This window comes from Ruegeria sp. (genome assembly GCF_965199275.1).
In the GTDB taxonomy this organism is placed as follows: Bacteria; Pseudomonadota; Alphaproteobacteria; order Rhodobacterales; family Rhodobacteraceae; genus Ruegeria.
The window spans coordinates 1-54855 of the sequence record NZ_CBDAQX010000002.1 but is presented as its reverse complement, the minus strand read 5'-3'; the positions used below and the strand labels follow the sequence as shown (position 1 = coordinate 54855).

At 58.8% G+C, this 54855-nt stretch carries 58 protein-coding genes and 2 pseudogenes; 26 read left to right on the top strand and 34 right to left on the bottom strand.

Annotated features, from left to right (window positions below):
• The first annotated feature begins 237 nt into the window (after positions 1-237).
• Both ACOERD_RS00465 and ACOERD_RS00460 read left to right on the top strand, forming a co-directional pair.
• On the top strand, positions 238-366 hold the full coding sequence (locus ACOERD_RS00465; protein WP_256439789.1) for a hypothetical protein: 129 nt from the start codon (positions 238-240) through the stop codon (positions 364-366).
• Positions 367-691: 325 nt separating this feature from the next.
• The gene (locus ACOERD_RS00460) at positions 692-1474 is read left to right on the top strand and encodes a Hint domain-containing protein (RefSeq protein ID WP_419737666.1); all 783 of its coding nucleotides are present in this window, start codon (positions 692-694) and stop codon (positions 1472-1474) included.
• 117 nt (positions 1475-1591) lie between these two features.
• Here the strand turns inward: ACOERD_RS00460 and ACOERD_RS00455 are convergent, their stop codons facing one another.
• Entirely contained in the window at positions 1592-2092 is a 501-nt protein-coding gene (locus tag ACOERD_RS00455; protein WP_209251319.1) for an Lrp/AsnC family transcriptional regulator, read from the bottom strand.
• A 225-nt stretch (positions 2093-2317) separates the two neighbouring features.
• Here ACOERD_RS00455 and trxB point away from each other — a divergent pair, with 225 nt between their 5' ends.
• The 4 genes from trxB (at position 2318) to ACOERD_RS00435 (ending at position 7931) form a co-directional block, all read left to right on the top strand.
• Positions 2318-3259, top strand: a complete 942-nt coding sequence (gene trxB / locus ACOERD_RS00450) for a thioredoxin-disulfide reductase (protein ID WP_419737665.1) — start codon at positions 2318-2320, stop codon at positions 3257-3259.
• A gap of 79 nt (positions 3260-3338) precedes the next feature.
• On the top strand, positions 3339-5009 hold the full coding sequence (locus tag ACOERD_RS00445; protein WP_419737664.1) for an adenylate/guanylate cyclase domain-containing protein: 1671 nt from the start codon (positions 3339-3341) through the stop codon (positions 5007-5009).
• Positions 5010-5235: 226 nt separating this feature from the next.
• Positions 5236-6954 (top strand): bifunctional sulfate adenylyltransferase/adenylylsulfate kinase, encoded by a 1719-nt coding sequence (locus tag ACOERD_RS00440; protein ID WP_419737663.1) that lies wholly within the window; start codon positions 5236-5238, stop codon positions 6952-6954.
• Between the two features lie 137 nt (positions 6955-7091).
• On the top strand, positions 7092-7931 hold the full coding sequence (locus ACOERD_RS00435) for a hypothetical protein (RefSeq protein ID WP_419737662.1): 840 nt from the start codon (positions 7092-7094) through the stop codon (positions 7929-7931).
• On the opposite strand, the gene ACOERD_RS00430 is transcribed toward ACOERD_RS00435, so the two are convergent.
• The 4 genes from ACOERD_RS00430 to ACOERD_RS00415 form a co-directional block, all read right to left on the bottom strand.
• On the bottom strand, positions 7928-8800 hold the full coding sequence (locus ACOERD_RS00430) for a glycosyltransferase family 10 domain-containing protein (RefSeq protein WP_419737661.1): 873 nt from the start codon (positions 8798-8800) through the stop codon (positions 7928-7930). The two genes, ACOERD_RS00435 and ACOERD_RS00430, sit on opposite strands and share 4 nt — an antisense overlap.
• On the bottom strand, positions 8797-9684 hold the full coding sequence (locus ACOERD_RS00425; protein WP_419737660.1) for a PhzF family phenazine biosynthesis protein: 888 nt from the start codon (positions 9682-9684) through the stop codon (positions 8797-8799). Before ACOERD_RS00425 ends, ACOERD_RS00430 begins: the two co-directional genes overlap by 4 nt.
• Before the next feature lie 109 nt (positions 9685-9793).
• Complete coding sequence (locus ACOERD_RS00420) at positions 9794-10018, bottom strand: DUF1150 family protein (protein WP_170374662.1); 225 nt, start codon at positions 10016-10018, stop codon at positions 9794-9796.
• 5 nt (positions 10019-10023) lie between these two features.
• On the bottom strand, positions 10024-10437 hold the full coding sequence (locus tag ACOERD_RS00415) for an Hsp20 family protein (RefSeq protein ID WP_170374660.1): 414 nt from the start codon (positions 10435-10437) through the stop codon (positions 10024-10026).
• A gap of 163 nt (positions 10438-10600) precedes the next feature.
• On the opposite strand from ACOERD_RS00415, the gene ACOERD_RS00410 reads away from it, so the two are divergent.
• The 3 genes from ACOERD_RS00410 (at position 10601) to ACOERD_RS00400 (ending at position 12439) form a co-directional block, all read left to right on the top strand.
• A complete protein-coding gene (locus ACOERD_RS00410) occupies positions 10601-10825 on the top strand; it encodes a YdcH family protein (RefSeq protein WP_419737659.1) in 225 nt (74 codons plus the stop codon).
• Positions 10826-10890: 65 nt separating this feature from the next.
• The gene (purE, locus tag ACOERD_RS00405; protein ID WP_419737658.1) at positions 10891-11379 is read left to right on the top strand and encodes a 5-(carboxyamino)imidazole ribonucleotide mutase; all 489 of its coding nucleotides are present in this window, start codon (positions 10891-10893) and stop codon (positions 11377-11379) included.
• On the top strand, positions 11372-12439 hold the full coding sequence (locus tag ACOERD_RS00400) for a 5-(carboxyamino)imidazole ribonucleotide synthase (RefSeq protein ID WP_419737657.1): 1068 nt from the start codon (positions 11372-11374) through the stop codon (positions 12437-12439). Before purE ends, ACOERD_RS00400 begins: the two co-directional genes overlap by 8 nt.
• 66 nt (positions 12440-12505) lie before the next feature.
• On the opposite strand, the gene ACOERD_RS00395 is transcribed toward ACOERD_RS00400, so the two are convergent.
• From ACOERD_RS00395 to ACOERD_RS00370, 6 genes are all read right to left on the bottom strand, one after another.
• Entirely contained in the window at positions 12506-13657 is a 1152-nt protein-coding gene (locus ACOERD_RS00395) for an alpha-D-ribose 1-methylphosphonate 5-triphosphate diphosphatase (RefSeq protein WP_419737656.1), read from the bottom strand.
• Positions 13654-14427, bottom strand: coding sequence for an esterase/lipase family protein (locus ACOERD_RS00390; protein ID WP_419737655.1), 774 nt, complete (start codon positions 14425-14427; stop codon positions 13654-13656). Before ACOERD_RS00390 ends, ACOERD_RS00395 begins: the two co-directional genes overlap by 4 nt.
• A gap of 44 nt (positions 14428-14471) precedes the next feature.
• Positions 14472-15308, bottom strand: a complete 837-nt coding sequence (locus tag ACOERD_RS00385; protein WP_419737654.1) for a DMT family transporter — start codon at positions 15306-15308, stop codon at positions 14472-14474.
• Positions 15309-15487: 179 nt separating this feature from the next.
• Entirely contained in the window at positions 15488-17131 is a 1644-nt protein-coding gene (gene groL, locus ACOERD_RS00380; protein WP_170374649.1) for a chaperonin GroEL, read from the bottom strand.
• 56 nt (positions 17132-17187) lie between these two features.
• Positions 17188-17475, bottom strand: coding sequence for a co-chaperone GroES (gene groES / locus ACOERD_RS00375; RefSeq protein WP_170352338.1), 288 nt, complete (start codon positions 17473-17475; stop codon positions 17188-17190).
• Positions 17476-17629: 154 nt separating this feature from the next.
• Positions 17630-18304: a DUF2161 domain-containing phosphodiesterase gene (locus ACOERD_RS00370; protein ID WP_419737653.1), complete on the bottom strand. Its 675-nt coding sequence runs from the start codon at positions 18302-18304 to the stop codon at positions 17630-17632.
• 152 nt (positions 18305-18456) lie between these two features.
• Here ACOERD_RS00370 and ACOERD_RS00365 point away from each other — a divergent pair, with 152 nt between their 5' ends.
• The 7 genes from ACOERD_RS00365 to ACOERD_RS00335 all read left to right on the top strand — a co-directional run bounded on the left by ACOERD_RS00365 (position 18457) and on the right by ACOERD_RS00335 (position 24689).
• On the top strand, positions 18457-19398 hold the full coding sequence (locus tag ACOERD_RS00365) for a TraB/GumN family protein (protein ID WP_419737652.1): 942 nt from the start codon (positions 18457-18459) through the stop codon (positions 19396-19398).
• Positions 19399-19503: 105 nt separating this feature from the next.
• Entirely contained in the window at positions 19504-20424 is a 921-nt protein-coding gene (locus ACOERD_RS00360; RefSeq protein ID WP_419737651.1) for a manganese-dependent inorganic pyrophosphatase, read from the top strand.
• A gap of 226 nt (positions 20425-20650) precedes the next feature.
• On the top strand, positions 20651-21526 hold the full coding sequence (locus tag ACOERD_RS00355; protein WP_419737650.1) for a TIGR01459 family HAD-type hydrolase: 876 nt from the start codon (positions 20651-20653) through the stop codon (positions 21524-21526).
• Positions 21527-21627: 101 nt separating this feature from the next.
• Positions 21628-22071 carry a MaoC family dehydratase gene (locus tag ACOERD_RS00350; RefSeq protein WP_074736482.1) on the top strand — a complete coding sequence of 148 codons (444 nt, stop codon included), beginning with the start codon at positions 21628-21630 and terminating at the stop codon, positions 22069-22071.
• Between the two features lie 181 nt (positions 22072-22252).
• Positions 22253-23185: a bifunctional riboflavin kinase/FAD synthetase gene (locus ACOERD_RS00345; protein ID WP_419737649.1), complete on the top strand. Its 933-nt coding sequence runs from the start codon at positions 22253-22255 to the stop codon at positions 23183-23185.
• Positions 23182-23655, top strand: a complete 474-nt coding sequence (locus tag ACOERD_RS00340; RefSeq protein WP_170555861.1) for a YcgN family cysteine cluster protein — start codon at positions 23182-23184, stop codon at positions 23653-23655. Before ACOERD_RS00345 ends, ACOERD_RS00340 begins: the two co-directional genes overlap by 4 nt.
• A complete protein-coding gene (locus tag ACOERD_RS00335; protein ID WP_419737648.1) occupies positions 23655-24689 on the top strand; it encodes a threonine aldolase family protein in 1035 nt (344 codons plus the stop codon). The genes ACOERD_RS00340 and ACOERD_RS00335 overlap by 1 nt, the downstream gene beginning before the upstream one ends.
• Positions 24690-24691: 2 nt before the next feature.
• On the opposite strand, the gene ACOERD_RS00330 is transcribed toward ACOERD_RS00335, so the two are convergent.
• Together ACOERD_RS00330 and ACOERD_RS00325 are read right to left on the bottom strand one after the other, a co-directional pair.
• Positions 24692-24964 carry a DsbA family protein gene (locus ACOERD_RS00330; protein ID WP_419737716.1) on the bottom strand — a complete coding sequence of 91 codons (273 nt, stop codon included), beginning with the start codon at positions 24962-24964 and terminating at the stop codon, positions 24692-24694.
• A gap of 76 nt (positions 24965-25040) precedes the next feature.
• A complete protein-coding gene (locus ACOERD_RS00325; RefSeq protein WP_419737624.1) occupies positions 25041-26783 on the bottom strand; it encodes an IS1634 family transposase in 1743 nt (580 codons plus the stop codon).
• Between ACOERD_RS00325 and ACOERD_RS00320 the strand changes: the two genes are divergently transcribed.
• Both ACOERD_RS00320 and ACOERD_RS00315 read left to right on the top strand, forming a co-directional pair.
• Positions 26776-27012 (top strand): hypothetical protein, encoded by a 237-nt coding sequence (locus ACOERD_RS00320; RefSeq protein WP_419737647.1) that lies wholly within the window; start codon positions 26776-26778, stop codon positions 27010-27012. The two genes, ACOERD_RS00325 and ACOERD_RS00320, sit on opposite strands and share 8 nt — an antisense overlap.
• Positions 26919-27482: pseudogene (locus ACOERD_RS00315) on the top strand (threonine aldolase family protein); the annotation flags it as partial. The gene ACOERD_RS00320 and the pseudogene ACOERD_RS00315, both read left to right, overlap by 94 nt.
• Positions 27483-27484: 2 nt before the next feature.
• Here ACOERD_RS00315 and ACOERD_RS00310 read toward each other — a convergent pair.
• Complete coding sequence (locus ACOERD_RS00310) at positions 27485-28087, bottom strand: 2-hydroxychromene-2-carboxylate isomerase (protein WP_419737646.1); 603 nt, start codon at positions 28085-28087, stop codon at positions 27485-27487.
• A gap of 107 nt (positions 28088-28194) precedes the next feature.
• On the opposite strand from ACOERD_RS00310, the gene ACOERD_RS00305 reads away from it, so the two are divergent.
• Positions 28195-29214, top strand: a complete 1020-nt coding sequence (locus ACOERD_RS00305; protein WP_170637503.1) for a ribose-phosphate pyrophosphokinase — start codon at positions 28195-28197, stop codon at positions 29212-29214.
• A gap of 102 nt (positions 29215-29316) precedes the next feature.
• Positions 29317-29757, top strand: coding sequence for a ribose 5-phosphate isomerase B (rpiB, locus tag ACOERD_RS00300; protein WP_170527241.1), 441 nt, complete (start codon positions 29317-29319; stop codon positions 29755-29757).
• A gap of 43 nt (positions 29758-29800) precedes the next feature.
• On the opposite strand, the gene ACOERD_RS00295 is transcribed toward rpiB, so the two are convergent.
• The 7 genes from ACOERD_RS00295 to ACOERD_RS00265 form a co-directional block, all read right to left on the bottom strand.
• A complete protein-coding gene (locus ACOERD_RS00295) occupies positions 29801-30151 on the bottom strand; it encodes an H-type lectin domain-containing protein (protein WP_419737645.1) in 351 nt (116 codons plus the stop codon).
• A 116-nt stretch (positions 30152-30267) separates the two neighbouring features.
• Positions 30268-30678: a F0F1 ATP synthase subunit epsilon gene (locus tag ACOERD_RS00290; RefSeq protein ID WP_419737644.1), complete on the bottom strand. Its 411-nt coding sequence runs from the start codon at positions 30676-30678 to the stop codon at positions 30268-30270.
• A 12-nt stretch (positions 30679-30690) separates the two neighbouring features.
• Positions 30691-32115 (bottom strand): F0F1 ATP synthase subunit beta, encoded by a 1425-nt coding sequence (gene atpD, locus ACOERD_RS00285; RefSeq protein ID WP_170460468.1) that lies wholly within the window; start codon positions 32113-32115, stop codon positions 30691-30693.
• An 18-nt stretch (positions 32116-32133) separates the two neighbouring features.
• Positions 32134-33012 carry a F0F1 ATP synthase subunit gamma gene (locus ACOERD_RS00280; RefSeq protein ID WP_170374620.1) on the bottom strand — a complete coding sequence of 293 codons (879 nt, stop codon included), beginning with the start codon at positions 33010-33012 and terminating at the stop codon, positions 32134-32136.
• Positions 33013-33024: 12 nt separating this feature from the next.
• Positions 33025-34563, bottom strand: coding sequence for a F0F1 ATP synthase subunit alpha (gene atpA, locus ACOERD_RS00275; RefSeq protein WP_170374618.1), 1539 nt, complete (start codon positions 34561-34563; stop codon positions 33025-33027).
• A complete protein-coding gene (locus ACOERD_RS00270) occupies positions 34564-35124 on the bottom strand; it encodes a F0F1 ATP synthase subunit delta (protein WP_170374616.1) in 561 nt (186 codons plus the stop codon).
• Between the two features lie 300 nt (positions 35125-35424).
• Positions 35425-36159: a methyltransferase domain-containing protein gene (locus ACOERD_RS00265; protein WP_170374614.1), complete on the bottom strand. Its 735-nt coding sequence runs from the start codon at positions 36157-36159 to the stop codon at positions 35425-35427.
• A gap of 62 nt (positions 36160-36221) precedes the next feature.
• Between ACOERD_RS00265 and gloB the strand changes: the two genes are divergently transcribed.
• Together gloB and clpA are read left to right on the top strand one after the other, a co-directional pair.
• Complete coding sequence (gloB, locus tag ACOERD_RS00260; RefSeq protein ID WP_419737643.1) at positions 36222-36989, top strand: hydroxyacylglutathione hydrolase; 768 nt, start codon at positions 36222-36224, stop codon at positions 36987-36989.
• Between the two features lie 174 nt (positions 36990-37163).
• The gene (gene clpA / locus ACOERD_RS00255; protein WP_170460457.1) at positions 37164-39488 is read left to right on the top strand and encodes an ATP-dependent Clp protease ATP-binding subunit ClpA; all 2325 of its coding nucleotides are present in this window, start codon (positions 37164-37166) and stop codon (positions 39486-39488) included.
• An 83-nt stretch (positions 39489-39571) separates the two neighbouring features.
• Here the strand turns inward: clpA and ACOERD_RS00250 are convergent, their stop codons facing one another.
• The 4 genes from ACOERD_RS00250 to ACOERD_RS00235 all read right to left on the bottom strand — a co-directional run bounded on the left by ACOERD_RS00250 (position 39572) and on the right by ACOERD_RS00235 (position 43785).
• Positions 39572-39994 (bottom strand): hypothetical protein, encoded by a 423-nt coding sequence (locus ACOERD_RS00250; protein WP_419737642.1) that lies wholly within the window; start codon positions 39992-39994, stop codon positions 39572-39574.
• A gap of 330 nt (positions 39995-40324) precedes the next feature.
• A complete protein-coding gene (locus tag ACOERD_RS00245) occupies positions 40325-42004 on the bottom strand; it encodes a peptidoglycan -binding protein (protein ID WP_419737641.1) in 1680 nt (559 codons plus the stop codon).
• Between the two features lie 3 nt (positions 42005-42007).
• Entirely contained in the window at positions 42008-43186 is a 1179-nt protein-coding gene (locus ACOERD_RS00240) for a biopolymer transporter ExbB (RefSeq protein WP_419737640.1), read from the bottom strand.
• Positions 43187-43254: 68 nt separating this feature from the next.
• A complete protein-coding gene (locus ACOERD_RS00235; RefSeq protein ID WP_419737639.1) occupies positions 43255-43785 on the bottom strand; it encodes a gamma-glutamylcyclotransferase in 531 nt (176 codons plus the stop codon).
• 61 nt (positions 43786-43846) lie between these two features.
• Between ACOERD_RS00235 and ACOERD_RS00230 the strand changes: the two genes are divergently transcribed.
• Positions 43847-44854, top strand: coding sequence for a DUF2125 domain-containing protein (locus ACOERD_RS00230; protein WP_419737638.1), 1008 nt, complete (start codon positions 43847-43849; stop codon positions 44852-44854).
• On the opposite strand, the gene ACOERD_RS00225 is transcribed toward ACOERD_RS00230, so the two are convergent.
• The 4 genes from ACOERD_RS00225 to ACOERD_RS00210 form a co-directional block, all read right to left on the bottom strand.
• The gene (locus ACOERD_RS00225) at positions 44851-45699 is read right to left on the bottom strand and encodes an extensin family protein (RefSeq protein WP_419737637.1); all 849 of its coding nucleotides are present in this window, start codon (positions 45697-45699) and stop codon (positions 44851-44853) included. The genes ACOERD_RS00230 and ACOERD_RS00225 overlap by 4 nt on opposite strands.
• Positions 45696-46616, bottom strand: a complete 921-nt coding sequence (locus tag ACOERD_RS00220) for a prephenate/arogenate dehydrogenase family protein (RefSeq protein WP_419737636.1) — start codon at positions 46614-46616, stop codon at positions 45696-45698. Before ACOERD_RS00220 ends, ACOERD_RS00225 begins: the two co-directional genes overlap by 4 nt.
• Entirely contained in the window at positions 46613-47698 is a 1086-nt protein-coding gene (hisC, locus tag ACOERD_RS00215) for a histidinol-phosphate transaminase (protein ID WP_419737635.1), read from the bottom strand. The genes ACOERD_RS00220 and hisC overlap by 4 nt, the downstream gene beginning before the upstream one ends.
• A 64-nt stretch (positions 47699-47762) precedes the next feature.
• Positions 47763-49178, bottom strand: coding sequence for an aminotransferase class V-fold PLP-dependent enzyme (locus ACOERD_RS00210; RefSeq protein WP_419737634.1), 1416 nt, complete (start codon positions 49176-49178; stop codon positions 47763-47765).
• A gap of 102 nt (positions 49179-49280) precedes the next feature.
• On the opposite strand from ACOERD_RS00210, the gene ACOERD_RS00205 reads away from it, so the two are divergent.
• Complete coding sequence (locus ACOERD_RS00205) at positions 49281-49742, top strand: Lrp/AsnC family transcriptional regulator (protein WP_419737633.1); 462 nt, start codon at positions 49281-49283, stop codon at positions 49740-49742.
• Positions 49743-49744: 2 nt separating this feature from the next.
• Here the strand turns inward: ACOERD_RS00205 and ACOERD_RS00200 are convergent, their stop codons facing one another.
• Positions 49745-50569 carry an SDR family oxidoreductase gene (locus tag ACOERD_RS00200; protein WP_419737632.1) on the bottom strand — a complete coding sequence of 275 codons (825 nt, stop codon included), beginning with the start codon at positions 50567-50569 and terminating at the stop codon, positions 49745-49747.
• 250 nt (positions 50570-50819) lie between these two features.
• On the bottom strand, positions 50820-52001 hold the full coding sequence (locus ACOERD_RS00195; RefSeq protein ID WP_419737631.1) for an ISNCY family transposase: 1182 nt from the start codon (positions 51999-52001) through the stop codon (positions 50820-50822).
• A gap of 145 nt (positions 52002-52146) precedes the next feature.
• Between ACOERD_RS00195 and ACOERD_RS00190 the strand changes: the two genes are divergently transcribed.
• On the top strand, positions 52147-52734 hold the full coding sequence (locus ACOERD_RS00190; protein WP_419737630.1) for an AraC family transcriptional regulator: 588 nt from the start codon (positions 52147-52149) through the stop codon (positions 52732-52734).
• Positions 52695-53033 (top strand): helix-turn-helix transcriptional regulator, encoded by a 339-nt coding sequence (locus ACOERD_RS00185; RefSeq protein ID WP_419737629.1) that lies wholly within the window; start codon positions 52695-52697, stop codon positions 53031-53033. Before ACOERD_RS00190 ends, ACOERD_RS00185 begins: the two co-directional genes overlap by 40 nt.
• Positions 53034-53091: 58 nt before the next feature.
• On the opposite strand, the gene rpsD is transcribed toward ACOERD_RS00185, so the two are convergent.
• The 3 genes and pseudogenes from rpsD to ACOERD_RS00170 form a co-directional block, all read right to left on the bottom strand.
• Complete coding sequence (rpsD, locus tag ACOERD_RS00180; RefSeq protein WP_170374584.1) at positions 53092-53712, bottom strand: 30S ribosomal protein S4; 621 nt, start codon at positions 53710-53712, stop codon at positions 53092-53094.
• 307 nt (positions 53713-54019) lie between these two features.
• A complete protein-coding gene (locus ACOERD_RS00175) occupies positions 54020-54487 on the bottom strand; it encodes a hypothetical protein (RefSeq protein ID WP_419737628.1) in 468 nt (155 codons plus the stop codon).
• Between the two features lie 261 nt (positions 54488-54748).
• Positions 54749-54855 (bottom strand): annotated as a pseudogene (locus ACOERD_RS00170) (ferredoxin); the annotation flags it as partial.

Below are 54855 nucleotides of genomic sequence, written 5' to 3'. Positions count from 1 at the left end.
GCCACATTTATTGTGTTTATCTGACACAGAATCGTAGTGAAATTTGTGCCAGTACTCAGAAGGTTATCTGTCTTTGCCGACATATGAATGCTGGCACCTCAAACAGAGGAACCGCCAACCTTTATTTTTTGTCCGTTTTTGATCCCGGTTAAGCCTTATCCCTGCCGCAAACACGCGGCACGTTAAGTCTACACACACGGAATGAGGCTCAGACCTCCGATCGAGCAGGACCAGAAAATGAAACAGAAATCTCGCTTTCTCAGCGCGGTCATTCAGGCCGCACAGGACCCGAAACTGGACATGCCATGGAAGCGAGTTTCAAGCCATTCTGTCAGGGTTGCACGCCGTCTGGCGACGCGACGCTGAAACAGAAAGCCAACGGAACCAAGCTGCCGGTTCCATTTGGTCAACGCGCACCGGGTAGTGCTCCGGTCCGGTGAGCGTAGGATGCAACAAAAACTGCATCCTGAGTTCGGAGCGTGTTTGCGGGCATTTTCGCCCGCGCTGTACGAGTTTGTCTGGGGGGTCAATGGATTGACCAATGGAATGCGAAATTGCTTCGCTGTGCGCTACGGCCATCGCCGGTGCCCAGGGGTTACCCATTTATTTCAAGACAAAGAACCGAACCGACAGATGGGCCTGCATGGGGGTATGCCCCGTCTGATCCGGTTCTAAAAGGAACGGAATATTAATGACTATTCCAAAATCACTGGCCATTGCTGCCAGAAATGCTGTCGAAACGTCGGCATTGCTCCGCGACACTCCGCGACCGACGACAAAACAGAAAGCCCAGCTGCGCCGTTACGAAGTGAGCGCCCTGCTCAAAAACGGAGACATTGCGCAAACCCGGCATATCGCACCTGCCCTGCCAATGTTCGAGGACGCCTTTTGCGCCTTCTCACGGGGGTCACTTGTGGAAACCGAACAAGGGCCGATGGCGATCGAGGACCTGCTGCCCGGCGACACAGTACTGACGCAGGACGGGACCTCTGAGACCGTTTTGTGGAAAGGCTCTGTGACGCTGATACCGGGTCGCGAGGACTCTCGCGGGCGCACCCGTCCGTTGACCCGCATCATGGCTGATACCTTTGGCATGCAAAAACCGATGTCCGGTGTGATTGCCGGACCTGCCGCACGCCTGCTTGGCACGCCAGCCCATTTGCGGCACCTGCATGGCGGGTCACCGATTCTTGCGCCTGTGGCCGAATTTCAGGACGGAATGGGTGTTGTGGAAACAATGCCGCCAACTCCGGTGGAATTGTTTCACATTTGCCTGAAAAAACACTCCGTCATTCGTGTAGACGGCCTGCCCTTTGAAACCTATCATCCAGGTGCTAATGCGGTTCGCATGATCAGCCATTCGTTACGGTCGATCTATCTGAACCTGTTCGCGCATATCGAATCGTTGAACGATTTTGGCCCGCTGCTTATGCCGCGTGCCGGACACGGAGAGATCGACGCGATATCGGCGTGAAGTGTTAAAGAGTACTGCAGAGTGGGGGCTTTATGCAGATTTTGATAGGATGGGCTTTGACCCTGGCGGTGGTGGCTATGCTGCCGCCCTGCCCAACAGAAACACGACGGATGTGGTCTAGGCCGAGCGGTTCATTCGGTCTTCCAGCACATCGAACGGGACGCCTGGGTCGTCTTTTGCGCCGCGGATAACAAGCGATGTCTTGACGCTGGCCACGTTTGGCGTGGTCAGTAATTCTCCGGTCAGGAACTGCTGAAAACTGCTGAGGTCGGGCGCGACGCATTTCAGGATGAAGTCGACCTCGCCGTTCAGCATGTGGCACTCACGGACCAGCGGCCATTTTCCGCATTGCGCCTCGAACGCGCTGAGTTCCGATTCTGCCTGGCTGTCCAATCCAACCATCGCAAAGACTTGAACCTCGAACCCAAGCTCGCGGGCGTTCACCTCGGCGTGGTAGCCGGTGATATAACCCGATTCCTCCAACGTGCGCACGCGGCGCAGGCACGGAGGGGCCGAGATACCGACCCTTTTGGCCAGTTCCACGTTGGTCATGCGACCGTCCGCCTGCAATTCCGCCAGAATCTTGCGATCAATTTCATCCAGCCGGGTCGTGACCATAAAACGCTCCTGATTTTTCGGTTCTTATATCAGCACCCAGCCCACGCGCAATAATGTTTCGCAGCTGCGCAATTTTCTTTGTTTTCAAATCGCTCATTTGCGCAGGGTCATTCCGATAAGGCATATCAGGTTCCCTTCATGAAGGGGCTTTAAGCCGTGCCCGCCCATCGCTATATCCTTGCGACGGGTAAAAGGCCCAATTCAGGCAGTTCGAGCGAGGGTACCATGGCCGACACACGACACACCAAGGTTCTGATCATCGGGTCGGGGCCCGCAGGCTATACAGCCGGGGTTTATGCAAGCCGCGCGATGCTGGAACCCATTCTGGTGCAAGGGATCGAGCCCGGCGGCCAGCTGACAACCACCACCGAGGTCGAAAACTGGCCTGGCGATACCGAGGTACAAGGCCCCGATCTGATGGTCCGCATGCAGGACCACGCCAAGGCAATGGGCTGTGAGGTCATCGGCGATATCATCAGTGATCTGGATCTCTCGACACGTCCGTTCACCGCAAAAGGGGATAGCGGCACGGTTTACACCGCTGACGCGGTCATTCTCGCAACCGGCGCGCGGGCCAAATGGCTTGGCCTGCCGTCGGAAGAGAAATTCAAAGGCTTCGGCGTCTCGGCCTGCGCGACATGCGACGGGTTCTTTTATCGCGGGCAAGAGATCGTTGTAGTCGGTGGTGGCAACACCGCCGTGGAAGAAGCGCTTTTCCTCACCAATTTCGCCAGCAAGGTGACCCTGATCCACCGCCGCGACGAGTTGCGGGCGGAAAAGATCCTACAAGATCGCCTGATGAAGAATGAAAAGATCGAACCGCTCTGGTTCCACGAACTGGACGAAGTCATCGGGACCGACGCGCCCCTGGGCGTCGAAGGCGTGCGTGTCAAGAACGTGAAAACAGGCGAGGTCTCTGAGATCCCGTGCAAGGGCGTTTTTGTCGCCATCGGCCATGCCCCAGCCAATGAATTGGTCAAGGACACGCTGGAAACCCATATGGGCGGCTATGTCGTGACAAAGCCGGGATCGACCGAGACCTCGGTTCCGGGCGTTTTCGCAGCCGGTGACCTGACAGATCACATCTACCGTCAGGCAGTCACAAGCGCAGGCATGGGCTGCATGGCCGCCCTGGATGCCGAACGCTTTCTGGCCGAACAGGACTGAGGGGCCACCGGGTCAGGTCACACCGGCTTGACCCTATCCCCGCGCGGCCTCACACTGGTGCAAAACATGAGGGTCGCGCGTGGTCACAACGGACAACGCTCTTTGGCGTGGCGGGTGGTCAACCCGGCTTAGGATCGGCAGCGGGCTGGTCCTTTTTGTCTTTGCCTTCTTCCACTTTCTGAACATCGGCCTAGGCCTGTTTCACACCGACTATCTGCATGGCATGCAAGATGGTCGAAAGGCCGTAACCCGCCACGACGCCATGAGCGCACTTCTCTACCTTGCGCTGATCGTGCATTCGGGCCTTGCGCTAACGTCGATCATACAACGACGGACCTTGCGCATGCCGTTCAGCTCAGCCTTGCAGATCGTGCTGGGGCTGCTGATCCCGATCCAACTGATCGTCCACATCATTCACACGCGCTACGCGCATGAGATCTACGATGTGAATGACGAAATGGGCTACATCATCATCCTGATGTGGCCAAGCTCTGCGATTTGGATGCAAAGCCTGCTCTTGCTGATCGTGTGGGTACATGGCTGCATCGGGTTGCACATGTGGCTGCGGTTGACCCGATGGTGGGGCAAGACCCTGCCCTATCTGATCGGTATTGCGGTCTTTGTCCCCTGTTTCGCCCTGGCTGGTGTGCTGACCGAGGGGCGCCGGATCTGGGCCGATTTTGCCGATGACTTCCTGCGCGAACAGTATATTGAACACTATAACTGGCCCTCGGCCGAAGCCTTTGAGGCAATGTTCCGCGTCGAAGACAACGCCATGACAGGTTTTTGGGCCGCGCTCGGGGCCACGGCGGCCTTCTATCTCGGCCGCAAACTGTGGCGTCGTCGGCATTCCGTACAGGTAACCTATGCCCGAGGCCCCGAGGTGTTTGCCGAGAAGGGCATGACGCTGCTTGAGATGTCTCAGGCCAACGGAATTCCGCATGCCGCCCTATGTGGCGGCAAGGGCCGCTGCACCACCTGCCGCGTAATTGTTGAGGATGGCGGAGATCACCTGCCCCCGCCCAGCGAGATCGAAGCCCGCAGTCTGGCCGCTGTTGGGGCCTCGGCCCAGACGCGCCTGGCCTGTCAGATGCGCCCGACCGAGCCGGTAAAGGTCTTTCGGGTTTTCCGCCCCGACGGCAAGCACGATCGGGCTCATGCCAGTCAGGGGCAGGAACGTCAGCTGGCCGTTCTCTTTCTGGACATGCGCGGCTTTACCGCCCGTACCGCTGGGCAATTGCCTTATGACATCGTCTTCCTGTTAAACCGGTTCTTTGACGCGATTGTGCCTTCGATCACCTCCCAGGGCGGGGTCGTCGACAAATATATGGGGGATGGGTTGCTGGCGGTTTTTGACAAACCCGACCCCCAGCAATCCGCCCGATCCGGTCTGCAAGCGGCAATTGAGATCAGCCATGCGCTGGAACAGTTCAACCGACAGCTCTCATCCGAAGACAGCCCGCATATCCGTATCGGCATGGGGCTGCATCTGGGCGATCTGGTGCTTGGGGAAATTGGCGCGGCCGGACATGCTGCGCAAACCATCATCGGCGACGCGGTGAATGTCGCCAGCCGCCTTGAGGCCGAAACAAAACCGCTGGGGGTTGAGCTTCTGGTGTCTGCCGAGCTGCTACAGGCCGCCGAGATGGACATCTCGGACGATCGAATCCAACCCTTCAGGCTGCGCGGCGTATCCAAGCCCGTTCCAGCTCTGCCGGTGCCCCGCGCCGCGGAACTGGAAAAGGCCTGAGACAACAGGAACACGCATACTTACTGTGGCACATTTGCGCTAGATTACCGGAACATTGACCGCCCGTTTTCCGCCGAATTGGAAAATTCTTCCAATCACAAGAAAAACCGCTCATATCCTCCTTAGTTTTATCTGACCCTGTGGACTCTGACTCAGTGGCGGGGCACATGCCGTTTCAAATGCCAAGGTCACACTGGCGCATCATCACATCGACAAGAGAATTCCGATGACAATGTTAAGCAATCTCGCCCCCATTCCCGAACTCTACGTCTCCTATGACTCGGCCCAGAAGCTGAAGGTTGAGGCAGCGGATCTGACCAGCCATGACCTGTCTCCGCGCCAGATCTGCGATCTGGAACTGCTGATGAATGGCGGCTTCAACCCGCTGAAAGGGTTTCTGAGCGAAGCCGACTACGACAATGTGGTCGAGAACATGCGTCTGGCTGACGGCACGCTGTGGCCGATGCCGATCACGCTGGATGTCAGCGAAGAGTTCGCCGAAAGCATCGAGCTTGGCCAGGACATCGCCCTGCGCGACCAAGAGGGCGTGATCCTCGGCACCATGACTGTGACCGACCGCTGGACCCCCGACAAATCGCGCGAGGCCGAGAAGGTCTTTGGCGCGGATGACGATGCGCACCCGGCCGTAAACTACCTGCATAACGTGGCAGGCAAAGTTTATCTGGGCGGTCCCGTTGTCGGCATTCAGCAGCCCGTTCACTATGATTTCCGTGGCCGCAGGGATACTCCGAACGAATTGCGCGCCTATTTCCGCAAGCTGGGCTGGCGTCGCATCGTCGCGTTCCAAACCCGCAACCCGCTGCACCGCGCCCACCAGGAACTGACCTTCCGCGCCGCGAAGGAGGCGCAGGCCAACCTGCTGATCCATCCGGTTGTCGGTATGACCAAACCGGGCGACGTGGACCACTTTACCCGCGTGCGCTGCTATGAGGCGGTGCTGGACAAGTACCCGGCCTCCACCACCTCGATGTCGCTGATTAACCTGGCGATGCGCATGGCTGGCCCACGCGAGGCCGTTTGGCATGGCCTAATCCGCGCCAACCACGGCTGCACTCATTTCATCGTTGGCCGCGACCATGCTGGCCCCGGCAAGAACAGCCAAGGTGAAGATTTCTACGGCCCCTACGACGCGCAGGATCTGTTCCGCAAATATCAGGATGAAATCGGCGTTGAGATGGTCGACTTCAAGCACATGGTCTATGTGCAGGAACGCGCCCAGTACGAGCCGAATGACGAGATCCTCGACAAGGACGATGTCACGATCCTGAACATCTCGGGCACCGAACTGCGCCGCCGTTTGGCCGAAGGTCTAGAAATCCCTGAATGGTTCAGCTTCCCCGAAGTAGTGGCCGAGCTGCGTAAGACCAAGCCACCGCGTAGCCAGCAAGGCTTTACCGTGTTCTTCACCGGCTTCTCGGGCTCGGGCAAATCCACCATCGCCAACGCGCTTATGGTCAAGCTGATGGAGATGGGCGGCCGCCCCGTGACGCTGCTGGATGGGGACATTGTGCGTAAGAACCTGTCGTCCGAGTTGGGCTTCTCGAAAGAGCACCGCGATCTGAACATCCGCCGCATTGGCTATGTCGCCTCCGAGATCACCAAGAACGGCGGTATCGCCATCTGCGCGCCGATTGCGCCCTATGCGACGACCCGCCGGGCCGTGCGCGAAGAGATCGAACAGTTTGGCGCCTTCTGTGAGGTTCACGTGGCCACCAGCATCGAAGAATGCGAACGCCGCGACCGGAAGGGCCTCTATAAGCTGGCGCGCGAAGGCAAGATCAAAGAGTTCACCGGCATCTCAGACCCTTACGACGTGCCCCAGAACCCCGAGCTGAGCGTCGAGACAGAGAATGTCGAGGTCGACAACTGCGCTCATCAGGTTCTGCTGAAGCTCGAGAGCATGGGCCTGATCGCTGCGAACTAAGCGATTGAGCTAAGCCAGATTGGAAACGGCCTCCGGTCACCGGGGGCCGTTTTTCGTGCGAACCAAGGACCGAGATTGACAAAGATGCGTCGCCTTGATGCAGTCGGCCCAGTCAAGTTCGCCACAGTCAATCCACGATGCGCTCTCTTCCTCAAATCGCCAGCTTCTGGTTTGGTTCCGATCTCAGCTGGCTTGAGGCGCTATGCATACAATCGTACCTAGACCACGGTCATTCCTTCACCCTCTATGCGGCCCACGACATCGCGAACATCCCCAATGGCGTCGACCTGCGGCACGCGTCCGAGATCCTGTGGCCCGCCCCTTTCGCGTTGCGCCCCGAAGATCGGCTGGGCGTTGCGGTTTTTTCGGACATTTTCAGGCTGAGGCTGCTGGAACGTACAGATTTCATCTGGGTTGATCTGGATGCGCTCTGTCTGAAGCCTTTTGATTTTGCGTCCCTTTATGTCTTTGCCCCCTCTCAATCTGGCAAGTTTCCCAATGGAGTGCTGCGCCTGCCGCAAGAGTCCCAAACGCTTGCGCAGATGCTGGCATTTGTCACCTCGGCCAATCCGACCCAACCCTGGCGCGGGGCAAAGCTACGCAAACGCAACGCGCAGCGTATCGCTGATGGTGAGACCTGGGGGATCGAGGCGCTGCCCTGGGGATGCTCCGGCCCGAAGGCGCTGGGGCATTTTCTGCGTGAGACCGGAGAGGACATCCACGCTATGCCCGCCGATACGTTCTACCCGCTGGCGAATGAGGCGCTTTGGAAGCTGCACGACCCTCGTGTGCCCCCATCCGCCATTGAACGGGACGGGGTGCATTCCGTGCATGTCTTTGGGCATCAGAAGAAATTCATGGCCCAACAGACTGCGGGCCTGCCGGTGCGAGGGTCGTTTCTCAGCACGCTATGCGCGCGCCACGGGATTGACCCACAAGACAACCCAATCGCACCGATGGCTTGGATGGGGCTTTAACCGGACGCGCCCGATAGCTCATGCCGCAAAGCCCGCACGGCGCGTTCCTCGAACTTACCGTAATCTGCGGCTACGTCCTGAATCGCCTTCAGGTGGGGCAAACGCTGGGCATAGTCTTCTTCGGATGCAGATTGAACCGCTTCCTGTATATCTGCCTGTGTCTCGCAGAGGATCATCCCCGAACTGTCCATGAAATCCCCGATATTCGGGCAACCCCAGTAAATCGGAACGGTCTCGCACAGGATCGAGTCGATCAGTTTCTCCGAGAAGTAATTCCGCTCTCGCACATTCTCGATCACGACCGAATAGCGGTAAGAGGCCAGCCCATCCGATTTCTGATCGAAAGGCGTGTATCCGCGCCCCATGATATCCACATCGGCCCCGGTTTCGCGGATCCAATCTATCACGTCATGGCGTAGCTGATGGCCCACTAGGTCCCGCTTGGCCGAGGCAATCAGAGAGCAGGATTTGACCTTCTCAGCCTGTAACGTCTGCCAGTCCGGCACCATGGTCACGCCATAGGGCAGAAAAACGGCGTTGGGCAGGTTTTCCAGTAGAACATCGTGAAATGTGAACACCCGAAAGAACCGCCGCCATGTCAGGCGCAGCTGTCGGTCATGCTTGGCGTGGATGGCCGACGGCTCGCCCATCACCAGTGAAATCCGCGCTTTCGTGCCCCGCCGCAATCGCCAGTGAACCGTTGAATTGGGATACATGATCAGATGATCCGTCGGCGCGAGGTCACCGACTGTTTTGCCCAGCAAACGATCCGGGCAGGCCTCGTGCCAGATTAGGTCGGACACAGGCACCTCGGCCAGTTTCGGCCCAAGACGGTGCCCGTATGGCAAAACAGCAATCGCTTCGGTCATCGGTCCGCCTCGGGCAAATCGACCTGTCCGCGCATCAGAACGTAGCCCTGCCCTGCCACCTTGATCCCCGTCATGGTATCAGTCGGACCGACGCGCGTTACCGTTGCTTGCCCCGGTCGACCCATGTCGTGGCCCTGTTCAGCGATGAATTGGTCTTTCTTCATCAAACCGTATTTCCAAAGATAGGCCGCCATTGCGCCGGTGGCAGAGCCGGTGAACGGGTCCTCTGGAGGGCTGGGCGGGGCCAGCAACAGGCGTGAGAACGTATCCCCCTGCGCCGTCGCCCCCTGCAAGGTGACCAAAAACGGCTCTGCCATATCGGAACCAGAAAATCCCGCTAATGCTGCCACCTCGCGCAAAGGACCTTCGACCAGCCGCGCTGCGCGCAAGGCGTCGTGATCCCGCAGCACGGTGATACAGAACGGCAACCCGGTAGAGACAAATCGCGGCGGAGAAACAATCGCGTCCTCGGGCAACGATATCGCACTGGCGACTAGATCAGCAGGCACATAGGCTCCGAATTCCGGCGCAACCTGCGTCATCTCGATCTCATCACCGTTCAGACGAATGGCAACAAGCCCCGCCCCGGTTTCCAATGTCAGAGAGTCGCCTTCAACCAGACCGCGCGACCGAAGTGCCGCGACCGTTGCGATGGTCGGATGACCGGCAAAGGGGATTTCACGGCTGGCCAGAAAATACCGCACCCGGATATCGGCAACATCCGACTGGCCTGCAAAAGTACACTCGACCAGAGAGGTTTCGCGCACATAGGCCATGCAGACCTCATCCGACAGGTGGGCCGCGCCATGGACTACGGCGCAGCCATTTCCACCAAAGGCTTTGTCAGTAAAGGCATCCACCCAGTCAAAATCGAACCAGCTCATCCAGCGTTTCCTTACATGAACATGTCATCCCGGATGCGATCCGGAGCTTGTGCATGTTTCGCTGGTGTCGGGCGGAATGTCACGCGCAAACGCGTGTGGCTGGGGCCGTTCAGTGAACGGCCACCGGCGAGAGGTCATGCTCGCGGGCCAGCACAAAGGCCAGCTTGCGGTCGGCGACAAGCGCCAGTTGCTGCCCGTCGGAGTCATGTACTGCATACAGCTGATCCAGATCGCCCGCCTGATCGCGTAGATCGCTGGGCAGATCGGCAACCTCAACCGTTTTGACATAAACGATACGGTCGCCTTCGGTGTTGATTTCAATCGGTGTGTTCATTGCTCTTACCCCTTCCGTATGTTGATTGTCTGCACCACGGTTTCCGGCACGGCGCGAGTCAGATCCACATGCAGCAGACCGTTCTCCATGATCGCCTCGCCCACCTCGACACCGTCGGCCAGCACGAACATGCGCTGGAATTGACGCGCCGCGATGCCGCGATGCAGGAAGATGCGCCCCTCGCTATCGTCGCGTTGACGGCCTCGGATCACCAGTTGGCGGTCCTCGATGGTGATCGACAGATCCTCTTCCGCGAACCCGGCCACCGCCAGAGTGATGCGGTAGGAATAGTCCGAGGTCTGTTCGATGTTGTAGGGCGGATATCCTTCATTGCCAGCCTTTGCAGACCGTTCCAGAAGGCGTTCCAATTGCTCGAACCCCAACAAATGCGGGTATGAGCCCAAGGTAAGTTTTGACACGTGTTCTCGTCCTTTTATGTCAAAGCGACGTTCTGGGCGGCCCCGTTCTGGCAACCGCACAAGATAGAATATGGGAAGAAACCCGGATGTCCACAAGGTCTGGCGCGATAACGTCTTGCACACTATCTTGTTGGGGACGCACCACAACAAGCCCGAGTCGCCAATGAACGCGCCCACTGATCTTTCCATGAAAACCGACGAAGTTCTGCGGGTTGAGTTGGAGGTTTTTCGCCGTCAGCACCGTGATCTTGATGAGGCGATCGAGGCATTGCAGGCCACCGGTACATCGGATCAGTTGGCGATCAAACGGTTGAAAAAGCAGAAACTGCGGCTGAAAGACATCATCCGCCTGATCGAGGATCGCCTGACCCCCGACATCATCGCCTGACGCATTGCCACGCATGCGGATTTGGCTATAGTGCGCGCTCTTTCGAACGGCAGGGACGCAAGCGGATGAGCGATGTGAAAGTGGGGATCATCATGGGCAGCCAATCGGATTGGCCCACGATGAAAGAAGCCGCCAATATCTTGGATGAACTGGGCATCGCGTATGAAAAACGCATCGTTTCAGCCCACCGCACGCCCGACCGTCTATGGGATTACGGCAAGACCGCCGCGTCGCGCGGTTTGCATGTGATCATCGCGGGCGCCGGTGGGGCCGCACATTTGCCCGGCATGATGGCATCGAAAACCCGCGTGCCCGTGATCGGCGTTCCGGTTCAGACGCGGGCTTTGGCGGGTGTCGACTCTCTGTATTCGATCGTTCAGATGCCGAAAGGGTTCCCTGTGGCGACCATGGCAATCGGCTCGGCCGGTGGGGCCAATGCGGGTCTGATGGCGGCTGGTATTCTGGCCTTGCAGGACAGTGCTCTGGCCGAACGGTTGGACGCGTGGCGTGAGGCTCTGTCCGCCTCGATCCCGGAGGAGCCTGTTGATGAGTGACGCTCTGAAACCCGGCGCCCGGATTGGAATCCTGGGCGGAGGCCAATTGGGCCGGATGCTGTCGGTCGCAGCCTCGCGCTTGGGGTTTGTGACCCATATCTTTGAGCCGGGCGCGAACCCGCCTGCGGCGCAAGTCGCCGACCGCGTGACAACCGCGCCCTATGACGACGCCGACGCGCTGCACGCCTTCGCCGACTCGGTCGATGTCATCACCTACGAGTTCGAGAACATCCCGACCGAGGCGTTGGACCTGTTGGAAGCCCACCGCCCAATCCGCCCGGGACGCGAGGCGCTGCGGGTCAGTCAGGACCGTTTGACCGAGAAGAATTTCTTGCAAGGCCTGGGCCTCAAAACAGCACCTTTCGCGGACGTCACCGATCTGGCGAGCCTGAATACGGCCATTGGGGAAATCGGCACACCCGCGATCCTGAAAACCCGCCGGTTCGGCTATGACGGCAAAGGCCAGGCCCGCCTGCGCGCGCCTGAGGACGCCGAGGCTGCTCTGGCCGATATGGCGGGCGCCCCCGCGATCCTTGAGGGGTTTGTGGACTTCTCACATGAGATCTCGATCATCGCGGCGCGCGGGCTTGATGGTCAGGTCGCTTGCTTTGACCCCGGTGAGAATGTCCACCGCGACGGCATCCTGCACACCACAACGGTCCCCGCCCGCCTGCGCCCGGCGCAACGGACGGATGCGGTACTGCTCGCGGCTAACATTCTTAATGCGCTGGACTATGTGGGCGTTATGGGGGTGGAGCTGTTCGTCACACCCGCGGGCCTGATCGTGAACGAAATCGCGCCTCGGGTGCATAATTCGGGCCACTGGACGCAGAATGGCTGCGCCGTCGACCAGTTTGAGCAGCATATCCGTGCAGTGGTCGGGTGGCCTTTGGGAGACGGGCAGCGGCATTCGGACGTGGCAATGGAGAACCTGATCGGCGACGATATGGACCGAGTGCCGGAACTGGCGCAGGAGCGGGACGTCGCCTTGCACCTGTATGGCAAGGCCGAGGTCAAGCCGGGACGGAAGATGGGTCACTTCAACCGCATCGCTCGCTGACGGAATTCGCGCATTTTGCGCGATGCCTCCGGCGGAGGTATTTTTGAACAGAAGAAGATGGGGCGGTCAGGCGAAAAATCTGGCCGCGATGTCGCCGGACATATGGCTAACACGCCCGCCAGCAAAGGTAGCGGCGACCCGGTGGGTTTTTGCATCCAGAATGACGATATCGGCGCGTTGACCCGGCATCAGCGTGCCCCGATCATTCAGGTCGAGAACCCGCGCGGGGCCGGATGAGACCAGCGCCCAGGCCGCCGCAAAATCCAGCAACCCGCTTTTTGCCAACATCAATGCGGCGCGGCGCGGGCTGGGGTAGTGGTAGTCCGAGGCCAGAGCGTCACACAGCCCCATAGCGATCAGGTCCAGCGCGCTGGCGTTGCCCTTGTGAGAGCCTCCGCGCACCACGTTGGGTGAGCCTAGGATGATGTAATCTCCGGCAGCGCAAGCGGCTTCGGCTGCAGCGAGGGTTTCGGGGAATTCAGCGATCGAAACACCGCGTTTAAGCCATCCTGCACGGGTCTCAGGCGTGGCATCATCATGGCTGCCCAAGCGCACGCCGCTTTGGGTCAACTGAGCGCAAAGCAAGTCAAGTGCGTCAGGGACTTCATCGCTGCGGGCATGCATGGATAGCAGCATCTTAAAATGCGCATCGGGGTTGCGCCCTGCTTTCAAAGCCTGCCCTGTCAGACGCGGAGGTTTCCGCCCTTCGGCCAGACGGTCATGCGGCAGGTGATCGTTGAAGACGACATAAGGCACCTGCCAATCTGAGATCTTTTGGGCCAGCCCGTCATAATCGTCCAGCATATGCGTCTCGAACCGCAATTGCGGGATCAGATCCGTGACGATGCTGTCCTTGACATCGGCAATCGCCTTGAACACCTGAGAGGCAAAGTCTGGCCCGCGTACCCCGCCCTCCCAGCTGTAGAACTGGGCCAGAACGCCGGTGGTGATCCCGTTGGCGGCAAGCTCGGCCTCGACTGACAAGATGCCTTCGTTCATCTGTTTCATGGCGCCGCGCCGCGGGGCGATGTGACGTTCAAACCCGTCCCCATGCAGGTCGATGATGCCGGGTAGAACCAGATAACCAGACAGATCAACGTGTCGCCCGGTCCGGTCGCCCTGCACCTCCCCTTCGGCAATTGACAAATCGGCACGCGACAACCCGGCCTCCGGCAGCAGAACCTCTGCTCCGGTCAACGTCAGTTCCAATGCCGTCATTCCGTGCGCTCCGAGTCCGGTTCCGAGCAATCCTGCCCGATACAGATCTCGTCAATCACGTCCATCACCCCATCGAGCCAAGTGATTTGCGGGTCGAACTGTCCGAACTCGATGAAGTGCAGTGCCTGGGCCATGACGCGAGGATTGTTCATAATGAAAGTATGCGTCACAGGCAGAACGATATGATCCGCCATACCTTCAACCCGGGTCGTCCGGATCGAAACTTTGCCATCGTCAGGCCCGTCTATCATTGACGAAAAGACCGGGTTCAGAGAGTTTTCACCCGCGATCACCCCAAGCTCGAACTCAACCGGAGGCAATTGGCGCGGGATACCCTCGGGACCTGTGCCCAACTGCAGCCCTGCCGGACCATTGAGGTAGCCGAACACCTCCCACGCGCCCAATTCATCCACCAGTTGGCTGCCCTGGTTAGGCGGCCCAAGCATGACAACGCGACCCAAATTCTCTGGTTCGTGATCCTGTAGCCAATAGCGCAACAGGATGCCCCCCATGGAATGCGCCACGACATTCGCGGTGTCGTCCCCGCATTCGGCGAACGCATCGGGCAGAGTTTGCTCGGCCAGTTCCGGAATGCCCAGATCGGTCGACGGGTAACCCGGTCGAATGACCGTGTAGCCATGCACCTCGAACAATTGCTCCATCACCGAAAAGGACGCCTCGGTCCGAGCCAGCCCGTGCAGCAGGATCACGCATTTCGCCTGGGCCACCGCCGGGAGGAATAGAAAAATTATAGCAAGCAGAACTCTCATACCCGCCAGATAAGGCCTATTTCGGCGCGAGGAAAGATGTGACCTCAGGTTCTACGCTGTACTGCCAGCGCGATCCCGCCCAAAACCAGCGCCGCGCCGATGATCAAGCGCATGCTTGCCAACTCATCCAATAGCAAAATCCCCGCAACGATTGCGATGACAGGGACGCTGAGCTGTACGACCGCAGCGACCGAGGGAGCAAGCTGCGGCAACGCGCGATACCAAAGCGCATAGCCGAGGCCCGAGGTCACGCCCCCGGACAGAGCCGCCAGAAAATAGCCAAACCCGGTGATCTGCCATGTGCCGCCCGCCACCAGCAAGGCCATAGCCGTGACGGGCAAGGCGACAACGAAATTGGCCGCTGTGCCTTCCAACGCGTTCGGTTCGGACCGCCCGGCCAAGGAATAGGCGGCCCAGCCGATCCCTGCCGTGACCATCAGAGCGGCCTCTAAGGCGTCCACCTGAACAGTCCCCGATGGCCAAAGCACATAGGCCAACCCGCCCAGCGCGACCGCTGCACCTGCCAATTGGCGCACCGTCGGGGTCGCTCCGGTCATAGCTCCGACTGCGAACATGGTGATCTGAACGACACCAAACAGGATCAACGCCCCCAACCCGGCGTCCAACGTCAGGTATGCCACAGAAAAGCCAATCATATAGAGAGACAGTGAACCCGCCCCGATAATCCGACGTGGTGAGCGAAGCGGCAGAACCCCGCCTTTCAAAAGAACCAACACGGCTAGAACCACCGCCCCCGCAAGAACACGGACAACGGCGAACCCCGCAGGATCACTCGCCCCGCTCTCAATCGCCAGCCGGTTCAGAATCGAATTGGCCGCAAAGGCGCACATGGTCAGGGAGGTCAGAAGAAAAAGTCTCATGAATCCCGCATAGCGCGTTGGCCAAGCTTTGCACACTCACTTTCCGGATACGTGCAACGTCCAGTTCTCTTCTGTTCAAAAATACGTCCGCCGGAGGCATGGCCGCGCAGCGGGCATTCCAAACGCAAACGGGGCCGCCCAAAGGCGACCCCGCTCGTAAGCACTATGGCCTAAGCAGCTTACATCATGCCGCCCATGCCGCCCATGTCGGGCATGCCGCCAGCAGGTGCCGCGCCTTCTTTGGCGGGCTTGTCAGCAACCATTGCTTCGGTGGTGACCAGCAGACCAGCAACCGAGGCCGCGTCTTCCAGCGCGGTACGGACAACTTTGGCCGGGTCAATCACGCCGAACGAGAACATGTCGCCATATTCTTCGGTCTGCGCGTTGAAGCCGAACGATACATCGCCGGATTCACGGACTTTGCCCGCAACGACCGCACCGTCAACACCTGCGTTCTCGGCGATCTGGCGCAGCGGCGCTTCGATCGCTTTGCGAACGATGTTGATACCGGCGTTCTGGTCAGCGTTTGCACCTTCCAGAGTTTCTAGTGCTTTGCCGGCCTGAACCAGAGCAACACCACCGCCGACGACAACGCCTTCCTGCACAGCAGCGCGGGTCGCGTTTAGAGCATCGTCCACACGGTCCTTGCGCTCTTTCACTTCAACTTCGGTCATGCCGCCGACGCGGATAACAGCAACACCGCCTGCCAGTTTGGCAACGCGCTCTTGCAGCTTCTCACGGTCGTAGTCCGATGAGGTTTCTTCAATCTGAGTGCGGATCTGAGCAACACGTGCTTCGATCTCGGCTTTCTCGCCAGCACCGTCAACGATGGTTGTTTCGTCTTTGGTGATCTCGATCTTCTTGGCGGTGCCCAGCATGTCCATGGTGACGGACTCGAGCTTCATGCCCAGATCTTCCGAGATGACCTGACCGCCGGTCAGGATCGCGATGTCCTGCAACATGGCTTTACGACGATCGCCGAAGCCCGGTGCTTTGACAGCAGCAATTTTCAGGCCGCCGCGCAGTTTGTTGACAACCAGAGTTGCCAGCGCTTCACCTTCAACATCCTCAGCAATGATCAGCAGAGGCTTCTGCGACTGGATCACCTGCTCGAGCAGCGGAACCATCGGCTGCAGCGAGGACAGTTTCTTTTCGTGCAGCAGGATCATGCAGTCGTCGAGTTCTGCGATCATCTTGTCTGCGTTGGTGACGAAGTAAGGCGACAGGTAGCCACGGTCGAACTGCATACCTTCGACAACATCGGTCTCGGTTTCCAGACCTTTGTTTTCTTCGACGGTGATAACACCTTCGTTGCCAACCTTCTGCATCGCGTCTGCGATCTGCTGGCCGATTTCAGCTTCGCCGTTGGCCGAGATTGTGCCAACCTGAGCAACTTCTGCCGAGTCTTTGACTTCACGCGACGCGTCTTTGATGCCTGCAACAACTTTGGCAGTCGCCAGGTCGATGCCGCGCTTCAGGTCCATCGGGTTCAGGCCAGCTGCAACCTGCTTCAGACCTTCGCGAACGATGGCTTGGGCGAGAACGGTTGCGGTGGTGGTGCCGTCGCCGGCTTCGTCATTGGTGCGGCTGGCGACTTCTTTCACCATCTGCGCACCCATGTTTTCGAACTTGTCTTCCAGTTCGATTTCCTTGGCAACCGAAACACCGTCTTTGGTGATGCGCGGCGCGCCGAAGGATTTGTCCAGAACCACGTTGCGGCCTTTGGGGCCGAGGGTCACTTTAACAGCGTCGGCCAGGATGTTCACACCTGCCAGCATGCGGTTACGGGCATCGGTGTCGAATTTGACGTCCTTTGCAGCCATGTCGTTTCTCCTTGAGAAATAAGTTGTAAATGAAGATCAGAGTGAAGCGCGGCGGCTTACTCGATGATCCCCATGATGTCGCTTTCTTTCATCATCAGCAGCTCTTCGCCGTCGACCTGAACCTCGGTGCCCGACCATTTGCCGAACAGGATCTTGTCGCCAGCTTTGACCGCCATTGCGATCAACTCGCCGCTGTCCTTGCGTGCGCCTTCGCCGGTTGCGACGACTTCGCCTTCGCTGGGTTTTTCTTTCGCGCTATCAGGAATGATCAGGCCGCCTGCGGTTTTCTCTTCGCTTTCTGTACGGCGAACCAGCACACGGTCATGAAGCGGTTTCAGTGCCATCTTTGTAGCTCCTTGGGCTCAAAGTTTATCTATCCTCCCCTCGCCGACTGGCGAGGCGTTAGCACTCAAGGGTAGAGAGTGATAACGACGCATAGCTAGGGGGTGCAAATCCCCGAGTCAACAAGCTGTGATGGATTTTTTTCGACCCAGACCCTCAATCAGGCTGGTCCCAACTATAGGCCCAGTGCTTCAAGCCCTCCTGCCCCGCATCCGTCAGGGCATAAACACCTTTTTCGACCTTGTCGAACCAGCCGTAGTGATTGGTGCGCATCAACCGCGTGGCCTTGGCCACGCCCGTCGACTTCGCGACCTCGGCCCCTTTGCAGGCGCCATGTTCGGCGAGATGGGCCGCGCATTTCAAAGCATCCTGGCGATAGGCGGTGACAATGCCGTGCCGCGTTGCGCCGCCAGAGTTCGGGTCGCCTTGTAACCGATCAAATTCGCGCAGCATCCGGCCCGCTTTAGCCTTGTTCTTGCGCGGGGCATAGGGGCCGGGATCGCACTGCACCTCGACCGCTCCGTCCGCGCGCACGGTGATCAGGCCCAAGCCCAACCTGCGGCAGAGCGCCAGATTGTCCCGCAACGCACGACGCGCGGTACGTCCGGTTGGCTTGCTGACGCCCAGATAGACCTGATCCGTGATCCTGAACCGCGCGACGGCCTGATGGAACAAAGCCAGCGAAAAGCGCAGCTTCAACTCGACAATCACCGGCTCAGACCCGTCGCGCATGGCCATGATGTCGGCTGCGCCAACCTCACCTTTTACGGTATAACCCTGCCTCTCGAACAATGCCTTGATGGGGGGATAAAGATCCTGCTCGCGCTCCATCTCCCAATGCTATGCGTTTCGTGTCAAAATACCAGATGGGTCGCCTTGAATATGCTGCATTTGGATGCCTAAATCTTATGTCGTCTTTTTGACCAACCGAGGAAGGACCGCCTATGCGCTTGATGGCCCTTTTTTGACTATTGCTTCTGCCCATGACGGCACATGCCGCCTGCGAAGGTCACGACCTGCGCCCCCTGATGTCAGAAGAGGATCAGGCCGCCCTGCAACACTCCCTTGCCTCGGTCCCCTACCCCGAGGGCAATCACTGGATCGCCACCAAGGGCGACACGACCCTGCACCTGATTGGAACACTGCACACCAACGATGCACGCATGGGGCCGGTCGTCGAACGGCTGACGCCCATCGTAGCCCAGGCAGACGCGATCTATTTCGAGGTCACCGAGGCCAAAATGGAAGCGTTCGAGCAAGGCTTGGCCAATGACCTGAGCCCCGTGATGATCACCGAAGGCCCCACCCTGATCGACCTGATGAGCGCCGAGGACTGGGCGGGCCTCTCGGCGTCTTTGGCCGAGCGCGGCATTCCCAGTTGGATGGCGGCCAAAATGCGGCCCTGGTTTCTGAGCATGATGCTGGGCATCCCGCCCTGTCTGATGCAAAACCCGGATGCGAACCATGGCATGGATGCCCGCCTGACAGATGTGGCCGAGGCGCACGGAATCCCCCAACACTCGCTGGAGCGGATCGAGGATCTGATGGCGATGTTCGACACGCTTTCGCTGGAACAACAGGTCGACTCACTCGTCCGCCTGTCCGGAGCGATGCAGGCCGATGCAAACCACCTCGCCACGATGGCCAATGCGTATCTCGAGGAAAAACATGCGCAGATCCTGCAACTGGCTCGGATTCAGGGGTTCGAGGCTTCGGGCCTGTCGCAAGAGGATTACGACGCGGAATGGGCGCAGTTCGAACAACAATTGCTGGTAGATCGCAATAACAGTTGGATGGACCATATCCTCCGTATTCAAGACCAAACGGCCGTGATCGCTGTTGGTGCCGGGCATCTCAGCCAGACATACGGCTTGCTCTCGCTTCTGGAAAAGGAAGGCTACACGCTGACGCGGGCGCCGTTCTGAATTCTCAGCATGTCAGACCTTCAGTCGCATGGGCCCGCAAGCAGGTGACAAGCCATGACTTGCGCCCTATAAGGCGCGCAAATTTCCAATCCGCAGGACGCTGACATGACAACCCTAGTATTTGGTCACAAATCTCCCGATACCGATTCCACCGGCTCTCCGATTCTGTGGGCGTGGTACCTGAATGAAATCAAAGGCGAGCAGGCTGAACCCGTGCTGCTGGGCGAGCCTAACACCGAAGCCGCCTTCATGCTGCAGCGCTGGGACCTGCCCAAGCCGCGCATCATCGAAGATGTAGAGGCGGATGCTCCGGTTGTCATCGTCGACACCAACAACCCGGCCGAGCTGCCCGACAGCGTCAACCGCGCTGACATCCGCGCCATCATTGACCACCACAAACTGGTTGGCGGTCTGGAAACAAAAGGGCCAATCGACATCACCGTGCGCCCTCTGGCCTGCACCGCGACCATCATGGTCGACCTGATGGGTGATACCGCCGCCAAGATGCCCGAAGCCATCAAAGGCGCAGCGTTGACCTGTATCCTGTCGGACACGCTGGAATTCCACTCTCCCACCACCACCGCGCATGACCGCGAAGTGGCCGAGAAACTGGCAGCGGAACTGGGTCTGGATGTATCGGCCTATGCAGCCGACATGTTCGCGGCGAAATCGGATGTGTCCTCGTTCTCGGATGCCGAACTGATCCGCATGGACAGCAAGGAATATGAAGTCGAAGGCACCAAGTTCCGTGTCTCTGTTCTGGAAACCACCGCTCCGGGCGTTGTTCTGGACCGCAAGGACAGCTTGGCCGCGTCGATGGTTGACGTAGCAAAGGAAGACGGCGTCGATCAGGTGCTGCTGTTTGTGGTCGACATCCTGAACGAAGAAGCCACCCTGCTGGTCCCGAACGATCTGGTCAAATCCGTCGCCGAGAAAAGCTTCGGCGCATCGGTCGACGGCGACGCCGTCGTCCTGCCCGGTATCATGAGCCGGAAAAAGCAGATCATCCCGAACCTCAAGGTCTGAAACCTTACCCCAGGGCGCCCCAAGCGGGCGCCTTTTTTATGCGAGGCTCTGCCTCGCGCTCCGGGATATTTATAGCCAGATGAAGTGCGTATCCCCTGCTTCTTCTGTTTCAAAATACCTCGGGGGAGTCGCGACTTGCCGCGGCGGGGGCTGCGCCCCCTCTGGCAAAACGTGTCAAGCTCTGCCATAGGCTTGGCTGTCCGCAGACCATGCCAAAGGGAATCCCATGACCCAGATCATCTCCGCACTCCACGAGATATCCGACCGTTACAAAGTGCTTTTTGTCGACCTTTGGGGCTGTGTTCACAATGGGATCACTGCGTATCCAGAAGCGGTAGCCGCACTGCAGACCTACCGCTCGAAAGGCGGTTTCGTTGTTCTGGTGACAAACTCACCGAAACCGCGCGCAGGTGTCGCCGCGCAGCTTTCGCAGTTTAACGTCCCCGCCGACGCCTATGATACCATCGCCACAAGCGGAGATTCAGCTCGTTCAGCCATGTTCCGCGGAACAGTAGGCGAAAAGGTTTACTTCATGGGCGAATGGGAACGCGATGCGGGGTTTTTTGAGCCGCTGAAGCTGTTGGACCATCCTGTTCATATCGAGCGCGTCCCTCTGGATCAGGCCGAGGGGATCGTCTGCTGCGGGCCGTTTGATACGATGGCCGATCCCGACGTCAATCGTCCGCACTTTCTCTATGCCAAGCAAAAAGGCATGAAGCTGCTATGTGCGAACCCTGACATCGTGGTCGATCGAGGCGAAGTACGGGAATGGTGCGCGGGCGCTTTGGCGAAGCTTTACACCGAGATGGGTGGCGAGAGCCTGTATTTCGGCAAACCCCATCCTCCGATCTATGATCTGGCGCGTCGTCGCATGCAGGAAATGGACGTAGACGTCTCGGACAGTGACATCCTGGCCATTGGGGATGGCCCGCATACCGACATCCTGGGCGGTATGGGAGAGGGAATCGATACGCTCTTTATCTCAGGCGGGTTGGCCGCGGCCGAGACGAAAACGTCGCACCACCCCCACGCAGAATCCCTAAGCGACTATATAGAAAGGGAAAAGATCAATCCCACCTATACAATCGGGCGTTTGCGGTAGTCATTTTTCACTTGATTTTCTGCAGTTGCGAAGTAATAAAGTTGCCAACGGATGGCCGATGGTAGACTTTTATTACTCGGCGGATTTCAAGTGAGGGCACCATGTTGGACAATCTTCCACGCGGAACGATCTGTATTGAAGACATCGAGATGGGCATGTCCCGCCACCTGCGCAAAGTGGTGACGGATGAAGATATCGAGATGTTCGCGCAGGTCTCGACTGACCGGAACCCTGTGCATCTGGATGATGACTACGCCCGCGATACGATCTTTGAGGGCCGCATTGCGCATGGGATGCTCACGGCCGGTTTGATCTCGGCCGTGATCGGCGAGCAACTGCCCGGTCATGGGACGGTCTACATGGGCCAGTCACTGAAGTTCCTAGCTCCGGTCCGCCCCGGCGACATGGTCTATGCCGAGGTCAAGGTGATCGACATTGATTTTGCCAAACGCCGCGTGAAGCTGGACTGTCACTGCGCAGTCGATGGTAAGAAGGTTCTGGTCGGCGAAGCCATGGTCCTTGCCCCATCGCGTAAGTTCGACTGAGCGAGTAGACACGCACCCCTGCCACAGAGGGGTTTAATCCCTGCAGCAATGACCGGCGCGCTGCAACGGTCATTGCTGAACCGAACGACACACTGCCACTCACCATCCGAGCGGGTCGAATTGTCCGAAATTCTCGAAGGTCACGCTTGAACATACTGTTGATGAACAGTACCCAAAGCGCATGCAGATCATCCGGGACTTCCAGTATATCGAGCCAGAAGATCGCGGCGCCAGCGTGGCGATCGGGAACTTCGATGGCGTCCATGTGGGGCATCAGTCGGTTATCGAGCTGGCGCGCAATGCGGCTCCGAATGCGCCTCTGGGCGTGCTGACGTTTGAACCGCATCCGCGTGAGTATTTTGCACCCGATGCGCCTCCGTTTCGATTGATGCGCGGAAACGCTCGGGCACACCGGCTTGAGAAGCTGGGCGTACAAAAGCTTTACGAACTGCCCTTCAATGCCGCTTTGGCCGGGCTGACCCCCGAGGAATTCGCGCGCAATGTGATCTGCGACGGTTTGGGCTTGTCTCATATCGTTGTGGGTGCCGATTTCTGCTTTGGCAAAGGGCGGGTTGGAACGGCGCAGGACATGGTCCGCTTTGGCGAGCAAATGGGGTTCGGCGTGACCATCGCCCCTTTGATGGAGCGTTCCGAAAACGTCGTCTCTTCGACCGCGGTCCGAACCGCGCTCAGCGAAGGCCGCCCCGGCGATGCGGCGACCATGCTGGGCCATTGGCACCGCATCGAAGGCGAGGTCATCGGCGGCGAGCAGCGCGGACGCGAGCTGGGCTTTCCCACCGCTAATATGTCGATCGAGGGCCTGCACCCACCAAAGTTCGGCGTCTATGCCGTTCTGGTGGATGTGCTGGACGGCCCAAACAAGGGCTCCTACCAAGGCGCGGCGTCGATTGGCGTACGCCCCATGTTCAATGGTGAGGTCCCCAATATTGAGACTTTCCTGTTTGATTTCTCCGGCGATCTATACGGTACAACCCTCTCGGTCGGGTTGGTCGAGTTCCTGCGCCCTGAAATGAAGTTCGATGGTCTGGACGGGCTGATCGCCCAGATGGATGCCGATTGCGCGAAATCACGCGACATTCTGGCCGCGCGATGAGCGTGGATCCGATCAACCGCGCGGGCCTGCCCCCGCGCTTTTGGGAACGCAAACCCCTGCGCAAGATGAACAAGCGCGAGTGGGAGGCGCTCTGCGATGGGTGCGGCAAATGTTGCCTGAACAAGCTGGAAGACGAAGACACTGGCGAGGTCGCGCTGACCTGCGTCGCCTGCCGCCTTTTGGACGATGAAAGCTGCCGTTGCACCCAGTATGACATCCGGCACCAGTTCGTGCCCGAATGCATCGTCATGACGCCAGAAAACATCGACTCACACGCCTACTGGCTACCCCAAACCTGCGCCTATCGCCTACTGTGGGAGGGTAAGCCTCTCTATGATTGGCACCCCTTGCTGTCTGGCACAGCCGATAGCGTTCATGCCGCCGGCGTCTCGGTTCAGGGGCGTACCGTGTCCGAGTTCGAGACCCCCATGGAAGAGTGGGAAGACTATATCATTGAGGAGCCGACCTGATGTATTTCGCTTCCGATAATTCCGGGCCTGTCCATCCGCAGGTACTGGCAAAACTGGCCGAGGCCAATCAGGGCTATCAGATGGCCTATGGGGCTGACACGCTGATGAATGAGGTCCGGGACCGCCTTCGCAGCATTTTCGAAGCCCCCGGCGCGGCGGTCTATCTGGTGGCGACCGGAACGGCAGCGAATTCACTGGCGCTGGCCACCCTCTCCAACCCGTGGGAGACGATCTTCTGCTCTCCGGTCGCGCATATCCACGAGGATGAATGCAATGCGCCCGAATTCTATAGCGGAGCGAAGCTGACCCTGGTACCCGGCTCCGACAAGATGACCCCCGAGGCCCTGCACCGAACGATTTCGGTAGAAGAAACGCGTGGTGTGCATGGACCGCAACGAGGACCGGTGTCCATCACACAAGTGACCGAGCGAGGGTCGGTTTATTCGCTGGACGAATTGCAAGCGCTGTGTGCGGTTGCGAAGGAGTATGACCTGCCGGTGCATCTGGATGGGGCGCGGTTCACGAACGCTCTGGTCGCGTTGGGATGTTCACCGGCAGAGATGACATGGAAGGCCGGCGTGGATGCGGTCAGCTTTGGCGGGACCAAGAACGGGTTGATGGGCGTCGAGGCGGTGATTTTCTTCGACGAATCCAAAGCATGGGAATTCGAGCTGCGCCGCAAACGCGGGGCGCATTTGTTCTCGAAACACCGGTATCTGTCCGCCCAGATGGCGGCTTATCTGGAGGACGATCTGTGGCTGACATCGGCGCGCCAGGCGAACGCGAACTGTGCCCGTTTGGCAGAGGGTCTACGCGCCAAAGGAGCCGATTTCCTGCATGAGCCACGGACCAACATGATCTTCGCCTCCTTCCCGCGCGCCAAACACCGCCAGCTTCATGCGGCGGGCGCGGTCTATCACCTGTGGGGGGCGCAGTTGGAAGGTGCGGATGAAGCAGAGCCTCTGCCCTGCCGTCTGGTCTGCGACTGGTCGATCAGCCATGACCAGATCGACCAGTTCTTATCACACCTGTAGGCTTAGCCTTTCAACTCGGCCAAATGTTGGTCAAGGTCGTCAAGGCTGTCCTGCCCCCAGAACCGCTGACCATCAGGTGTGATGTAGAAGGGCGCGCCGAAGGCCCCGCTCTCCACGGCCTCTTCCAGATTGGCGGCGTAGGTCTCGGCCCCCACCAACAGGCCGCTATCGGCCAGATCGGCATCGAACCCGGCTTGCGTCAGGCAATCACGGATCACGTCGTCCTGCGCGACGTCTTTCCTGACTTCCGACATTTTTTCGTATAAGTCATTGATATTATTATGCCTTGGTTGCCAAAAGGCACTACACGGACTTTTTTCGCCAGCGATTGTTTCGGAGTGTTGAGGGAGCTCAGGCTTTGGTCTGGCCAGTTTTTCGGGTGCGCCCGGGGGGTATCTTGAAAGGGGCTTCGTTCCAGGTCAGGCCGACGCAGGTGAGGATGCGTCTGGCATCGACCGTGGCATGGCTTGGCATGCCGTAGCGGTCAGGGGTGCCTTTGTGGCGCAGGATCGAGAGCTGCAATGCGTTCAACTCGTTGCGGATACGAGCCGGGCTCATCGGGTGTCCGAGCAGGTCCAGATGCTTGCGCAGGTGCTGCAGGCAGCAGAAGGCCATGTAGCAGATGGCGATATGGGCCCGGACCCGACGCGGCGACCAGTGATAGATGGGCCGGATTTTCAGATCGTGCTTGTTGGTGCGGAAGCAGGCTTCGATCTCCCACAACTGGTGATAGCGGGCAATGACGTCCTGTGCCTCCAGTTCGTCCGCACCATGAACAACAATGGCATGCAGCCCGTCCCATTGTGCCGCTGCCTTGATCTTTGCATCATCCAGCGTGACGTCCCCGCTGTCGGGGAAGGCCAGGAAGCGGCCATATCCCCGGCTGCTGAAGCTGCCGGGTTTGCGAGAGCGCTTGAGCTTCTTGTGCAGCTTTTCGATTGCCTTGTCGCGCTTGTGGGCATCATTGCGTGCCCGGGTGGGTGACCAGGTCACAATGACCCGCGCTCCCTCCTGGTCGATCACCTTGTACCAGCCCTTCTCGGTTGCCTCTTCAGAACCGTGTCCAGCCCAAGGCTGGCGTCCCTCCGGGCTCAAAATGTTCGCCTTCACGGCGGCCGGGGCGGACTTCATGCGATAGCCGAGGATGTAGGGCAGACCCTTGTTCTGCAACATCTGCTGGTTGTCCTTGCTGAGCATGGCGGCATCGGCCACGAACGTGACCCTGGCCACGTCGAAGCGTCCCTCCAACGCCTTCAGCGCAGCTTCCAGCGTATGACCTTCCCAGGTGTTTCCCGGGAAGAGTTCATAGCCCACAGGCAGCCCATCGGAGGTGACGATCAGCGCCAGCATGACCTGAGCGCGGTGATGCTTGCCATCCTTGCTGAAGCCCTTGGCCAGAAGATGATCCTGCTCGACCCCGTCCGCATCCTCGGCCGGGTCCTCGCGCTCGGTGTCAAAGGCCAGGGTCGTGCAATCGTAGAACAGCACGGTCACTGGCCCGCCCAGCAACTTCTCTGCCGCCGCGTGAGAGGTTTTGCAAATCCCGTCTATCACCGGCGTATTGATGTAATCCATGCTCCGATAGACCACGTCCAGATTGAGCGTGATGCCTGCCTGGTTCTCCAACGCCTCCACGGTCGCGCGCTTGCTCTCGGGCTGTGCGATCCGCGCCATAACCAGCTCTTTCACAATGCGATTGGCACTTTTACGCGCCGCCCCCAGAAGGGCCCCCCAACCCAGTTGGTCATACATCGTCCCCATGACATCCCGCAGACCCAGAGAGACCCGCGCCTCCTCACGGCACTCGGCAAGATCAACGCCAAGCTTGTCCGGCCGCGGAGCGCGGCGCACCAGCGCCTGCAGATCGGCATATTCCGTGGGCGTGAACAGTTCCATTTGCGGCGAGCGATCAATGCGTAATTGCTCCATCAAGCGGCCCGCCAGACGCTTGATATCCTCAATCTCGCTGTCGTTATGGGCCACACCCACATGGCGCAGGATCTTCTGGCGTACCTTGGAGCCGGTGCGGACGGATTCAACGATCTGGATCCGTGTGCGGTTGAGCTTTGCGTCATGTTTGGTGCGGATGAACATGGGCGAAGAGGTTAGCCATCTGAAGGCCCATGTCAATACTTTTTATAATAATGGGGCACTACAACGCGCCTCTGAGCAACCACACCTGAAAACAAACCAAAAACCCAGTCAGATCAACAAAAAGGTCGGAAGTCAGGGGTTGCGAAGGAGTATGACCTGCCGGTGCATCTGGATGGGGCGCGGTTCACGAACGCTCTGGTCGCGTTGGGATGTTCACCGGCAGAGATGACATGGAAGGCCGGCGTGGATGCGGTCAGCTTTGGCGGGACCAAGAACGGGTTGATGGGCGTCGAGGCGGTGATTTTCTTCGACGAATCCAAAGCATGGGAATTCGAGCTGCGCCGCAAACGCGGGGCGCATTTGTTCTCGAAACACCGGTATCTGTCCGCCCAGATGGCGGCTTATCTGGAGGACGATCTGTGGCTGACATCGGCGCGCCAGGCGAACGCGAACTGTGCCCGTTTGGCAGAGGGTCTACGCGCCAAAGGAGCCGATTTCCTGCATGAGCCACGGACCAACATGATCTTCGCCTCCTTCCCGCGCGCCAAACACCGCCAGCTTCATGCGGCGGGCGCGGTCTATCACCTGTGGGGGGCGCAGTTGGAAGGTGCGGATGAAGCAGAGCCTCTGCCCTGCCGTCTGGTCTGCGACTGGTCGATCAGCCATGACCAGATCGACCAGTTCTTATCACACCTGTAGGCTTAGCCTTTCAACTCGGCCAAATGTTGGTCAAGGTCGTCAAGGCTGTCCTGCCCCCAGAACCGCTGACCATCACGTGTGATGTAGAAGGGCGCGCCGAAGGCCCCGCTCTCCACGGCCTCTTCCAGATTGGCGGCGTAGGTCTCGGCCCCCACCAACAGGCCGCTATCGGCCAGATCGGCATCGAACCCGGCTTGCGTCAGGCAATCACGGATCACGTCGTCCTGCGCGACGTCTTTCTCTTCAGCCCAACAGGCCCGCAGCAGGGATTGGCATAGTTTACCCACATCCCCCGATCCAGCTTTGGCCGCCGCAATCACAGCGTAAGAGGACGGAGCCATATTGGTCGGCCAATGCGCCGGTTTCAGGTTGAACGGTACGCCTAACTTTTTCGCGACCCGCACCAGATTCTGTGCGCGGTATTCAATGCGGGAAATATGCCGGTCTTTTGGTGGCGTGCCGCCCGTGCGCCCGAAAAGCGCCATGATGTCCAGTGGTTTGTAATTGATCGTCGCACCATGCTTGGCTGCGATCTCCTCCAGCCGTGTGCCCGCCAGATAGGTATAGGGTGAAATTGTCGCAAAATAGTAGTCAATCTGGGTCATCTGCACTTTCTCCGCTGCGTTGTCTTTGCGGAACGGTAAGGCCATGCTAAGCGGTGTCAACATCACGAATCTGTCACATTGCCAACGCTGCCCGGGGACTCCAGCCGATGCCGACACTCCACGAACCCAAGCTGATTGCTGGGAACGCTAACCTTCCGCTTGCCGAAACCATATCGCGCCGCATGAGCCTTTATCGCGGCGTTGATCAGGGTCTGGTCGACGCCCGCGTCGAGCGCTTCAACGATGGCGAGATCTTCGTCGAGGTGTTCGAAAACGTCCGTGGCGAGGATATGTTCATTATCCAACCGACCTCAAACCCGGCGAATGACAACCTGATGGAGCTGCTGATCATCGCCGACGCGTTACGCCGCTCGTCCGCGCAGCGCATCACCGCTGTTATCCCTTACTTTGGCTACGCCCGTCAGGACCGCCGCACCAAGGCGCGCACACCGATCTCGGCCAAGCTAGTCGCCAACATGCTGACCGGCGCAGGGATCGAGCGGGTTCTGACCATGGACCTGCACGCGGCCCAGATTCAGGGCTTTTTCGATATCCCGGTGGACAACCTTTATGCCTCACCGATCTTTGCCTTGGATGTGAAGAACCAGTTCAAAGACAATATGGACGAGATCATGGTGGTCTCGCCCGACGTTGGCGGCGTGGCCCGCGCGCGCGAACTGGCCAAGCGGATCGAAGCCCCCCTGTCGATCGTCGACAAACGCCGCGAAAAGGCCGGTGAAGTGGCTGAGATGACCGTGATCGGCGATGTCAAAGACAAGATCTGCCTGATCGTCGATGACATGTGCGACACCGCCGGCACCCTGTGCAAAGCGGCGCAGGTGCTGCTGGACAACGGCGCGAAAGAGGTCCACTCCTACATCACTCACGGCGTCATGAGCGGCCCCGCGGTCGAACGTGTGACGAATTCGGTGATGAAATCCCTGGTTCTGACCGACACGATCCAGCCGACAGATGCGATCCTGAAAGCCAAGAATATCCGCATCGTGCCGACCGCGCCGATCTTCACCCAGGCCATCCTAAACATCTGGAACGGCACCAGCGTCTCGTCCCTGTTCGAGGACAAGACCCTGACCCCAATCTATGAATCCATGTACCAGATGGACTGATCTGACGGGGCGGCTTGCGATAGCCGCCCTTTTCTTTTTAGCAGCGGCAGATTAGGACGCCCCTGCCCTTTCTCTACCACCATACAGCGGGACAGCGTTCTTATGACTGACACCAAACGCGTCGTTCTTTCCAGCGACCACGCCGCCATCGACCTGCGCCAGACCCTAGCCGCACATATCGCCCAAGCCGGGTGGGAGGTCGTCGATATCGGCCCCACCACGCCTGAAAGCACGCATTACCCTCTGCACGGCAAGGCTGCGGCTGAACGTGTCGCCTCGGGCGATTGTGCGTTGGGTATTCTGCTGTGTGGCACAGGCCAGGGGATCATGATGGCAGCGAACAAGGTTCCGGGTATCCGCTGTGGCGTCTGCTCGGATACGTTCTCGGCCCGGATGATCCGCCAGCACAACAACGCCAACATGTTGTCCATCGGTGCGCGCGTCATTGGCGAGGGTCAGGCCCTCGATATCGTAGACGCGTTTCTGACGGCCGAGTTCGAAGGCGGCCGCCATGCGACACGCGTGGACATGATCGAAGACTGATCAAAGCATTGGCCCGCATGACCTGCGGGCCATGGCACCGGCCTCATGAGATGTCCCAATCATCCTCGTAGGCAACTTCACCAATAGCCGTCCATGAGGCGCGGATACGCGCGATCTTCGTGTCGGACCATGTTCGAAACACAGCCGTGAACCCTTCGGCCGTGATCTCTTCGGCCTGAACCTCTGCGCGCAGGGCCGAGGATGTATCCACATCCCACAAAGATACTCCGATCTGGATCACCGGGGCTGACCTGAACGGCTGACTGAATTTCACCGGGGAACGACGCTCACGCGGGCCATTGCCTGTCCACATGTCACCGCCGTTGGAAAAGTCCGAGAACAGAACCGTCTCGCCTTGATCAATACCTATGGGATGGGTCCGAAAAGTCTTCATACTTTTATGTCTTTAATTCGTAATTAACGGAACTTATTCCACAGATATCCTACAATCACGACAAAAAAACGGCCCCGCGAAAGCGAGGCCGTTCAATTCTTCTGCAGGTGAACCTGTTACAGGCTCATATGCGTTCCAAGGGCTTCCATATCGGCCAGCAACTTGGCGGCTTCGTCAACGATGGACTGGTCATCGCCTTCCTTGGCCGCATCATGCGAGGCACGCGCGTCGGCGATCAGGTCATCGAGATGCGACCGGGTCACTTCAGCAACCGGAATGGCCTTTTCGGCCAGAACCGACAGGCCATCACCGTTAATCTGAGCAAACCCACCGGTCACCAAATATTCGCTGGTCCCTTCGGGTGCGTCGACCTTCAATAGCCCTGGGCGCAGCGTGGTAATCGTGGGGGCATGATCGGGCATTGCCGTCATATCCCCGTCCGCGCCGGGAATCTGGACCGCGGTGGCCGCGAGCGAAGCAAGGCTCCGCTCGGGGCTGACGAGGTCGAATTGCATTGTGTTTGCCATCAGGGATACTCCTTAGGCGGCTTCTGCGGCCATCTTCTCCGCTTTGGCGATCACTTCGTCGATCCCGCCAACCATCAGGAAGGCCGCTTCGGGCAGGTGATCGTATTCGCCAGCCACAACAGCTTTGAACGATGCGATGGTCACGTCCAGAGGAACCTGAACGCCGGGCGAACCGGTGAAGACTTCGGCAACGTCGAATGGCTGCGACAGGAAGCGTTCGATCTTACGGGCGCGTGCAACGGTCAGTTTGTCTTCTTCCGACAGTTCGTCCATGCCGAGGATGGCGATGATGTCCTGCAGCGACTTGTAGCGCTGGAGGATCTGCTGAACGTCGGTCGCAACCGCGTAGTGCTCTTCACCAACGATGGCCGGGTCCAGCAGACGCGACGACGAGTCGAGCGGGTCAACAGCCGGGTAGATACCCTTTTCCGAGATCGCACGGTTAAGAACGGTGGTCGCATCCAAGTGCGCAAACGAGGTCGCCGGCGCGGGGTCGGTCAAGTCGTCCGCAGGCACGTAGATCGCCTGCACCGAGGTGATCGAGCCCGACTTGGTCGAGGTGATGCGTTCTTGCAGAGCACCCATGTCGGTCGCCAGTGTCGGCTGGTAGCCCACCGCCGAAGGAATACGACCCAGCAGAGCCGAAACCTCGGAGCCCGCTTGCGTGAAGCGGAAGATGTTGTCGACGAAGAACAGAACGTCGGTACCGGACTGGTCGCGGAACTGCTCGGCCAGGGTCAGACCTGTCAGAGCAACACGTGCACGCGCACCCGGAGGTTCGTTCATCTGACCGTAAACCAGCGCAACCTGCGATTCCGACAGGTTGTCAGGCTTAATAACGTTCGATTCGATCATCTCGTGGTACAGGTCGTTCCCTTCACGGGTCCGTTCACCAACGCCCGCAAACACCGAGAAGCCCGAGTGCACTTTTGCGATGTTGTTGATCAGTTCCATGATCAGAACGGTTTTACCAACGCCGGCGCCGCCGAACAGGCCAATTTTACCGCCTTTGGCGTAGGGGGCCAGCAGGTCAACAACCTTGATGCCGGTGACCAGGATTTCCGACTCGGTCGACTGTTCGTCGAACTCGGGTGCAGGCTGGTGGATCGCGCGGGCTTCGGTTGCTTCAACCGGGCCTTTTTCGTCGATCGGCTCGCCAACAACGTTCAGGATGCGGCCCAGAGTTGCGTTACCAACCGGAACCGAGATCGGTGCGCCAGTGTCGGTTACAACTTCGCCGCGGACCAGACCTTCGGTCGCGTCCATCGCGATGGTGCGGACGGTGTTTTCACCCAGGTGCTGAGCAACTTCCAACACCAGGCGCTTGCCGTTGTTGGTGGTTTCCAGCGCGTTCAGAATTTCAGGCAACTGATCTTCGAACTGCACGTCGACGACGGCCCCGATGATCTGTGTGACTTTGCCTTTTGCATTCGCCATGTTTCGTCTCCGGTTTTCTTACAGCGCTTCGGCGCCGGAAATAATTTCAATCAGCTCGTTGGTGATCACGGCCTGACGCGAGCGGTTGAACTGGATCGTCAGCTTGTCGATCATCTCACCCGCGTTGCGTGTTGCGTTGTCCATCGCGGACATCCGTGCACCCTGTTCAGACGCTCCGTTTTCGAGCAGAGCCGAGAAGATCGCGGTCGCAACCCCCTTGGGCAGCAGGTCAGCCAAAATGGCCTCTTCGCTGGGCTCGTAGTCGAAGATGGCACCGCTGTCGTCACCTGCCGCTTCGTCCTCGAACGAGGCGGGGATAACCTGCTGTGCCGTCGGGATCTGGGTCACAACGTTGACGAACTTCGAATAGAAGATCGTGGCAACATCGAACTCACCCGCATCGAAGCGAGACAGGACGTCCTTCGCGATGTCTTGCGCATTGGTGTAGCCAATACGTTTGACTTCGCTCAGGTCGACATGACCTACGAACAAATCGCCCAGATCGCGCTTGAGCGCGTCGCGGCCTTTTTTGCCGACGGTCAGAACTTTGACCGTTTTGCCTTTGCCGCGCAGCTCTTCCGCTTTGGCACGGGCAAGCTTTGCGATGTTCGCGTTGAAGCCGCCACACAGGCCGCGTTCAGCTGTCATCACAACCAGCAGATGGACATCATCACTGCCCGTACCACGGAGCAGCTTGGGGGCGCTGTCGCTACCCCCGACCGAAGCCGCCAGCCCCGCCATCACGGCATTGAACCGCTCGGCATAGGGGCGCGAGGCTTCAGCAGATTCCTGGGCGCGGCGCAGTTTTGCAGCCGCGACCATCTGCATGGCCTTGGTGATCTTGCGGGTCGATTTGACCGACTCGATCCTGTTTTTAAGGTCCTTCAGACTAGGCATCGGAACCTCCTCTTATGCGAAGGTCGCGGCAAATTCGTCGATCGCTGCCTTGATCTTGTCGGACGCTTCACCTTTGATCTTCGGATCTTCGTCGGTTAGCCATGTCAGCAGGTCAGCATGCTTGCCGCGCAGATGCGCCAGCAGACCGGCCTCATAGCGGCCAACATCCGATACGTCGATCTTGTCGAGGTAACCGTTGGTGCCGGCGAAGATGACGCAGACGATTTCCGCGTTGGTCAGCGGCGAGTACTGCGGCTGTTTCATCAGCTCGGTTAGACGCGCACCACGGTTCAGCAGCTGCTGAGTTGCGGCGTCGAGGTCCGAACCAAACTGCGCAAACGCAGCCATTTCGCGGTACTGAGCCAGTTCCAGTTTCACCGGACCAGCAACCGATTTCATCGCGTTGGTCTGAGCCGAGGAGCCCACACGCGAAACCGACAGACCGGTGTTCACAGCAGGACGGATACCTTGGTAGAACAGCTCGGTTTCCAGGAAGATCTGACCGTCGGTGATCGAGATCACGTTGGTCGGAATAAACGCCGAAACGTCACCACCCTGAGTTTCGATAACCGGCAGTGCGGTCAGCGAGCCTGCACCGAAATCTTCGTTCAGTTTCGCCGAACGCTCCAGCAGGCGGGAGTGGAGGTAGAAAACGTCACCCGGATATGCTTCACGGCCCGGCGGGCGGCGCAGCAGCAGGGACATCTGACGATAGGACACAGCCTGCTTGGACAGGTCATCATAGATGATCAGCGCGTGGCGGCCATTGTCGCGGAAGTATTCCGCCATCGCGGTCGCGGCGTAGGGCGCCAGGAACTGCATCGGCGCCGGGTCAGACGCGGTCGCGGCAACAACGATCGAGTATTCAATCGCGCCGGACTCTTCCAGTTTCTTCACCAGCTGTGCAACGGTCGAGCGCTTCTGACCAACCGCAACGTAAACGCAGTACAGTTTCTTCGACTCGTCGTCGCCTGCTGCGTCGTTGTAAACTTTCTGGTTCAGGATGGTGTCCAGAGCAACGGCAGTTTTACCGGTCTGACGGTCACCAATGATCAGTTCACGCTGCCCACGGCCGATCGGGATCATCGCGTCGACCGATTTCAGGCCGGTTGCCATCGGCTCGTGTACCGATTTACGCGGGATGATGCCGGGGGCTTTAACGTCTGCAACGCCACGCTTGGTTGCGTTGATCGGGCCTTTGCCGTCCAGCGGGTTGCCCAGACCGTCAACAACGCGGCCCAGCAGCTCGTCACCGATCGGAACGTCCACGATCGAGTTGGTGCGCTTGACGGTGTCACCTTCTTTGATGTCACGGTCAGAACCGAAGATAACGACACCAACGTTGTCGCTTTCCAGGTTCAGGGCCATGCCCATGATGCCACCGGGGAATTCGACCATTTCACCGGCTTGCACGTTGTCCAGGCCGTATACACGGGCAATCCCGTCACCGACGCTCAGCACGCGGCCGATCTCGGCCACTTCGGCTTCCTGACCAAAATTCTTGATCTGGTCCTTCAGGATTGCAGAAATCTCTGCAGCTTGGATTCCCATTTATCCGACCTCTTTCATTGCATTCTGTAGGGAGTTCAGCTTCGAACGGATCGAGCTATCGATCATTTTCGAGCCCACTTTAACGACAAGACCGCCGATGAGGCTTTCATCCACGGTCGCATTGATAGTCACGGTCTTGCCCACACGCTCGGACAGCGTCTTGGACAGTTTCTCCATTTGCGTCTTGGTCAGCGCTTTGGCCGAGGCGACATCGGCGGTCACTTCGCCGCGCTCTTCGGCCAGCATGTCGCGCAGGACCTGCACCAGCTGCGGCACCACAAACAGGCGACGCTTCTGCGCCATCAGACCCAGCGTGTTGCGCAGGATGGCGTTCAGGCCCATCTTGTCAGCAACAGCGGCAATGGCGTTTTCCTGTTCGGCGCGGGAAACCAGCGGAGATGCGATCAGGTCGCGCAGATCGGCGCTTTCGCCCAGTGCAGCTGCAAGATCATTGATGCCGGATTCCAGACCTGCGAGGTCTTTGTTCTCTTTTGCGATCTCGAAAATCGCGGTGGCATAGCGCTCGGCGATGCCTGTGGAAATCGAAGCTGGTTCGGACACGTCCACCCTTCCGATACTTAGGCCCCGAAAACCGCGCGCGCAGCCAACCCGGGGGCGTGAAGATACCCCGTCCTTGAAGGGCGGGGATCAAAATCACCGGGGATGTATCAGAGGTGCTTCCACCAAGCAATACGCGATAGCGGTAACTGAATTATCCACAAAACGTTAGTTTTCATAGGCTTAACCCAAGTGCGACCGTTTGGACCCCTTGGCGCAGTTGAAAAATGTTACTGATTTGCAGGTTTTTGCGATTCCTGTGACCTTTTTCCCGCATTTTTTCCCAATGACTGCGCGGAATCGTCACGCCGGCTTCAGCAAACCGTCCAGCGCCTTGATCGGACGTTTCACCTTGTCCTTGGTGACCGTACCGCTTGGCGGGCGGATCAGCTTGCTGACCTCAACCATTAGCACGCCTCCGGCCATAATGGTGGGAATACGCTGGCCGGTTTTTTCGATCAGGCTACCCGATTTTAGCCAGAACCGTCGGAACGAGGGCGGCAGATACAGCGCGGAACAGTGGTTTTCAGGCACGAAATGATGGCTGCGCAGAAGGTTCTCAAGTTGCGTGGCCGAATATGGGTGACCAAATCCGAACGGTGTCCGGTCGGATCGCGACCACAGCCCCGCCCGGTTCGGCACTACAAAAAGCGCCCTCCCCCCCGGCCCCAACACGCGCCAGCATTCCTCAAGCACCTTGCTGGGCTGTTCCGAGGTCTCAAGCCCGTGCATCACCACCAGCTTGTCCACGTGGCCCGTCTCAATCGGCCAGAGCGTTTCTTCGGTCAGGACGGACACATTGGGCATCCCGGCAGGCCAGGGCATCACCCCCTGAGGGCCGGGCATCAAACCGATAACCCGCCGCGCATCGGCGAGGTAGGGCCGCAGAAGAGGGACCGCAAAGCCAAATCCGGCCACAGTCTGGCCCTTCGCCTCGGGCCAGAGGTCGATCAGCCGACCACGAATCGCAGCCTGCGCCGCACGGCCCAGCGTGCTGCGATAGTAGAAATTCCTCAGATCCTGCACATCAAGATGCATTGCGGACACCCGGTCAATCGGCTTAGCTGAGGCGCAGTCTAGCAACGAAAGGGCAAAAGGCCATGCCTCTTGAGATCGTAACCATCCCATGTCTCAGCGATAATTACGCGTTTCTTGCGCATGATGCCCAGAGCGGCGCGACCGCGCTGATCGACGCACCCGAAGCCGGGCCCATCCTGGCCGAGTTGGAGGCGCGCGGCTGGGCCCTCAGCCATGTCTTGCTGACCCATCACCACTGGGATCACGTCGATGGGCTGCCCGGAATTCTTGAAAAACACCCGGCCAAGGTGATCGGAGCAGCAGCTGATGCACACCGCCTGCCCCCGCTCGACCAACAAGTCAGCGACGGTGAGAACTTTGAGATCGCAGGTGAGCCAGTTCAGGTAATGGATGTCTCGGGGCACACTTTGGGTCACGTCGCCTATTACATGCCGCAAAGTGCCGCTGTCTTCACTGCGGATAGCCTGATGGCGCTGGGATGCGGGCGCTTATTCGAAGGCACGCCAGAGCAGATGTGGCGATCACTAAGCAAGCTTGCGGCGCTGCCGGATGACACGCTGGTCTGTTCGGGCCACGAGTACACCCAGTCTAACGCCAAATTCGCCGTCACTGTCGACCCAACCAACACGGCGCTACAACAGCGCGTCGTCGATATCGACCGCGCGCGCGCCGCGGGGCAGCCCACGGTGCCCTCGAAACTGGGTCTGGAAAAAGCAACCAACCCGTTCCTTCGAGCCGAAGATCCGGCGATTCTTGCCCATTTGGGCATGGAAGGCGCGGACCCGGTTGCTGTTTTTGCCGAGATCAGGGGTAGAAAAGACAATTTCTGATGCCTATTTGACCATCCTCACGGCCACTCTCACAACAAATGTGACTGTCAAGTGAAAGAAAACCCTTGAAGCCGGGCGTCGATCAACCAAACTCTAATAGTATGAGGACATGGTTGGGATGGGGATCCGGCCGCAAGCCTGCCCCCTTCTGACCCAAGACAGAGGAGCACCCGCGTGCCTTCATTCTCGAGCACTTTGGAACAAGCCATTCACGCAGCTCTGGCAGCGGCGAATGAACGGCGACATGAGTTTGCTACGTTAGAGCATCTACTACTGGCGTTATTGGAAGAGCCTGACGCAATCCGGGTCATGAAAGCCTGCAGCGTCGATCTGGACGAATTGCGCAGCACATTGGTCGAATTCATTGATGAGGATCTGTCAAACCTCGTCACCGATATCGACGGGTCCGAGGCCGTGCCAACGGCAGCATTCCAGCGCGTCATCCAGCGCGCGGCCATTCACGTGCAAAGCTCGGGCCGGACCGAGGTCACAGGCGCGAACGTACTGGTCGCCATCTTCGCCGAACGCGAAAGCAACGCCGCTTACTTCCTGCAGGAACAGGACATGACCCGGTATGACGCGGTCAATTTCATTGCGCACGGCGTCGCGAAAGACCCGGCCTATGGTGAAAGCCGCTCGGTCTCAGGCGCGGATCAGGTCGAAGATGAAGTGCAAGCCACTGCCAGCGACGAAGATCAAAAAGAAAGCGCCTTGGGTAAATATTGCGTCGATCTGAACGCCAAATCGCGCGCAGGCGATGTGGACCCGCTGATCGGTCGCGCCGATGAGGTCGAGCGCTGCATTCAGGTGCTGTGCCGCCGCCGGAAGAACAACCCGCTGTTGGTAGGCGACCCCGGCGTGGGCAAGACGGCGATTGCCGAAGGTCTGGCGCATAAGATCGTTGCGGGCGAAGCCCCTGATGTACTGTCGAACACCACCATTTACTCGCTCGATATGGGCGCTTTGTTGGCCGGAACCCGCTATCGCGGCGATTTCGAAGAGCGTCTCAAAGCGGTCGTGACCGAGTTGGAAGATCATCCCGATGCGGTGCTGTTCATCGACGAAATCCACACAGTTATCGGTGCCGGGGCGACGTCAGGCGGGGCCATGGACGCGTCCAACCTGCTGAAGCCAGCGCTTCAGGGGGGCAAGCTGCGCACCATGGGTTCGACTACCTACAAAGAATTCCGTCAACACTTCGAAAAAGACCGCGCGTTGAGCCGTCGGTTCCAGAAAATCGACGTGAACGAGCCTTCGGTTGAAGACAGCGTGAAGATCCTGCGCGGTCTGAAGCCCTATTTTGAAGAGCATCACGCCATCAAATACACAGCGGATGCGATCAAAACCGCTGTGGAACTCTCGGCGCGCTATATCAATGACCGTAAACTGCCGGACAAGGCGATCGACGTCATCGACGAAGCGGGTGCCGCGCAGCATTTGCTGGCCGAAAGCAAGCGTCGCAAGACAATCGGTGTGAAGGAGATTGAGGCCGTCGTCGCCAAGATCGCCCGTATCCCGCCGAAGAACGTCACCAAGGACGATGCGGTGGTTCTGAAAGACCTCGAAGCCTCGTTGAAACGGGTGGTCTTCGGGCAGGACGACGCCATTGTGGCCTTGGCCAGCGCGATCAAACTGGCGCGCGCCGGGCTGCGGGAGCCTGAGAAGCCCATCGGCAACTATCTGTTCGCCGGTCCGACCGGTGTGGGTAAGACCGAGGTCGCGAAACAGCTGGCCGACAATCTGGGCGTGGAACTGCTGCGCTTTGACATGTCGGAATATATGGAGAAGCACGCGGTCAGCCGTCTGATCGGTGCGCCTCCGGGCTATGTTGGCTTTGATCAGGGTGGTCTGTTGACCGATGGCGTCGACCAGCATCCTCACTGCGTCTTGCTACTGGATGAGATCGAAAAAGCGCACCCGGATGTGTTCAACATCCTGCTGCAGGTCATGGACCATGGCGAACTGACCGATCACAACGGCCGCACGGTGAACTTCCGCAACGTGGTCCTTATCATGACCTCGAACGCAGGCGCGCAGGAACAGGCAAAGGCCGCGATCGGCTTTGGCCGCGACCGTCGCGAGGGCGAGGACACCGCCGCAATCGAGCGGACCTTTACGCCGGAGTTCCGCAACCGTCTGGACGCGGTGATCTCCTTCGCGCCGCTGCCGAAAGAGGTCATCCTGCAGGTGGTCGAAAAGTTCGTTCTGCAGCTTGAGGCGCAACTGCTGGATCGCGGCGTGACCATCGACCTGACGCCCAAAGCCGCCGCATGGCTGGCCGACAAGGGTTATGACGACAAGATGGGCGCGCGCCCTCTGGGCCGCGTGATCCAGGAACACATCAAGAAGCCTCTGGCCGAAGAGTTGCTGTTTGGCAAACTCGCCAAGGGCGGTGTTGTTCGTGTCTCGGTCAAGAAAGGCGATCTGCACTTGGATATCCTCGGCCCCGATCAGCCGCGTATTCCGGGCAACAAGCCTCCGCTTTTGACGGCGGATTGATCTAAGGCCACTAAAAGAGAAAAACCCGCCAGTGTTTGGCGGGTTTTTTCATGTCGAAAACCCTTGTGGTCAAAGTCCGTTTGTCACAGCCCAGTTTGGATCTGACGCGCTGGAGCGGTATGGGCGACGGCCCATTTGCCCCGAACCGCCCAATAGCCAGATAGCAGGCTGGACGCATAGCGCATTCCTAGCTGATCTTGAGACAAGGCCGAGAGCACAGCAATGCTCAGATCGCGGGCTTTGCGCAACCTCCCCGCTTTGGTCGGCTTGAAGTACTCGAAATCAATGAACCTGATCTGCTGCCCATCCCAACACATATCGCGAAACGCGGGGCGGCCATGGGCCAGATCTGACCCATGAAGCCGCGCCAAAGCCCGGCCTGCGGCGCGACAGGCCGTGTGTTTGCAGACAAGCTCACGGGAGCGATCCCCGCAAAAACGGGTGAGGCTGATACCCGCATCCTCGACGGCGATGAAATCGGGACCCTCGGCCAAGATGCGCGGCACTGGGGCTCCTTTGTTCCACAAATAGCGATGCGACGTCCGGTCCCTAGAAAATGCCACCTTAGGGCAGCCTTTGACCAGCCAAAGGTGGGGCGCAAAATGCTCGACTCGTTTAAGCCAGAACCTGTCTCCGCTTGCAGTCTGGCACAACACAACCCGTCGGTATGATGCTCGCAATGCCGTTTCAATCGTGCAGTACAGGTCTGCTACCCTATGGGCCACGCGCGTCTCCTCTCAACCTATGACAGTAATCTAGGTTTGAGACTGGTGTGTTTCATCGGGTGCGGGCGGCAAATCCAGATCGCAAAGGCGGTTTTTCGCCACGCGAGGGCCTTAGCGCTCGGTCAATTTCAACTCAATTCGCCGGTTCTGTGCCCGCGCCTCGGGCGTGTCTTCCGGGTTGACCGGTTGGAACTCTCCGAATCCGTTCGCGGCCAAGCGATTGGGCGGAATACCCAGCGCTTCGACCATATAGCGCACGACGGAGAGCGCCCTCCCCTGGCTCAGTTCCCAATTGTCGCGGTATCGACCCGAGCCAGCCAAGGGCACATTGTCGGTGTGTCCATCCACCCGGATCACCCAGTTCAGACCTTCCGGGATTTCGGCAGCAACTGTGCGGAGGATCTCAGCGACTTTGGCGACCTCCTGCCGGCCTTCCAGCGACAATACTGCAGAGCCTGTGGCGAACAGCACCTCAGAGGAGAACACGAACCGGTCGCCTTCGATCCGCACGCCATCTTGGTCGCCCAAAACGTCGCGCAGGCGGCCGAAGAATTCCGACCGGTAGCGTTGCAAATCCTCGGCCTGCGCCGCGAGTTCCTCATTCTGTCCGGCCAGCGCTTCGGCCTCAGCCTCGAGGCGTTGACGCTCGGCCTCTTCCAGCAGGCGGCGGCGGCGTTCCTCGGATGCGGCGCGGGCCAGAGCTGCGTTCAGGTCCTGCCCCAGAGACTGGATTTGAATTTCAGCGGCCGTATTGCGGTCCTCGTAGTCATCCAGCAGAGCCTGCAGCGATCCCAATTGTCCGCGTAATGCTGCGATCTGCTGGTTCAACAAAGCGGCCTCGCGCTGCGCCTTTTCGGAAACCGCTTGCTCCGCCGAAAGCGTCTCGCGAGCTACGGCCAGCAATGCATCGCGCTGTTCGGCTAAGGAACGCTGGGATGCTGCATCTTCCTGCGCCTCGGCCTGCGCTGCCAGAGCGGCCTCCAACTGGGCCTCCAGCTCTTCCGCGTTCAACTCGCCAAACTGTCGTTCCAGTTCTGCGCGGGCGGCATTTGCTGCGGCCAAAAGGGTCAGGGTATCTTCGGCCTCTTTGCGCTGTGCCTCTAGCGCAAGGGTCATGGCGGTCAGTTCCGCATCGGCGTTCTGAAGGCGATCCCTCAGAGCTTCGGCAGCGGCAGCCTCCGCCAGCCTGCCAGCCTCTTCCGCACTTAGCTGATCTTCGAGTTGAGCGATCAGTGCCGCACGTTCCTCGCCGCTTTGTTCCAGATCGGCGACCAAAGCCTCCAAAGCCTCACGGCGGGCTGCAGCAAGGCGGGCGGCTTCGGCTTGGGCGTCAATTTCTTCGCGGCTTTGCGCCAAGGCCTGATTCAGACTGTCGCGTTCGCCCAAAAGATCCGCCTGTTGCGTCTCAAGTGCCGCAATTGCGTCTTGCGCCCGTGCCTGATCAGCCAACAGCGCCGCAACTTGAGCCTCAAATCCAGTAATCTGGCTTTGCGCCTCAGCCAGACTATCTTCCGTTTCGGCCAGTGTGGCATTCAAGGCCCCCAACCGCGCTTGCAGACGGCTATTCTCACGCTCTTCCAACCCTAAAGCGCCAGCCAGCGCAGCAACTTCATCCGCAAGGGTCGTCAGCTCATCCTCCTGGCCCGAGATCGTTTCTCGCAGAACGAATTGGATGACCATGAAGATGGTCAGCACGAAGGTCAGAACCATCAACAGACCCGTCATCGCATCGACGAAACCGGGCCAGACCGAGCCCTGGAATCGTTGACCGGTGCGGCGGGAGAGGGCCATGGGTTATTCCCCCTCGTGCGTGGTTCGAACCGCGCCGCGTGGCAGGGTCAGAGCCTTCACCAGCAGTTCGATATCCTTGCGGAATTCGTTCATGCTGTCCTGACGACCGGCGGAGATCTCTTCGAGGATGCGCAGCAACTGAACATCCATCGAGCGCAGGCGCATCCGGCTTTCGGCGTCGATGCCCTCGCCCGCACCGTGTTCGCGCATGTGATCCAGCAAGGCGTCCTGCCCCAACGCAACACGCTCCAGCGCGGCGGCAACGCCTTCATTTTCCACCTGACGCTGGTTCATTTGTCCGATGACAGTGACCAATTGACCAAGCTTGTTGGACACGTCGGCCCGCTCGGCCTCCTGCGCCGAGAACAGATCCTGCAATGCGTTCATCTGATCCGACATAGCGTCCAGAACGGGCGCCAGAACGGCGACCTCAGCCCCACCGTCCTCGCCCGAGGCAAATCCGACCCGAGTGATGCCCGACAGCCATTCCTCAAGCTCGCGGTAGAAACGGTTCTGTCCGTGGCCGGCGAAGACCTCCAACAGGCCCACGATCAATGACCCGGCAAGGCCCAGCAAGGAGGAGCCAAACGCAACGCCCATCCCCTGCAACTGCGCCTCAAGGCCCGTCATCAAACGGTTGAAGACGGCCAGCCCCTCTTCCCCTTCCTGCGGGTTCAGGCTGCGAATGGTGTCGACAATTGCGGGCACCGTGGTGGCAAGTCCAAAGAACGTCCCCAACAGGCCCAGATAGATCAGAACGTTGGTGATGTAGCGCGTGATCTCACGCTCTTCTTCCACCCGTTCGGCTACTGAGTCCAGAATAGACCGGGTCGAGGTGGAACTGATCTGCGACCGCGCACCGCGTTCTCGCAGCAGCGAGGCCAATGGCGCAAGTAATTGAGGGGTGCGCGCATCCTCATGCACCACGCCACCCACAAAGGCCTCGATCCAGCGGACCGAACCGATCAGCTGCGCGACCTGATAGAAACAGGCAAAGACGCCGATGATGAACACCAGCAAGATGAAGCCGTTCAGATAGGGGTTCGCAAAGAAGACCGGCAGCACATAGGGCAACGCCAGAAACACCCCGAGGCCCGACAGGCCGATTGCGATCAGCATCAGAACAATCTGCCTGATCGGTTGCGAGAAATGCGGTCTCGCGCCCTGTTGTGCCTGCGCCATGCGCGTTATTCCTGGTTCTGCCTGCTCTGGCCTGAATCTAGCGAAAAGACGCCGATGACGCCAAGGGTTTATGCGGTGATGCTGCGCACCCGTTGCGACAACCACTCAAGATCGGGATCGTGCAGGCCGATCTCGGCCAGATGCTCGGTGGTGTTATACAGATATTCCGTGTTTGGACCGCGCCCGCCAACGGCATGGGCGATGATCTGAGCCTGCTCTTCCAAAGGCATGCCGCCGCAATATTGAACGTGATCGGCATCAATCACATAGGTCACGGCATTTACGACCTCACCATTGTCCAAATGCACGTCCAGCATCTTTTCGACATAGGCCGACGAGATCAACTCGCGCTCACGCAGTTCTTGCAGAGTGCGGTCCTCATGCCCGGGCTCCACAGCAAGCGCCAATCCCTTGCAATGCGCCTCATGTTGTTCGTCCAACGCAAGCACAAGGCCGGGGTGATCTTCGGTGCCGCGATGGTGGATCGAACTCATGCAGAAAGAGCGTGCATATCCGTGCAGCATCGCAAGCTCGGTGCGCGCCACGGGAAAGCCCGGGTTCCACAGTAGCGACCCATATCCGAAAACCCACATCGTCATTGCTCTGGTCCTTGCCCGTTTGGGCCTATAAACATCAAATCCGAGGCAGGAAAAAGGGCCAATGCTCATGCGTCGTCTGATACGAGTGTTCATTTTTATCGCCATCGCATGGAGCGCCTATTGGTTCATCGCGGGCTATGGTCTGCGCAATGCGATCACCAGCTGGTTCGATGCCCAGCAGGCGCGCGGCTGGCAAGCCGAATTCTCAGGCGTTGAAACGGCGGGCTACCCGACACATCACACCACCCGCTTAAACAACCCGGCGCTGGCCGATCCGGTCAACGGCACCGCCTGGAGCGCCGATTGGATCGAGTTTCAAAGCCCCGCAATCTGGCCCGGTCGGCAAACCCTCAGCTTTGCCGATACGCCTCAGCGCCTGTCTTATTTCGACCAGACCGCGACGATCGAGGCCAAGGCATTGCAGGCCGAGTTGGAACTGCAACCCGGTGTCGCATTGGTGCTTGAGAAGATGGCCCTGACCGCTGGTCCTTGGCTGATCAGCGAAGAGAATGAGGCGCTGGCGGGCGGTGGTACCCTTAGCGTCATCATGGAGCAGACCACTGCGCCCGAAGCCTATGCCATCACGGCGCAAATTGACGGGTTCACCCCCGGTGAAGATTTGCGCGCGCTGATGCAATCGGCGACCTCGCTTCCCCAGCGGTTCGAGACGCTACAGTTGGATATGTTGACCACGTTCGACAAGCCTTGGGACCGGAGCGCGCTAGAGGACAGCCGCCCTCAGCCCGTCGCCATCGACCTGAACCTGGCCGAGGTCAAGTGGGGCGAGTTGCGCCTGTTTGCAGCCGGTGAGTTGGATGTAGACTCGCAGGGTATCCCAACCGGTGAGATTGCGATCAAGGCCGAGAATTGGCGTGACATGATCGCAATGGCGAATGCCGCCGGCGCCCTGCCCGATCAAGCCGTCGACCCGGTAACCCGCGCGCTCAATTTTCTGGCCGGACTGGGCGGCAACCCGAACGCGCTGGACCTACAACTGAATTTTCGCGACGGGTTCGTGGCTCTGGGGCCGCTCCCTCTTGGCCCGGCCCCACGTCTGATCCTGCGCTAGCGACAGTAAGATCCCGTGCGATACCGCGCCGTATCCAGATGAAAATGGTCCCGATGATACCTGTCTGAATTGGGTCCCAACACGGTGCCAAACGGCCCGCAGGCCCCGCGCCAGATCTTCTTGAGTTGCTTTTGCGAGGGGTTCTTGCGCCATCCGTTCAGGACGGTCACGACCTCTCCGTCCGCCATGACAAAGCCGGAAATATCGATGGCGCGGCCCTTGCCATGCTCAGAGACTCGCGCGCCTTTCTGGTTGTTACGCGTGCGGCAAGCATAGTGCGCGGCAACCTGCAGCTGCACCACAGGTCCACGACGTTTGAAGGTCGCCTTGACGGTTTTGTCGACCCATTTGTTCAACGCGATGGCCGTGCCGCAATCCATCGTTGACGCTCGACTGAGCGTCACTCCAGAGACCGACGTGATCTGGACCGCATCCTTGACCCCGCAGGCCTTTGTTTTGCTGGAGACACGCCCGACAGGTTTGCCTTGTATCGCGATATCACCGCAGACCGACCCCTTGCGCAGCTTGCGCTTTTTGAACAGCACCTCCTGCTCCAATGATTTGGGTCTGAGGTAGGGCATCAAAGAGGTATCAGGCCCCAGCAAGGGCAAATCCATCGGACGCGCAGCTGCGGCGATCAGCTGAGGCGAATCGGGTCGTGTTTCGGGGCGCAGGTTCGGGATGGTCAGATGCGTTGCTGCCCGGCTGGAGATCGTGACGATGCCGGCAGTTTCGACTGCTGCGCCGGGACGCGCAACTGGATAAAGCGATTGATCGGGGGCGGTGGCTTGGGTGGATGTGGCCCAAAGCGCTGCAACAAACGCGTATCGCAAAACCTGTTTCATGACCCTGCCTTTCCCCGGCCAAAGTCCGGCGCGTCGGTATCCTGACCCGCATCAATAATCCCACGCCGGATCGCGCGGGTGCGGGTGAAATAGTCGAACAGATGCTCTCCGTCCCCGGTGCGGATCGCACGCTGCAGGGCGAAAAGCTCTTCGGTGAAACGGCCCAGAATCTCAAGCGTCGCGTCCTTGTTGGTCAGGAACACGTCGCGCCACATGGTTGGGTCCGAGGCCGCAATGCGGGTGAAATCCCGAAAGCCCGCAGCCGAGTACTTGATGACTTCACTATCGGTCACCCGACGCAGGTCATCGGCAACACCGACCATCGTATAGGCAATCAGGTGCGGCGCATGAGAGGTCACGGCCAGAACCAAATCATGATGGTCCGCGTCCATCTCATCGACATTGGCCCCCATGCCTTCCCACAAGGCCCGCAACTTGGCTATGGCCTCAGGGTCCGATCCTTCGACCGGCACAAGTAGACACCAGCGATTGTCAAAAAGCTCGGCGAACCCGGCCTCAGGCCCCGAATGCTCGGTCCCGGCCAAAGGGTGCGCAGGGATGAAATGGACGCCTTCAGGGATATGAGGCGAAACGGCCTCGATCACGCTGCGTTTGACCGATCCAACATCCGTCACCGTTGCCCCCGGCTTCAGCATCGGGGCGATGTCCTGTGCGACCACGCCCATCGCGCCAACCGGAACGCAGAGGACGACCAGATCTGCGCCTTCGACCGCCTCTTGCGCGGTGTCGCAGACCCGATCACACAAGCCGATCCTGCGGGCTGTGTCGCGGGTGGCTTCAGAGCGGGCATAGCCGGTGACTTCGCCAGCCAGACCTGCGCGCTTGATGGCCCAGAACATGGATGAGGCGATCAGACCCAACCCGATCAGCGCAACACGGTCGTAAATCTGGCTCATGCTACGCCCTCTTTGAATGCGGTGATGGCTGCGACGACACGGCGGCAGGCTTCCTCATCGCCCACGGTGATCCGCAGCGCGTTTGGCAGGTTGTAGCCCGCAACACGCCGCACAATCAAACCCTGCGACTTGAGGTATTCATCGCATGCCTCAGCCTCGGCCTGATCGGTAAAGCGCGCGAGGATGAAGTTGGTGAAAGACGGGTCAGACGGGACGTCGATCTTGGCCAACTCATCCGACAACCATGTCCTCAGGCGCGCGTTTTCAGCCTGACAGAAGGTCAGGAATTCGACATCGTTGACGGCCGCTTCGGCCGCAGCCAGCGCAGTCAAAGACAGATTGAACGGTTGGCGCACCCGGTTCAGCACGTCGATGATCGACTGATGCGCATAACCCCAGCCCACGCGCATTCCGCCCAATCCATAAACCTTCGAAAAGGTCCGGGTCATGATCACGTTCTCATGGGCATCCACCAGAGACGCCCCGCCGTCGAAACCGTCGACAAACTCGGCATAAGCCCCGTCGATAACCATCAGGCAGCTATCCGGCAGACCCTGCGCCAAACGCTCAAGCTCCTGCTGCGAGATCATGGTTGAGGTCGGATTGCCGGGATTGGTGACAAAAACGATCCGCGTCTGCGCGGTTACGGCTGCCAAAATGGCATCCACATCGACCTTGCGCTCGCGCTCGGCCACCATGACCGGCGTGGCCCCCGCCATCCGAGCAATGATCGGATACATGGAAAATCCATGTTCCGTGTAAACCACCTCATCCCCCGGCCCTGCATAGGCCTGAGCGATGAATTGCAGTACTTCGTCACTGCCCACACCGCAGATGATCCGCGCCGGGTCCAGACCATGACGCGCGCCGACCGCATTGCGCAGGCTGGCGTGGTCGGTGCTGGGATAGCGATGCAGGGTGGCGGCGCTGTCGCGCACCGCCTCAATCGCTTTGGGGCTGGGGCCAAACGGGTTTTCGTTGGAGCTGAGCTTGATCACATGCTCAACACCCGCCACATGCGACTGGCCGCCCTGATACAGCGCGATGTCCATAATGCCGGGTTGAGGGGTAATCTTGGTCATGAGAGGCTCCGTTTATTGGGCCTCTCATACCTGTCTCAACGCGTTCAGAAAAGCAGCAATTCCATCATGCGGCTTTGAAGCGCGCAGTCGCCGGGTCGGCATCGTAGAACGGCGCGAATTCTTCGGTCCGGCGAGACAGGTCATTGACGCTGTCGATGATGAACTGGACCGTTTCCTCGCGCATCAGATACGAGAAGTTCAGGCGCACCCATCCGGGCTTTTTCATCTCTTCACCGGCGGACAGAGCGGCGTGCAATTCCTCTGACGCGGCTCGATCTATACCCAGAAGCCGATGCGCGTAGGGCCCGGCACAGGCGCATCCTCCGCGCGCCTGAATGCCGTATATGTCGCTGAGCATTCGCGTGAACAGTTGCTGATGCACCGGTTGCCCTGCGTTGTCGCGCACAAGGAAGGAAAAGATCGGCAGGCGATGCGCGTTTTCTACGCCCAAAAGGGTCAGGTTCGGGTTGTCTTTCCACCCCTCCAGCGCCATTTGGTTATATTGCGCTTCGCGGCGGGCGATCTCATCTGTTCCGACGACATCCTTGACGATGAAGGCGAGTGCGGCGCGGATATCACCGATCACATTGGGCGTTCCCGCTTCCTCTCGCGTTGACAGGTTCTCGCTGTAGTCGTGGCGCCACGGCGAGACGAAACTCACCGTCCCGCCGCCGGGCCAGCTGGGGCAACGGCGCTGTACAACGCTCTGGTTCACGACCAGCACGCCCGACGCCCCCGGCCCGCCTGGAAACTTGTGCGGAGACACTACGATCGCATCTTTGCGCGCATCCGCAGGCCCCATGTCCATCGGCAGGTAAGGCCCACCCCCGGCATAGTCCCAAACGGCCAAAGCGCCATGTGACTTGAGCAAGCGCGTCACTGGATCGGGATCGGTGATGATCCCCGTGACATTGGACGCAGCTGAAAATGACCCGATCACCAGATCCGCATCGGCGTAAGTGTTCAGCGCCTCCTGCAGCGCGCGCAGATCAACGCCCCCTTCAGTCGCTTCCGGAATCTCAACCACCAGAGCCTTGCTCTCGCGCCATGGCAAAATGTTCGAGTGATGCTCGTAAGGACCGATTAGGACAACCGGTTGATCAGCTTCCGCCACCCCGAGCAGACTGACCAACCGGTTGAGGCCCGCCGTGGCGCCGGACCCGGTAAAGATCACCGCGTCTTCTCCCCTCGCGCCAACAAGGCGGGCTATCTCGTCGCGCGCTTCGCGACGCAGACGGGTCATGTAGGACCCACAGAAGGAGGCTTCGGTGTGACTGTTGGCATAAAACGGCAACACATGATCGGCCACAAAGTCTTCGACCTGTCGCAACGCGCGACCCGAAGCAACGTAATCCGCATAAACAAGCGGCACGTCCCCCTGCAGACCCGGGATCAGAACATTCTCTCCGATCAGCCCGTCGCGCAGGTGGGAATTGTGGGTGGTCGAACAGAGATCCGCACGAAATTTGGACAGGGTCATAGCATTGGCTCCTTACTGTAAGTCCAATGTGATCCATCCAAACTGTGGAAACATTATCGTTCTTTGCGTAGAAATCATAATTTTTGTGTCATATGATTAGATATGAGCCAAAATTTAGATCGAATAGACACTCACATCCTGAGAGAGCTTCAAAAAGACGCCACCCTTTCGCAGCGCGAGCTGGCCGATCGGGTCGGGCTGTCCCAGAACGCGTGTTGGCGCAGGTTGAAAGCGCTGAACGAAAACGGGGTTCTGATCGGGTCAACTGCGCGCATCGCGCGCGAGACTTTGGGGCTGAACCTCGTGGTTTTCGTCATGCTGCGCACCCGCCATCACTCAGCCGAGTGGCTGCAGGCGTTTCGCCGCCATGTTCTGACCATTCCCGAGGTTGTGGATTTCCATCGGATCGGCGGTGACTATGACTATCAACTGAAAGTCGTGACCCAGGATATGGCGTCTTACGACAAGGTCTACCAACGCCTGATCGAGAAGGTTGAGCTGGACAGCGTGACCTCTTATTTTGCGATGGAAGCGATCGCCGAAGGGCGACCACTTCCGATCTGAACTCAGGCCAAACCAAGCATCGCTTTCATGACGCCGATAAAAGTTGCGTCGTCCAAAGCCTTGCGATTGTCGAGGTATTCAACGGCATCTTCGCCGGCACGATAGCGCAATGTGTCGGTGTCGTCCGTCACCGCGGTCAAAATGACATCGGCGACAACACTCGGCGGCGACGTTCGCGCTGCCATTTCTTCCGAGCCCCACGTGCTGAACAAGGCCTGCACGACAGGTTGATACTCGGCCATGCTCTCGTCATTGACGAAATCAAACGAGCGGCCACCAAAATCGGTGGCAATCAGACCAGGCTCGACAATCTTGACCTTGATACCAGCCGCAGCAAGCTCGTAGTGCAGCGACTCTGATAGGCCTTCAACCGCGAATTTTGTGCCATGGTAGAGCGTTCCGAGGGGGAAGGTAATTTGTCCACCAATGGACGAGATATTGACGATACAGCCCGAACCATTTGCGCGCATATGCGGCAGAACGGCTTTCGTCACAGCTAACAACCCGATCACATTGGTATCGAATTGCCGCCGGATACGCTCCATCGGGAAGGCTTCTAGCGGTCCGTAAGCGCCGTATCCCGCGTTGTTCAATAGAACGTCAATCTGACCAAAACGCTCAATCCCTTCTGCAACTGCGGTCGCAATTGAACCCTCGTCGGTGACGTCCAGACGTGTGACCAGAACATTCTCGAGTTGCGTCAACTCGGCTTCCTTGCTGGGGTTGCGCATTGTGGCAATGACGTTCCAGCCCTGCCGGTGAAACAGCTCAGCCGTAACTCTGCCAATACCAGATGAAGCGCCAGTTATGAGGATAGTCTGTGCCATGGTCATTCTCCGCAATTGTTAGCCTGACCACTAGATAGGTTAGAAAACTGCGATACGCCTGCCGAATTCTCCTCAATATCTGCCTAATTCTCTAACCCTCAGGATTCTGGCTGTCGAGAACATTCTGAATTGTCCGGTGTAGGTAACATGCCAATTGTCCGCTTCAGTTGATTGCGCGGTGGCCCAATTCGGAGGGAGCCGTAGGCGACCGTAGATTTGGGCCACCGCGTTCGCGCCACGTCGAAGCGGGTCACGCGACTTTGTGTTTGCTATCCTCCTGTGTGATGGGTGATCCGTCAGGCTGGTAGCGGCCAATGCATCTCGGGCCGTGGAAGATGACCAGTTGACCATCGGGGTATTCGTGGACCCTGACCTTCGCCTTGACGAAATGATGACGGTGCCTGTCTGCCGCGATCTGCATGACCAGGCCCTTGTAGCGCACCGTATTGTCGTTGCCGACGACGCGGTCTTCCTGCACACACAGGGTGTCGCGCACATTGCCTGTAAACGGCACGAAGGCCGAGGTCGTATCCTCCGGCTCCTTTGCAAACAGGGCATTGTGTTCGGGAAGATAGACCTCTTTCAGGAACTGATTGGCCTCTTCAATGGTTGTGATCCCATGGGACCGCAGTTCCTGCGGCAATCGGTTCTGGAACGTGCCAAACATGCGTTCAGACCGTCCACGGGCCTGCGGTGAATAGGCCGGGATCAGCTCAATGCCGAGTTGCTGCAAGGCGCGCCCGACCTGGGTCAGATTGTCCTTGTCCACTTTGCCGCCCGCTTCGGGCGTATGCCAGTAATGAGAGCCCCGATCGGCATAGAGCGAGCAAAACAGACCTTGCGCCTCGATCACCTCTGTCAGCCCCTGAAAACTGCTCATCGTCCCTTCTTCCTCGACAAAGAATGCCGAATAAACCCGGTTGGTGGCATCGTCCATGGTGACGATCAGATCCCACCACTGACCCGGAACCCATTCATGGCTGGAGCCGTCCTGATGCAACATCATGCCAACCATCGGACGGCGGGGCCGCTTGCGCCGATGGGCACCTCGTCGGGGTGCTGCCTGAACCCGGCCGTGGCGCTGCAGTGTAAGCCGCACCCAGTTGTAGCTCTGTGTGAAACCATGGTGGGCCACCAGCTTCTCGTGGAAATGCTTCGGCGTGTAATCCCAGTACTTGGTATCAAACAGTTCAAGCATCTCCATGACCTTATCCGTGGCAACACGATTGTTGGCCAGTTTGCCAAGCCGACGGTCGTACAGACCTTCTGCACCATCCGCCTCAAATCGATCCTCCCAACGCCTGACGGTGCGCACGGATACACCCAGTATCTCAGCCGCCTGTTCTTGCGTCAGCTTGTTCGCGCTTCGCCGCGAATACACATCTTCAAACTTCATCAGTCGAACTTCCTGTAACACTTCTGCTCGGTTCATAACGCCTCCTCTCAGAGACAGAATAGAACCGGACAGATCGCATGTTACATACACCGGACATATCGCGTGTTAGCGACAACCCTCAGGATTCTGGCTAGCACTGACCTCTTGCGCAAAATATGCTGGATGAGGCAGTGGGGACACCATGACACAACATGATTTAGTTGAGAAAATCTGCGAAGCCGTGGGCGGACAGGCAGAAGATGCTGCTTTCTACCCCACTGCACTGGACGGTTTCGGCCTTCTTCATGATGTCAAAACGAAATCAATAGAATCGCAGGTGTATGAACCTATTGTCTGCCTAGTTCTACAGGGGAAGAAAGAAACACGTATCGGCGATCGCCTTGTTCACTTCGGTGCAGGCGACTCTCTGATCGTCAGCCATTCACTTCCGGTTTTGGCCGCTGTCACTGAAGCAAGTCGGGAAAAGCCCTATGTCGGTCTCGTATTCTCGTTGGACTTAACCATCTTACGCGGGCTCTATGACTCTATCGGTTCGGAACCTGCTGGAATCGAAACAGCCCAAAGCCTTGTCGCATCAAAAGCCTCGCCCGATCTGATTGACGCCATGACTCGCCTGTTTCACGTCAGTCTAAACCCTACGGATGCAAAAATTCTCGCACCAATGATCAGCCGTGAAATCCACTACCGACTCCTACAAGCAGATCACGGTGGCATGCTGCGGCAGATGCTATGGCGCGACAGTGCCGCCAGCCGTATCGCGCGCCAATAGACATCATTCGCGCGAATTTTCGAACAGCCCTGCCCGTCTGCGATCTGGCACAAAGCGCTGGCATGAGCGTTTCTGCCTTTCACGCCCATTTCAAAACGGTAACAACCACCTCACCACTGCAGTACCAAAAAGACCTCAGGCTGCTGGAAGCCCGGAGGCTATTGTCGCACGGTTCGCTCAGTGTGTCGCAAGCAGCTTTTGAGGTTGGCTATGAAAGCCCGACCCAGTTTAGTCGGGAATACTCGCGCAAATTCGGCGTGCAACCTCGTCAGGACATCGGATCAAAATGCATAGCTTAGAAACAAAAAAAGGCCGCGCTGAAAGCACGGCCTTTGTAATCTCGAGTGGCAGCGAACATTAGTTCTTCGCGTAGAATTCGACGACCAGGTTCGGTTCCATCATGACCGGGTAAGGCACATCGCTCAGGCCCGGTGCGCGTACGAAGGTCGCGGTCATTTTCGAGTGGTCAGCGTCGATGTAGTCAGGAACATCACGCTCGGCCAGAGCAACAGCCTCCAGAACAACAGCCAGTTGCTTGGACTTGTCACGCACTTCGATCACGTCGCCTTCTTTGACACGGTAGGACGGGATGTTGACCCGCTTGCCGTTCACTTTGACGTGGCCATGGTTCACGAACTGACGTGCAGCAAAAACAGTCGGTACGAACTTGGCGCGGTAGACAACGGCGTCCAGACGGCGCTCCAGCAGACCGATCAGGTTTTCACCGGTGTCGCCTTTTACACGCTCAGCTTCGGCGTAGATGCGACGGAATTGCTTCTCAGTCAGGTCGCCATAGTAGCCTTTCAGCTTCTGCTTGGCGCGCAGCTGCAGACCGAAGTCCGACAGTTTGCCCTTGCGGCGCTGGCCGTGCTGTCCGGGGCCATATTCACGACGGTTGACCGGGGATTTCGGACGACCCCAGATGTTTTCGCCCATCCGGCGGTCGATTTTGTACTTGGCAGACGTGCGTTTGGTCACGGCTGATCTCCTTTAAAGTGGCATTTCAGCTTGATCCGAAAACCGGTTCCCACTTTTCGAGCCGAAATAGCGTCTCCGCTCGGACCGGGCAGTTCCAGTTCAGACCAGGCGTGGTGCCGGGTTGTAAAGGGCGTTGTCCTCTTGAGGTTTCCCCCATGACAGGCATCCCCTTGCGGGGGCCACCAACACCAATGAAGCCGCGCTTATATCTGCAGAACTGTCAGAGTCAACACGTCCCGACGGCCCTGCTCAAATTTCTTGAAGGGTTTTTAGGCCAGCGGGTTCAACGCCAGCCAGGTAACCAAACCTATGAAAAGTAACCCGGCGCGGATTTTCCTGGAAAGGCCACCACCTTTGCGGTTGGCTGCGGTACACTCTGCAGGTCGGCACCGGCATGTGTTACTTCGCTGATCCAGAAATCCTGATCCCGAGGCGGACAGCCAGTGTTGAACACCAGAGTCGGCCATTGTTCGTCATCTTCTACGATCAAATCTGCCGCAAAGCGTTGCGCCCCATTGGTCAATGTGACCGTACCGCAATACTCGCCCGAGATATCTTGCGGTGCTGAGAACACGTCGCGGGTGCGCATAGCGGTAGAACCCATATGTCCCAGTTGCTCAAGACTTTGTTCTGCCTCTTCGCCCAACACCAGAGCCTGACCACGCCAAGACCAAGCGGACCCGACCGCCAAAAAGGCCAAAGGCGCAGCCTCAAGCCCATCAAGCTCAGTTTGATTCCATGAAATGGCTACACGACCGTTATATCCGGCTCTCATATACCTGCTCGCACTTATCAACACCCCACCCAGTACTCAACCCGCTTTATCAGGGGAGATTCCGGCGGAAAAGAGACAGAATTTGAGCAATCACGTGAATGTTGCCGAATAGAATCAACTATCCGTGATTAAACCTGTGCCACCCAAGCTTTCAGACGCGTGTATAGGCGCGGTAAGTGTATGAAATAAAATATAATAATTGAAAATCTAAAACCGCAGGCGGCCGTGGTCGCTCTGCAGTTTCAGCTTGAGACTTCCCGTCTACACCTCAACTTCAACCTTGCCGATCGGGTTCGAACAGCACGCCAGGATGTAACCTGCTGCGATGTCATCCTCGGAGATACCGCCGTTGTGGACCATGTGAACCT

What these genes read in the sequence shown, in the direction of transcription:
- ACOERD_RS00340 (WP_170555861.1), top strand. Translation starts at nt 23,182, where the DNA reads ATGAGCGTGGATCCGATCAACCGCGCGGGCCTGCCCCCGCGCTTTTGG.
- ACOERD_RS00290 (WP_419737644.1), bottom strand. Translation starts at nt 30,678, where the DNA reads ATGGCAAACACAATGCAATTCGACCTCGTCAGCCCCGAGCGGAGCCTT.
- ACOERD_RS00425 (WP_419737660.1), bottom strand. Translation starts at nt 9,684, where the DNA reads ATGAGCTGGTTCGATTTTGACTGGGTGGATGCCTTTACTGACAAAGCC.
- trxB (WP_419737665.1), top strand. Translation starts at nt 2,318, where the DNA reads ATGGCCGACACACGACACACCAAGGTTCTGATCATCGGGTCGGGGCCC.
- ACOERD_RS00230 (WP_419737638.1), top strand. Translation starts at nt 43,847, where the DNA reads ATGCTCATGCGTCGTCTGATACGAGTGTTCATTTTTATCGCCATCGCA.
- ACOERD_RS00240 (WP_419737640.1), bottom strand. Translation starts at nt 43,186, where the DNA reads ATGGCGCAGGCACAACAGGGCGCGAGACCGCATTTCTCGCAACCGATC.
- ACOERD_RS00395 (WP_419737656.1), bottom strand. Translation starts at nt 13,657, where the DNA reads ATGACGGCATTGGAACTGACGTTGACCGGAGCAGAGGTTCTGCTGCCG.
- rpiB (WP_170527241.1), top strand. Translation starts at nt 29,317, where the DNA reads ATGACTGACACCAAACGCGTCGTTCTTTCCAGCGACCACGCCGCCATC.
- ACOERD_RS00210 (WP_419737634.1), bottom strand. Translation starts at nt 49,178, where the DNA reads ATGACCCTGTCCAAATTTCGTGCGGATCTCTGTTCGACCACCCACAAT.
- ACOERD_RS00365 (WP_419737652.1), top strand. Translation starts at nt 18,457, where the DNA reads ATGACGGCACATGCCGCCTGCGAAGGTCACGACCTGCGCCCCCTGATG.
- ACOERD_RS00195 (WP_419737631.1), bottom strand. Translation starts at nt 52,001, where the DNA reads ATGAACCGAGCAGAAGTGTTACAGGAAGTTCGACTGATGAAGTTTGAA.
- ACOERD_RS00325 (WP_419737624.1), bottom strand. Translation starts at nt 26,783, where the DNA reads ATGTTCATCCGCACCAAACATGACGCAAAGCTCAACCGCACACGGATC.
- ACOERD_RS00280 (WP_170374620.1), bottom strand. Translation starts at nt 33,012, where the DNA reads ATGCCTAGTCTGAAGGACCTTAAAAACAGGATCGAGTCGGTCAAATCG.
- ACOERD_RS00455 (WP_209251319.1), bottom strand. Translation starts at nt 2,092, where the DNA reads ATGGTCACGACCCGGCTGGATGAAATTGATCGCAAGATTCTGGCGGAA.
- ACOERD_RS00235 (WP_419737639.1), bottom strand. Translation starts at nt 43,785, where the DNA reads ATGACGATGTGGGTTTTCGGATATGGGTCGCTACTGTGGAACCCGGGC.
- ACOERD_RS00410 (WP_419737659.1), top strand. Translation starts at nt 10,601, where the DNA reads ATGAACGCGCCCACTGATCTTTCCATGAAAACCGACGAAGTTCTGCGG.
- ACOERD_RS00430 (WP_419737661.1), bottom strand. Translation starts at nt 8,800, where the DNA reads ATGACCGAAGCGATTGCTGTTTTGCCATACGGGCACCGTCTTGGGCCG.
- purE (WP_419737658.1), top strand. Translation starts at nt 10,891, where the DNA reads ATGAGCGATGTGAAAGTGGGGATCATCATGGGCAGCCAATCGGATTGG.
- groL (WP_170374649.1), bottom strand. Translation starts at nt 17,131, where the DNA reads ATGGCTGCAAAGGACGTCAAATTCGACACCGATGCCCGTAACCGCATG.
- ACOERD_RS00465 (WP_256439789.1), top strand. Translation starts at nt 238, where the DNA reads ATGAAACAGAAATCTCGCTTTCTCAGCGCGGTCATTCAGGCCGCACAG.
- ACOERD_RS00400 (WP_419737657.1), top strand. Translation starts at nt 11,372, where the DNA reads ATGAGTGACGCTCTGAAACCCGGCGCCCGGATTGGAATCCTGGGCGGA.
- ACOERD_RS00225 (WP_419737637.1), bottom strand. Translation starts at nt 45,699, where the DNA reads ATGAAACAGGTTTTGCGATACGCGTTTGTTGCAGCGCTTTGGGCCACA.
- ACOERD_RS00265 (WP_170374614.1), bottom strand. Translation starts at nt 36,159, where the DNA reads ATGCATCTTGATGTGCAGGATCTGAGGAATTTCTACTATCGCAGCACG.
- ACOERD_RS00345 (WP_419737649.1), top strand. Translation starts at nt 22,253, where the DNA reads ATGCAGATCATCCGGGACTTCCAGTATATCGAGCCAGAAGATCGCGGC.
- ACOERD_RS00460 (WP_419737666.1), top strand. Translation starts at nt 692, where the DNA reads ATGACTATTCCAAAATCACTGGCCATTGCTGCCAGAAATGCTGTCGAA.
- ACOERD_RS00220 (WP_419737636.1), bottom strand. Translation starts at nt 46,616, where the DNA reads ATGAGCCAGATTTACGACCGTGTTGCGCTGATCGGGTTGGGTCTGATC.
- ACOERD_RS00435 (WP_419737662.1), top strand. Translation starts at nt 7,092, where the DNA reads ATGCGCTCTCTTCCTCAAATCGCCAGCTTCTGGTTTGGTTCCGATCTC.
- ACOERD_RS00420 (WP_170374662.1), bottom strand. Translation starts at nt 10,018, where the DNA reads ATGAACACACCGATTGAAATCAACACCGAAGGCGACCGTATCGTTTAT.
- ACOERD_RS00320 (WP_419737647.1), top strand. Translation starts at nt 26,776, where the DNA reads ATGAACATGGGCGAAGAGGTTAGCCATCTGAAGGCCCATGTCAATACT.
- ACOERD_RS00310 (WP_419737646.1), bottom strand. Translation starts at nt 28,087, where the DNA reads ATGACCCAGATTGACTACTATTTTGCGACAATTTCACCCTATACCTAT.
- gloB (WP_419737643.1), top strand. Translation starts at nt 36,222, where the DNA reads ATGCCTCTTGAGATCGTAACCATCCCATGTCTCAGCGATAATTACGCG.
- atpA (WP_170374618.1), bottom strand. Translation starts at nt 34,563, where the DNA reads ATGGGAATCCAAGCTGCAGAGATTTCTGCAATCCTGAAGGACCAGATC.
- groES (WP_170352338.1), bottom strand. Translation starts at nt 17,475, where the DNA reads ATGGCACTGAAACCGCTTCATGACCGTGTGCTGGTTCGCCGTACAGAA.
- ACOERD_RS00440 (WP_419737663.1), top strand. Translation starts at nt 5,236, where the DNA reads ATGACAATGTTAAGCAATCTCGCCCCCATTCCCGAACTCTACGTCTCC.
- ACOERD_RS00185 (WP_419737629.1), top strand. Translation starts at nt 52,695, where the DNA reads ATGGCGCGACAGTGCCGCCAGCCGTATCGCGCGCCAATAGACATCATT.
- ACOERD_RS00370 (WP_419737653.1), bottom strand. Translation starts at nt 18,304, where the DNA reads ATGGAGCGCGAGCAGGATCTTTATCCCCCCATCAAGGCATTGTTCGAG.
- ACOERD_RS00305 (WP_170637503.1), top strand. Translation starts at nt 28,195, where the DNA reads ATGCCGACACTCCACGAACCCAAGCTGATTGCTGGGAACGCTAACCTT.
- ACOERD_RS00245 (WP_419737641.1), bottom strand. Translation starts at nt 42,004, where the DNA reads ATGGCCCTCTCCCGCCGCACCGGTCAACGATTCCAGGGCTCGGTCTGG.
- atpD (WP_170460468.1), bottom strand. Translation starts at nt 32,115, where the DNA reads ATGGCGAATGCAAAAGGCAAAGTCACACAGATCATCGGGGCCGTCGTC.
- ACOERD_RS00350 (WP_074736482.1), top strand. Translation starts at nt 21,628, where the DNA reads ATGTTGGACAATCTTCCACGCGGAACGATCTGTATTGAAGACATCGAG.
- ACOERD_RS00360 (WP_419737651.1), top strand. Translation starts at nt 19,504, where the DNA reads ATGACAACCCTAGTATTTGGTCACAAATCTCCCGATACCGATTCCACC.
- ACOERD_RS00295 (WP_419737645.1), bottom strand. Translation starts at nt 30,151, where the DNA reads ATGAAGACTTTTCGGACCCATCCCATAGGTATTGATCAAGGCGAGACG.
- ACOERD_RS00200 (WP_419737632.1), bottom strand. Translation starts at nt 50,569, where the DNA reads ATGGCACAGACTATCCTCATAACTGGCGCTTCATCTGGTATTGGCAGA.
- hisC (WP_419737635.1), bottom strand. Translation starts at nt 47,698, where the DNA reads ATGACCAAGATTACCCCTCAACCCGGCATTATGGACATCGCGCTGTAT.
- ACOERD_RS00190 (WP_419737630.1), top strand. Translation starts at nt 52,147, where the DNA reads ATGACACAACATGATTTAGTTGAGAAAATCTGCGAAGCCGTGGGCGGA.
- ACOERD_RS00385 (WP_419737654.1), bottom strand. Translation starts at nt 15,308, where the DNA reads ATGAGACTTTTTCTTCTGACCTCCCTGACCATGTGCGCCTTTGCGGCC.
- ACOERD_RS00355 (WP_419737650.1), top strand. Translation starts at nt 20,651, where the DNA reads ATGACCCAGATCATCTCCGCACTCCACGAGATATCCGACCGTTACAAA.
- ACOERD_RS00390 (WP_419737655.1), bottom strand. Translation starts at nt 14,427, where the DNA reads ATGAGAGTTCTGCTTGCTATAATTTTTCTATTCCTCCCGGCGGTGGCC.
- ACOERD_RS00335 (WP_419737648.1), top strand. Translation starts at nt 23,655, where the DNA reads ATGTATTTCGCTTCCGATAATTCCGGGCCTGTCCATCCGCAGGTACTG.
- ACOERD_RS00175 (WP_419737628.1), bottom strand. Translation starts at nt 54,487, where the DNA reads ATGAGAGCCGGATATAACGGTCGTGTAGCCATTTCATGGAATCAAACT.
- ACOERD_RS00205 (WP_419737633.1), top strand. Translation starts at nt 49,281, where the DNA reads ATGAGCCAAAATTTAGATCGAATAGACACTCACATCCTGAGAGAGCTT.